This window comes from Pandoraea iniqua, from assembly GCF_902459685.1.
Taxonomy (GTDB): Bacteria; Pseudomonadota; Gammaproteobacteria; order Burkholderiales; family Burkholderiaceae; genus Pandoraea; species Pandoraea iniqua.
This window is the reverse complement of the sequence record NZ_CABPSF010000004.1, coordinates 230687-288013: the sequence shown is the minus strand read 5'-3', so window position 1 is coordinate 288013 and position 57327 is coordinate 230687. Positions and strand designations below refer to the sequence as shown.

The 57327-nt window shown below is 63.1% G+C and carries 49 protein-coding genes (2 of these 49 only partly in view); 19 read left to right on the top strand and 30 right to left on the bottom strand.

Features of this window, described 5'->3' with window-relative positions; all coding sequences use genetic code 11:
* The 3 genes from acnD to prpB form a co-directional block, all read right to left on the bottom strand.
* Positions 1-174: the 5' portion of a Fe/S-dependent 2-methylisocitrate dehydratase AcnD gene (acnD, locus tag PIN31009_RS16975; protein ID WP_174997256.1), read on the bottom strand. 2439 nt of this gene lie to the left of the window's left edge; 174 of the gene's 2613 nt are visible here — the first part of the coding sequence; its start codon is at positions 172-174; the stop codon falls past the left edge of the window.
* Positions 175-254: 80 nt separating this feature from the next.
* On the bottom strand, positions 255-1406 hold the full coding sequence (gene prpC / locus PIN31009_RS16970) for a bifunctional 2-methylcitrate synthase/citrate synthase (RefSeq protein WP_150684668.1): 1152 nt from the start codon (positions 1404-1406) through the stop codon (positions 255-257).
* 25 nt (positions 1407-1431) lie between these two features.
* A complete protein-coding gene (prpB, locus tag PIN31009_RS16965) occupies positions 1432-2322 on the bottom strand; it encodes a methylisocitrate lyase (RefSeq protein WP_058378019.1) in 891 nt (296 codons plus the stop codon).
* 393 nt (positions 2323-2715) lie between these two features.
* On the opposite strand from prpB, the gene prpR reads away from it, so the two are divergent.
* Positions 2716-4794, top strand: a complete 2079-nt coding sequence (gene prpR, locus PIN31009_RS16960) for a propionate catabolism operon regulatory protein PrpR (RefSeq protein WP_246185723.1) — start codon at positions 2716-2718, stop codon at positions 4792-4794.
* Here prpR and PIN31009_RS27950 read toward each other — a convergent pair.
* The 4 genes from PIN31009_RS27950 to PIN31009_RS16940 all read right to left on the bottom strand — a co-directional run bounded on the left by PIN31009_RS27950 (position 4791) and on the right by PIN31009_RS16940 (position 8587).
* Positions 4791-4955 (bottom strand): hypothetical protein, encoded by a 165-nt coding sequence (locus PIN31009_RS27950; RefSeq protein ID WP_157125726.1) that lies wholly within the window; start codon positions 4953-4955, stop codon positions 4791-4793. The genes prpR and PIN31009_RS27950 overlap by 4 nt on opposite strands.
* A gap of 165 nt (positions 4956-5120) precedes the next feature.
* Positions 5121-5924, bottom strand: coding sequence for a MetQ/NlpA family ABC transporter substrate-binding protein (locus tag PIN31009_RS16955; RefSeq protein ID WP_058378018.1), 804 nt, complete (start codon positions 5922-5924; stop codon positions 5121-5123).
* Between the two features lie 493 nt (positions 5925-6417).
* Positions 6418-7176 (bottom strand): hypothetical protein, encoded by a 759-nt coding sequence (locus PIN31009_RS28095; protein WP_217426809.1) that lies wholly within the window; start codon positions 7174-7176, stop codon positions 6418-6420.
* Positions 7177-7639: 463 nt separating this feature from the next.
* Positions 7640-8587 (bottom strand): GlxA family transcriptional regulator, encoded by a 948-nt coding sequence (locus tag PIN31009_RS16940; RefSeq protein ID WP_150684671.1) that lies wholly within the window; start codon positions 8585-8587, stop codon positions 7640-7642.
* A 245-nt stretch (positions 8588-8832) separates the two neighbouring features.
* On the opposite strand from PIN31009_RS16940, the gene PIN31009_RS16935 reads away from it, so the two are divergent.
* Positions 8833-9681, top strand: coding sequence for an SDR family NAD(P)-dependent oxidoreductase (locus tag PIN31009_RS16935; protein ID WP_150791049.1), 849 nt, complete (start codon positions 8833-8835; stop codon positions 9679-9681).
* A gap of 20 nt (positions 9682-9701) precedes the next feature.
* Here PIN31009_RS16935 and PIN31009_RS16930 read toward each other — a convergent pair whose 3' ends face one another.
* The gene (locus PIN31009_RS16930; protein WP_150791048.1) at positions 9702-10658 is read right to left on the bottom strand and encodes a LysR family transcriptional regulator; all 957 of its coding nucleotides are present in this window, start codon (positions 10656-10658) and stop codon (positions 9702-9704) included.
* Between the two features lie 313 nt (positions 10659-10971).
* On the opposite strand from PIN31009_RS16930, the gene PIN31009_RS16925 reads away from it, so the two are divergent.
* From PIN31009_RS16925 to PIN31009_RS16910, 4 genes are read left to right on the top strand one after another with little or no spacing between them, the layout of a single operon-like run.
* Positions 10972-12282, top strand: a complete 1311-nt coding sequence (locus PIN31009_RS16925) for an MFS transporter (RefSeq protein ID WP_150791047.1) — start codon at positions 10972-10974, stop codon at positions 12280-12282.
* Positions 12279-13058 carry an SDR family NAD(P)-dependent oxidoreductase gene (locus PIN31009_RS16920; RefSeq protein WP_150791046.1) on the top strand — a complete coding sequence of 260 codons (780 nt, stop codon included), beginning with the start codon at positions 12279-12281 and terminating at the stop codon, positions 13056-13058. Before PIN31009_RS16925 ends, PIN31009_RS16920 begins: the two co-directional genes overlap by 4 nt.
* A gap of 46 nt (positions 13059-13104) precedes the next feature.
* Positions 13105-14844 (top strand): dihydroxy-acid dehydratase, encoded by a 1740-nt coding sequence (gene ilvD / locus PIN31009_RS16915; RefSeq protein ID WP_150791045.1) that lies wholly within the window; start codon positions 13105-13107, stop codon positions 14842-14844.
* Between the two features lie 3 nt (positions 14845-14847).
* Positions 14848-15771 (top strand): NAD(P)-dependent oxidoreductase, encoded by a 924-nt coding sequence (locus PIN31009_RS16910; RefSeq protein ID WP_150791044.1) that lies wholly within the window; start codon positions 14848-14850, stop codon positions 15769-15771.
* 101 nt (positions 15772-15872) lie between these two features.
* On the opposite strand, the gene PIN31009_RS16905 is transcribed toward PIN31009_RS16910, so the two are convergent.
* The 3 genes from PIN31009_RS16905 to PIN31009_RS16895 all read right to left on the bottom strand — a co-directional run bounded on the left by PIN31009_RS16905 (position 15873) and on the right by PIN31009_RS16895 (position 19665).
* Positions 15873-17477 (bottom strand): ABC transporter substrate-binding protein, encoded by a 1605-nt coding sequence (locus PIN31009_RS16905; RefSeq protein WP_150791043.1) that lies wholly within the window; start codon positions 17475-17477, stop codon positions 15873-15875.
* A 162-nt stretch (positions 17478-17639) separates the two neighbouring features.
* Positions 17640-18500, bottom strand: coding sequence for a 4'-phosphopantetheinyl transferase family protein (locus PIN31009_RS16900; RefSeq protein ID WP_150791042.1), 861 nt, complete (start codon positions 18498-18500; stop codon positions 17640-17642).
* A 412-nt stretch (positions 18501-18912) separates the two neighbouring features.
* Entirely contained in the window at positions 18913-19665 is a 753-nt protein-coding gene (locus tag PIN31009_RS16895; RefSeq protein WP_371328733.1) for an IclR family transcriptional regulator, read from the bottom strand.
* 486 nt (positions 19666-20151) lie between these two features.
* Here PIN31009_RS16895 and PIN31009_RS16890 point away from each other — a divergent pair, with 486 nt between their 5' ends.
* Positions 20152-22518, top strand: a complete 2367-nt coding sequence (locus tag PIN31009_RS16890; RefSeq protein ID WP_150791041.1) for a cytochrome P450/oxidoreductase — start codon at positions 20152-20154, stop codon at positions 22516-22518.
* Between the two features lie 36 nt (positions 22519-22554).
* Here the strand turns inward: PIN31009_RS16890 and PIN31009_RS16885 are convergent, their stop codons facing one another.
* Positions 22555-23007: a hypothetical protein gene (locus tag PIN31009_RS16885; protein ID WP_150791040.1), complete on the bottom strand. Its 453-nt coding sequence runs from the start codon at positions 23005-23007 to the stop codon at positions 22555-22557.
* 103 nt (positions 23008-23110) lie between these two features.
* Positions 23111-23641 carry a GbsR/MarR family transcriptional regulator gene (locus PIN31009_RS16880; protein WP_058378005.1) on the bottom strand — a complete coding sequence of 177 codons (531 nt, stop codon included), beginning with the start codon at positions 23639-23641 and terminating at the stop codon, positions 23111-23113.
* Positions 23642-23759: 118 nt separating this feature from the next.
* Here PIN31009_RS16880 and PIN31009_RS16875 point away from each other — a divergent pair, with 118 nt between their 5' ends.
* Positions 23760-24191: a thiol-disulfide oxidoreductase DCC family protein gene (locus PIN31009_RS16875; protein WP_150791039.1), complete on the top strand. Its 432-nt coding sequence runs from the start codon at positions 23760-23762 to the stop codon at positions 24189-24191.
* A gap of 64 nt (positions 24192-24255) precedes the next feature.
* On the opposite strand, the gene PIN31009_RS16870 is transcribed toward PIN31009_RS16875, so the two are convergent.
* From PIN31009_RS16870 to PIN31009_RS16860, 3 genes are all read right to left on the bottom strand, one after another.
* Positions 24256-25470, bottom strand: coding sequence for a multidrug effflux MFS transporter (locus PIN31009_RS16870; protein WP_150684684.1), 1215 nt, complete (start codon positions 25468-25470; stop codon positions 24256-24258).
* Positions 25471-25619: 149 nt separating this feature from the next.
* Entirely contained in the window at positions 25620-26975 is a 1356-nt protein-coding gene (locus PIN31009_RS16865; RefSeq protein WP_150791038.1) for an MFS transporter, read from the bottom strand.
* 325 nt (positions 26976-27300) lie between these two features.
* Positions 27301-27840 (bottom strand): cysteine dioxygenase family protein, encoded by a 540-nt coding sequence (locus tag PIN31009_RS16860; RefSeq protein WP_246185732.1) that lies wholly within the window; start codon positions 27838-27840, stop codon positions 27301-27303.
* A 600-nt stretch (positions 27841-28440) separates the two neighbouring features.
* Here PIN31009_RS16860 and PIN31009_RS16855 point away from each other — a divergent pair.
* Positions 28441-29148 (top strand): hypothetical protein, encoded by a 708-nt coding sequence (locus tag PIN31009_RS16855; protein ID WP_150791036.1) that lies wholly within the window; start codon positions 28441-28443, stop codon positions 29146-29148.
* 33 nt (positions 29149-29181) lie between these two features.
* Here PIN31009_RS16855 and PIN31009_RS16850 read toward each other — a convergent pair whose 3' ends face one another.
* A complete protein-coding gene (locus tag PIN31009_RS16850) occupies positions 29182-29520 on the bottom strand; it encodes a hypothetical protein (protein ID WP_150791035.1) in 339 nt (112 codons plus the stop codon).
* A 266-nt stretch (positions 29521-29786) separates the two neighbouring features.
* Positions 29787-31373, bottom strand: a complete 1587-nt coding sequence (locus tag PIN31009_RS16845) for an EAL domain-containing protein (RefSeq protein ID WP_174997234.1) — start codon at positions 31371-31373, stop codon at positions 29787-29789.
* Positions 31374-31589: 216 nt separating this feature from the next.
* Between PIN31009_RS16845 and PIN31009_RS16840 the strand changes: the two genes are divergently transcribed.
* Positions 31590-32150 carry a hypothetical protein gene (locus PIN31009_RS16840; RefSeq protein ID WP_150791033.1) on the top strand — a complete coding sequence of 187 codons (561 nt, stop codon included), beginning with the start codon at positions 31590-31592 and terminating at the stop codon, positions 32148-32150.
* Here PIN31009_RS16840 and PIN31009_RS16835 read toward each other — a convergent pair.
* Positions 32084-33010, bottom strand: coding sequence for a LysR substrate-binding domain-containing protein (locus PIN31009_RS16835; RefSeq protein WP_150791032.1), 927 nt, complete (start codon positions 33008-33010; stop codon positions 32084-32086). The two genes, PIN31009_RS16840 and PIN31009_RS16835, sit on opposite strands and share 67 nt — an antisense overlap.
* 235 nt (positions 33011-33245) lie before the next feature.
* On the opposite strand from PIN31009_RS16835, the gene scpC reads away from it, so the two are divergent.
* Positions 33246-34742, top strand: coding sequence for a succinyl-CoA:acetate CoA-transferase ScpC (gene scpC / locus PIN31009_RS16830; RefSeq protein ID WP_150684692.1), 1497 nt, complete (start codon positions 33246-33248; stop codon positions 34740-34742).
* A 284-nt stretch (positions 34743-35026) separates the two neighbouring features.
* Here the strand turns inward: scpC and PIN31009_RS16825 are convergent, their stop codons facing one another.
* The 3 genes from PIN31009_RS16825 to PIN31009_RS16815 form a co-directional block, all read right to left on the bottom strand.
* Positions 35027-36622 carry a methyl-accepting chemotaxis protein gene (locus tag PIN31009_RS16825; protein ID WP_150791031.1) on the bottom strand — a complete coding sequence of 532 codons (1596 nt, stop codon included), beginning with the start codon at positions 36620-36622 and terminating at the stop codon, positions 35027-35029.
* Between the two features lie 255 nt (positions 36623-36877).
* Positions 36878-37234, bottom strand: a complete 357-nt coding sequence (locus tag PIN31009_RS16820) for a GFA family protein (protein ID WP_174997232.1) — start codon at positions 37232-37234, stop codon at positions 36878-36880.
* A gap of 152 nt (positions 37235-37386) precedes the next feature.
* Positions 37387-39267: a methyl-accepting chemotaxis protein gene (locus PIN31009_RS16815; protein WP_150791030.1), complete on the bottom strand. Its 1881-nt coding sequence runs from the start codon at positions 39265-39267 to the stop codon at positions 37387-37389.
* Between the two features lie 294 nt (positions 39268-39561).
* Between PIN31009_RS16815 and PIN31009_RS16810 the strand changes: the two genes are divergently transcribed.
* Positions 39562-39894, top strand: a complete 333-nt coding sequence (locus PIN31009_RS16810; RefSeq protein WP_150684695.1) for a hypothetical protein — start codon at positions 39562-39564, stop codon at positions 39892-39894.
* 80 nt (positions 39895-39974) lie between these two features.
* Here the strand turns inward: PIN31009_RS16810 and PIN31009_RS16805 are convergent, their stop codons facing one another.
* Positions 39975-45554 carry an IPT/TIG domain-containing protein gene (locus PIN31009_RS16805; RefSeq protein WP_174997230.1) on the bottom strand — a complete coding sequence of 1860 codons (5580 nt, stop codon included), beginning with the start codon at positions 45552-45554 and terminating at the stop codon, positions 39975-39977.
* 716 nt (positions 45555-46270) lie between these two features.
* Between PIN31009_RS16805 and PIN31009_RS16800 the strand changes: the two genes are divergently transcribed.
* The 3 genes from PIN31009_RS16800 to PIN31009_RS16790 are packed head-to-tail and all read left to right on the top strand — an operon-like array spanning position 46271 to position 47902.
* Entirely contained in the window at positions 46271-46822 is a 552-nt protein-coding gene (locus PIN31009_RS16800; protein WP_150791028.1) for a phage tail protein, read from the top strand.
* 9 nt (positions 46823-46831) lie between these two features.
* Positions 46832-47368 (top strand): phage tail protein, encoded by a 537-nt coding sequence (locus PIN31009_RS16795; RefSeq protein WP_150684698.1) that lies wholly within the window; start codon positions 46832-46834, stop codon positions 47366-47368.
* 12 nt (positions 47369-47380) lie between these two features.
* Positions 47381-47902 carry a phage tail protein gene (locus PIN31009_RS16790; RefSeq protein ID WP_150684699.1) on the top strand — a complete coding sequence of 174 codons (522 nt, stop codon included), beginning with the start codon at positions 47381-47383 and terminating at the stop codon, positions 47900-47902.
* Positions 47903-47988: 86 nt separating this feature from the next.
* Here the strand turns inward: PIN31009_RS16790 and PIN31009_RS16785 are convergent, their stop codons facing one another.
* Positions 47989-48873, bottom strand: coding sequence for a LysR family transcriptional regulator (locus tag PIN31009_RS16785; RefSeq protein WP_150791027.1), 885 nt, complete (start codon positions 48871-48873; stop codon positions 47989-47991).
* Between the two features lie 165 nt (positions 48874-49038).
* Here PIN31009_RS16785 and PIN31009_RS16780 point away from each other — a divergent pair, with 165 nt between their 5' ends.
* Positions 49039-50166, top strand: coding sequence for an agmatine deiminase family protein (locus PIN31009_RS16780; protein ID WP_150791026.1), 1128 nt, complete (start codon positions 49039-49041; stop codon positions 50164-50166).
* Here PIN31009_RS16780 and PIN31009_RS16775 read toward each other — a convergent pair whose 3' ends face one another.
* Positions 50167-51159 (bottom strand): sulfonate ABC transporter substrate-binding protein, encoded by a 993-nt coding sequence (locus PIN31009_RS16775; RefSeq protein ID WP_150791025.1) that lies wholly within the window; start codon positions 51157-51159, stop codon positions 50167-50169.
* A 221-nt stretch (positions 51160-51380) separates the two neighbouring features.
* Here PIN31009_RS16775 and PIN31009_RS16770 point away from each other — a divergent pair, with 221 nt between their 5' ends.
* On the top strand, positions 51381-52514 hold the full coding sequence (locus tag PIN31009_RS16770; RefSeq protein ID WP_150791024.1) for an acyltransferase family protein: 1134 nt from the start codon (positions 51381-51383) through the stop codon (positions 52512-52514).
* A gap of 49 nt (positions 52515-52563) precedes the next feature.
* On the opposite strand, the gene PIN31009_RS16765 is transcribed toward PIN31009_RS16770, so the two are convergent.
* The 4 genes from PIN31009_RS16765 to pdxR all read right to left on the bottom strand — a co-directional run bounded on the left by PIN31009_RS16765 (position 52564) and on the right by pdxR (position 56210).
* The gene (locus PIN31009_RS16765; RefSeq protein WP_150791023.1) at positions 52564-53598 is read right to left on the bottom strand and encodes a 4-hydroxyphenylpyruvate dioxygenase family protein; all 1035 of its coding nucleotides are present in this window, start codon (positions 53596-53598) and stop codon (positions 52564-52566) included.
* A 1-nt stretch (position 53599) separates the two neighbouring features.
* Positions 53600-54016, bottom strand: coding sequence for a RidA family protein (locus PIN31009_RS16760; RefSeq protein WP_150791022.1), 417 nt, complete (start codon positions 54014-54016; stop codon positions 53600-53602).
* Positions 54017-54125: 109 nt separating this feature from the next.
* On the bottom strand, positions 54126-54806 hold the full coding sequence (locus PIN31009_RS16755) for a Crp/Fnr family transcriptional regulator (RefSeq protein WP_150684706.1): 681 nt from the start codon (positions 54804-54806) through the stop codon (positions 54126-54128).
* A gap of 3 nt (positions 54807-54809) precedes the next feature.
* Positions 54810-56210 (bottom strand): MocR-like pyridoxine biosynthesis transcription factor PdxR, encoded by a 1401-nt coding sequence (gene pdxR / locus PIN31009_RS16750; RefSeq protein ID WP_150791021.1) that lies wholly within the window; start codon positions 56208-56210, stop codon positions 54810-54812.
* A gap of 109 nt (positions 56211-56319) precedes the next feature.
* Here pdxR and PIN31009_RS16745 point away from each other — a divergent pair, with 109 nt between their 5' ends.
* Positions 56320-56799: a cupin domain-containing protein gene (locus tag PIN31009_RS16745; protein WP_150791020.1), complete on the top strand. Its 480-nt coding sequence runs from the start codon at positions 56320-56322 to the stop codon at positions 56797-56799.
* A complete protein-coding gene (locus tag PIN31009_RS16740; protein WP_150791019.1) occupies positions 56792-57247 on the top strand; it encodes a carboxymuconolactone decarboxylase family protein in 456 nt (151 codons plus the stop codon). The genes PIN31009_RS16745 and PIN31009_RS16740 overlap by 8 nt, the downstream gene beginning before the upstream one ends.
* Here the strand turns inward: PIN31009_RS16740 and PIN31009_RS16735 are convergent.
* A protein-coding gene (locus PIN31009_RS16735; protein WP_246185721.1) for an AraC family transcriptional regulator crosses the window boundary here: on the bottom strand, positions 57207-57327 show its 3' portion. Its footprint extends 860 nt past the window's final position; the window shows 121 of its 981 coding nt (coding positions 861-981); the start codon falls outside the window, past its right edge; its stop codon occupies positions 57207-57209. The two genes, PIN31009_RS16740 and PIN31009_RS16735, sit on opposite strands and share 41 nt — an antisense overlap.

Here is a 57327-nt window from a genome sequence, read left to right as displayed (position 1 = left end):
GAGCGACTCGGTCAACGCCGCCGGATCGCAGCGGCGCACCAGATTCTCGGCAAGCACGCGCGAGGTGTAGGGCAGCGTGTCGTAAGCCCCCGGGGCAATCGCCTCGACGGCGGCCCGGGCGTCGAAGTAGTCGAGCGACGTCCCGGGCAGGGATTTACGGTAGTCGGTATTCATCATTTGTGAGGAAGTTATAAGTCCGGCAGGTCCGACAAGTCTGACAAGTCCGACAAGTCCGACGTTATGCCGGACAGCGCTCAGCGCTTTTCGATCGGCACGAACTTCTGATCTTCCGGCCCGGTGTAGTTGGCGCTCGGGCGAATGATCTTGTTGTCGATGCGCTGCTCGATAATGTGCGCGCTCCAGCCCGACGTGCGGGCGATCACGAACAACGGCGTGAACATCGCGGTCGGCACACCCATCATGTGGTAGCTCACGGCGCTGAACCAGTCCAGATTCGGGAACATCTTCTTGACGTCCCACATCACCGTCTCGAGACGCTCGGCAATGTCGTACATCTTCGTGTTCTGCTGATCCTTCGACAGCTCGTGCGCCACTTCCTTGATCACCTTGTTGCGCGGATCGCTCACGGTGTAGACCGGGTGACCGAAGCCGATGATCACTTCCTTGTTTTCCACGCGCGCACGGATGTCGGCTTCTGCCTCATCCGGCGAGTCGTAGCGCTTCTGAATCTCGAACGCCACTTCGTTGGCGCCGCCATGCTTCGGGCCGCGCAGTGCGCCGATGGCACCGGTGATGGCCGAATGGATGTCCGACCCCGTGCCGGCAATCACGCGCGCGGTGAACGTCGACGCATTGAATTCGTGCTCGGCGTAGAGAATCAGCGAGGTGTGCATCGCACGCACCCACAGATCGGACGGCTTCTCGCCGTGCAGCAGGTGCAGGAAGTGGCCGCCGATGCTATCGTCGTCGGTTTCCACGTCGATGCGAACGCCGTTCTGGCTGTAGTGGAACCAGTACAGCAGCATCGAGCCGAAGCTGGCCATCAGGCGGTCGGCGATATCGCGCGCACCCGGGATGTTGTGATCGTCTTTCTCCGGCAGCACCGTGCCAAGCACCGACACGCCGGTGCGCATCACGTCCATCGGGTGAGCCGCAGCGGGCACCGCTTCCAGCGCCGTCTTGACCGCAGCGGGCAGCCCGCGCAGCGACTTCAACTTGGCCTTGTAGCCCTTGAGTTCGGCCACCGTCGGCAGCTTGCCGTAGACCAGCAGGTAAGCGATTTCTTCGAATTCCGAGGTCTGAGCCAGATCCAGAATGTCGTAGCCACGGTAGTGCAGATCGTTGCCCGAACGGCCCACCGTACACAGCGCGGTGTTGCCGGCGGTCACGCCCGACAGGGCCACGGACTTCTTGGGCTTGAAACCGGTTGCAGTCGTCTCGCTCATGCTTTCCTCCAGATCAGGGATTCGGTTATTTCTGTTGTGCGAACAGGGCGTCGAGCTTCTGTTCGTAAGCGTGGTAGCCGATGCTCTCGTAGAGCTCGGCGCGCGTTTGCATCGTGTCGAGTACGGCCTTTTGCGTGCCGTCGCGACGAATCGTGTGATAGACGTTCTGCGCCGCTTTATTCATCGCGCGGAACGCCGACAACGGGTACAGCACCAGACCGACTTGCGCGCTCTTGAGTTCTTCGACGGTGAAGAGCGGCGTCGAGCCGAATTCGGTGATGTTGGCCAGCACCGGCACCTTCACGGCATCGGAGAACTGGCGATACATCGGCAGTTCGGTCATGGCTTCGGGGAAGATCATGTCTGCACCGGCTTCGACACACGCACACGCGCGATCGATCGCCGCTTGCAGGCCTTCAACCGCCAGCGCATCGGTGCGCGCCATGATCACGAAGTTCTCATCCGTGCGGGCATCGACGGCAGCCTTGATACGGTCGACCATTTCCTGCTGGGTCACGATCGCTTTGCCGGGACGGTGGCCGCAACGCTTGGCGCCGACCTGATCTTCAATGTGCATGGCGCCTGCGCCGAACTTGATCAGCGATTGCACGGTGCGCGCGATGTTGAATGCCGACGGGCCGAAACCGGTGTCGACGTCGACCAGCAGCGGCAAATCGCACACGTCGGTGATGCGGCGCACGTCGGTCAGCACGTCATCGAGTGTGGAAATCCCCAGATCGGGCAAGCCTAGTGAACCGGCAGCGACACCGCCACCTGACAGATAGATCGCCTTGAAGCCCGCGGCTTTCGCCAGCAAGGCGTGATTGGCGTTGATCGCGCCGACAACCTGCAACGGTTGCTCGGTCTTGACGGCCTCGCGGAAGGCGGCGCCGGCCGAACGAATGGTATGCGTCACTTGAGTCCCTCGGTCGTGTTGCGCCCGATCGCAGGCGCGGTGAGTGTGCGTTGATACGTGCGGTTTCCGCTTGAAGCGGTGGATATTTCTTAAGTAGCGGCTTGTAGATAGCAATGGGCGTGCCAGCGGGCAGCCCCCAGCGCGACGGCGATTCTCGCGACGCCGCTAACACATTCATTTAGCAGCGGAAATTTGGCGCGCTTGTGACGTTTACATCAAGTGCCGCGAGGCTCGGTCTGTCTTGGGAATACTTCACGCGTCGCAATCGGTTTCATTTTGAAACACAAAATGGAACATTTTCGACATCGTGCTACGATAGCGCGATTCGTTTCAGGGCGATAGCGGGATGTTGGGTATCCCGTCCCGCGTCGCCAAGTCACTCAGGATCTGCGCATGCCAGTCTCCCCCTCCGACCCGTCCCGTTTGCCGCTTGCGTTGTCGCGATCGGGCATCGCGTTGCCTGCCACCGCCGTGCGCAAGCCGGTGATCTGGGCGGTCGGCATCAGCAAGCTCGGCGAGTTGTATCGCGACATCGTTCCCGACTACGCGGCGCAGGCCGACGTGGAGATCATCGACAAGGGTTACGAAGCCGTGATCGAAGCGCTCGAGCGGCTGCCCGCAGGCAGTGTCGACGGCATTGTTGCGGCAGGCTCGAACGGCGCCTTTCTGCGCGAGCGTGTCGCGTTACCCGTGGTGCTCGTCAAAGTGACCGGCTTCGACGTGATGCATGCGCTGGCACGCGCACGCCGCGCACTGCCTTCGACGTCACCCGCCTCGCGCATCGCGCTGGTGTCCTATGCACGCCCTGCGCCGGAATTCGAGCGCTTCAAGCATGCCTTCGGCCTCGACATTTCGCAGCACGCCTATCTCGACGCGCACGATGCGGACGACCTTGTTCACCGTCTGCGCGATGAGGGCGCGGAAGTCATCGTCGGCCCCGGCCTCGTAACCGAACTCGCCGAGCGCGCGGGCCTCACGGGTGTGTTTCTGTATTCGCAGGACTCCGTTCGTGCCGCCTTCGACACTGCGCTTGAAGTGGCCCGCTTCGGACGCATCGAAGCGCAACGCCGCGAGCGGCTCGACACGGTGCTGCGCCATCTTCGGGAAGGCGTCGCCGCGGTCGATCTGAACGGACGCATCGAAGCGATGAACGCGTCGATGGCGGGCATGCTGGGCGTGACGGTTGCCGATGTCGTCGGCCGGCCGCTGGACTCGATTGCCCCCGGGCTCGACATTTCGCGCACGCTGGAAAGCGCGAGCGCGGAATTGGAGGCGATCGTTACGATGGCCGGCAAGACATGGGTGGTCAACCGCATTCCCCTGCTCGATCAGGGCACGCTCACGGGCGCACTGCTCACTTGTCAGGATTCACAAGCCTTCGCGCGGGTGGACCGCTCACTGCGCTCACGGCATCGGCCACGCCATCTGGTGGCACGCTACCGGCTCGACGATCTGATTGGCGACTCGGCGGCCATGACACAAGTGCGCGCCCTCGCACGCCGCTATGCACAAACCGATTCGACCGTGCTCGTGCATGGCGAGAGCGGCACCGGCAAGGAGTTGCTGGCGCAAGGCATTCATAACGCGAGCCGGCGGCGCGACTACCCGTTCGTCGCGATCAATTGCGCAGCGTTTCCCGAGACGCTGCTGGAGAGCGAGTTGTTCGGCTACGAGGACGGCGCGTTCTCCGGCGCACGGCGCGGCGGCAAAGCGGGGTTGTTCGAGACTGCCCATAACGGCACGATTTTCCTCGATGAAATCGGCGAAATGCCGATGCCGTTGCAGACCCGTTTGTTGCGCGTGTTGCAGGAACGGGAAGTGCTGCGACTGGGCGCCAACGAACCGATTCCGTGCGACGTCCGGGTGATTGCTGCGACGCACCGCGATTTGCGCCAGCAAGTGGGCGCCGGCGTGTTTCGCGAGGACTTGTATTACCGACTTAACATCCTGCGCATGGTGCTGCCGCCGCTGCGCGAGCGCATGGAAGATTTGCCGCGCCTCACGCCGCTGTTTCTCGAACGGGCGCTTGCACGGGCAGGGGCGCGCATGAGCGTCGATGCGCTGCAAGCGTCGCTGTTGCCGTTGCTCGCCATGTATCGCTGGCCGGGCAATGTGCGCGAGTTGGAGAATCTGCTGGAGCGTATTGCGGTGGTGTGTGCCGACGTCGTGAATGCGCGCGAAATCAGCCGTGCGAGATTGATCGAGATTGCGCCGGAGTTGGGCGGTGCGGCGGAGTCCGAGACTTCGCGGGATTTGCAGGATGTTTCAAAAACGAACGGTGGCCGGGAAATACGTGCAAACGCAGATCAGGCGAACGCGCCTGCTGAGGCGCCGCTGACCGGCCGTGAACGCCGCGCTGCCGCCGAACTTGAGCGCATTCACACGACGCTTGCCGCCTGCGGCGGTGACCGCATGGCGGCATGCGAAGCGCTGGGCATCAGCCGTTCGACGCTGTGGCGCAAACTGCGTTAATGCTGGTGGCGGATACGCTCCCACATATCGTGCCAGTCGAGGCGTTTGTGCTCGGGGCCTGACTCGTCATGGTGCGTCACCCAGAAGTGATCTACGAGCATGCCGATCGCGAACCCCACCAGTAGCGCTACCAGCATCATCGAGACATTGATCATGGACATGGCAACCTCCTGTCGATCGGAATGTCGATTCCATTCTAGTCAAGGGTTGCCCCGCCTGCGACGTCATTTATTCGATGCCAAGGCATGAAAAAAGCGGGCTCAGTTCACGACTGAGCCCGCTTTTCGTCAGCTTGCCTGCGTCGGCGCCCGAAGCGCCGTCAAGCCTTACCAGGTCGCGATCAGCGCACCCTTGAACTGCGTCTTGATAAATTCCTTCACTTCGTCCGAGTGGTAAGCATCGACCAGTTGCTTGACCCACGGCTTGTTCAGGTCTTGCGCACGCACGGCGATCAGGTTGGCGTACGGGCCCTTCAGGTCTTCGATGGCGATGGCGTCACGTTGCGGCACCAGACCCGCTTGCGCAGCGAAGTTCGTGTTGATCGACGCGGCGTCCAGATCCGGCAATGCGCGCGGCAGTTGGGCGGCTTCCAGTTCGACGATCTTCAGCTTCTTCGGGTTTTCGGCGATGTCCAGCGGCGTGGCGTTCTTGCCTTCGAGGCCAGCGCGCAGCTTGATCAGACCTTCCTTCTGGAGCAGCAGCAGCGCGCGGCTGCCGTTCGACGGGTCGTTCTGGATACCGACCTTGGCACCGTTGGGCAGGTCCTTCAGCGACTTGTACTTCTTCGAGTAGAAGCCCAGCGGCGACACGTACGTGAGGCCTGCGGTCACGAGCTTGTAGCCACGGTCTTTGACTTGGCTGTCCAGAAACGGCTTGTGCTGGAAGCCGTTCGCGTCGAGATCGCCGGCGTCGAGCGCGGCGTTCGGTTGGGCGTAGTCGCTGAATTCGATAATCTTGATTTCGAGGCCGCGTTGATGGGCCACTTTCTTCACGACTTCGAAGATCTGCGCATCCGAGCCGGCCATGGTGCCGACCTTGAGGGGCTTGTCGGCCGTTTGGGCCGAAGCGCCGAGCGAAGCGAGCGCAAACGTTGCGCCGATGAATGCGTTGATCAGTTGACGGGACAGCATGTTCGATTTCTCCTTCGATGCTTGTTTGACTTATTGGAACCTGTTGGGTCGCAAGGGTCGTCTGCGCGGTGTAACGGCTGCGAGGTGCCGTCACAGGTGCCAGCGCGCGGTAGCGCCTGTTCCCCCTAAGGTCAGCCGGCAGCAACCCAGACCCCGGATGCTGCCATAGATAGGGGTTAACGCGAAATACATTATCGGCATTTCGATATCCCTTGCCGGTATCGATAGCGCAGGCAAATCACGGGGAAGGGGGCACGAAGCATGGCGCAACGCGCGGGCACAAAAAAACGCCCCTTCGGAAAACCGAAGGGGCGCTTCGCCGGGAGAACAGCCTGATCACGGGCCGGGGGGGTGGCACGGCTGACGGTAACACCGGCAGCCGGTCGCGTCAGGAACCGACGAACAACCTGCCAAACTCGCTAGTCAACTCGATCTCTGGACAGATCCCGCACGCGCTGTGCCGAACGCGTGCGGGCCCGCCACCGCCACTGACTCAGGGGCACGGCTCTTCGCCGCCCTGGCCATTCATCGAACATCCACCGCCGGCGCCGACATTGCCCGGGCCACCGAACGCGGAGAGTCCACCGCCGCCCGCCGCCCCGCCCAAGCCACGCCCGCCGGGGCCGGCAACACCACCGCCGCCGCTGCTGCCGCTCGCGCCGATGCCGCCGCCGGAGCTGCCCCCGGAGCTACCACCACCGGAGCTGCCGCCGGAACTGCCACCTGAGCTACCGCCCGAACTGCCGCCTGAGCTACCGCCTGAACTGCCGCCCGAACTGCCGCCTGAACTACCACCTGAGCTGCCGCCAGAGCTGCTACCGCCGGAGCTGCCGCCACTGGAGCTGCCGCCCGAACTGCTACCTCCCGAGCTGCTGCCACCGGAGCTACTGCCGCCGGAACTGCTGCCACCGGAACTGCTTCCGCCTGAGCTGCTTCCGCCTGAGCTGCTTCCGCCTGAGCTACTGCCGCCAGAGCTGCTGCCACCGGAGCTGCTGCCATGACTGCCGCAACCGCAGCCGCCGCCAATCCCGACACCGCCGGGGCCTGTGCCGGTCCCTGTTCCGGTGCCGCCAAATCCGCCGAGGCCGCCGAAGCCGCCATTGCCGATACCGCCACCGCCGCCGAAGCCGATGCCACCGCCTCCGCCGCGCCCACCGCCGCCGCCACCGGCCGCATAGGTTGCATTGATCGCAATTCCGCAGAGCATCACCGCTGCTGCTGCACTGACTAATGTCGCCTTGAACCCGTTCATGGTCCCCTCCCCGCGCACGCGCACGACTCACTTCGGAACACACCCGACCCCGCCAAAAGGTCCGGCATTACGGCGTGAGCGCAGCTACGAAAAACGCGGGCAATACTGGGCCGGCCCGTGCACAAATGCACAGGAACCCCTTGCCAACAGCCTGCGGAAATCCGGGTTGGCGCTTCGCCATACACGCTCGATGTACGCGAATTTCGTGCCAGAGCACTCAACCCATTGATTTATAAGGAACTAATAATTAGATTTGCGAGACATCGAAGGTCGATGTGCAGAAAGTGTTTCGTTCATGAAACGCTTACAACCAGCGCCCCCGTCAAACCGGCCGGTTTTGCCTGCCTGTTTTCGCATGAAGCCCGCATGAATGCTGGATTAGCGCGGCATGACGGCCGAATGGTCACGTCCGTGGCGCGCGATACACCGTGCGTGCCTCGCCGGGCCGGCGCGTGTGACCGGATCAGGCGCGAACGCGCTCCCTCGCTTCACGCAACAGCGCCTGTGGCGGCTTGCCCAGTGTGCGAACAAACGCACGGCGCATGCGCTCTTCGTCGCCGAAGCCCGTGATGTCCGCCACCCGCGCAATCGACGCTTCGCCGTCTTCGAGCAGCGCCTGCGCCGCTTCGAGCCGCAACTTTTCAATGGCCTTGGCCGGCGTGAGTCCGGTCTGCAACGTAAATTCACGGCTGAAATGGCGCGCGCTCCAATGCACCTGCGCGGCCAGTTGCTCCACTGACAACGGTTCGCGCAAATGCTCACGGGCATAGGCGAGTGCCGTGCGTACCCGATCCGAATTCGGTTCCAGCGTAGATAACGTCGAGAACTGCGACTGCCCGCCCGTGCGCCGGTAGTGCACGACCAGTTGGCGCGACGCCTCCCGCGCCACGTCACCGCCAAAATCCGCCTCGACGAGTGCCAGCGCCAGATCGACGCCCGCGGTCATGCCAGCCGAAGTCCACACGTGGCCGTCATTGATGAAGATGCGGTCCTCTTCGACGATCACCTCGGGATAGTTCTGCGCAAGCGCATGGGCCTGCCCCCAGTGCGTCGTCGCGCGCCGCCCGTTGAGCAGGCCCGTGTCGGCCAGCACAAAGGCCCCAGAACAGATACTCGCCATTCGCCGCATACGCGGCGCCACCCGACGCAACGCCGCGATCAACGCCGGCTCGGTCGGCATCACGATCGTCGCCCCCGCCACCAGCAGCGTGTCGAAGCGCCGCCGGCCGAGCGCCTCGGTCGCCACGGAAATCCCTGCCGAATCGCGCACCAAGCCCCCCGACACCGAGACAACGCTCACGTCGTAGAGCGGCGCCGGCCGCCCGAAATTGGCGATCTCGAACACAGACATCGCGGCGAGCGAAATCATCTGAAACCCCGGATACACCACCAACCCGATACGTAACGCCATGGCTGACAACGTGCCGGGTGCGTGCCGGCGCGAGAGATTGCAATGCTTTCGATTCTAGTCGGCGCGGCGATTCAGCGGCGGACAAAAATGTCCTGAAAAGTGGCTTTCCTGTCATTTGAGACATTGGCAATCGAGACCACACTGAAGTCATTGGCCAGCGTCACGTATCAACCCCACCAAGGCAGTCGATACCCCCACGCGGCCAACGCACTCAGTCAATGACTCATTCGCATAGGAAATTCGTCATGTCTCACGCTACCGTCAACACCACAGCTATCCCCTCAACCGCACCGGGCACCGCCCTCGTCACCGGCGCGTCTTCCGGCATCGGCGCGATTTACGCCGACCGCTTGGCGCGTCGCGGGCACGATCTGATTCTCGTGGCCCGCAGCACCGACCGCCTGCGCGAGGTTGCGCAACGCATTCAGGCCGAGACCGGCCGCCACGTCGACATCCTCAGCGCCGATCTCGGCACCCGCGAGGGACAAGCGCGAGTGGAAGCCCGCTTGCGCGAAGACGCCCGCATCGACACGCTCGTCAACAACGCCGGCTTTGGTGCCGTTGCGCCGCTGCTGCAAGCCGACGTCGAACAGATGAACACGATGATCGACGTCAACGTGACCGCCCTCACCCGCCTGACGTATGCCGCTGTGCCGGGCTTTGTCGCGCGCGGGCACGGCACGATCATCAACATCGCGTCGATTGTCGCCATCGCCCCCGAGTTGCTCAATGGCGTCTACGGCGCAAGCAAGGCCTTCGTGCTCACGCTGTCGCAATCGCTGCATCACGAGTTGGCGGATAAGGGCGTGCGCGTGCAGGCGGTTCTGCCCGGCGCCACGGTGACGGAATTCTGGGATGTCGCAGGCAAGCCGCATGGCGAGTTGCCGCAGGAATGGCTGATGTCGTCGCAAGATTTGGTCGACGCCGCGCTGGCCGGACTCGATCAGGGCGAAATCGTCACGATTCCGCCGTTGCAGGACGGCGCCGAGTGGACCGCCCACGAAGCGTCGCGCCGTTTGCTGTCGCAGCACCTCGGCCATGGCACACCGGGCGCGCGGTATGGCGTGAAACGCGCCGCACTGGCGACGGCTTAAGCACCCGGCAAAGGCACCGTTCAACCCGCCTCGATCAACTCGGCCGACGATTCGCGCAGACAAGCGGCAAAGAGTTGCGCGGCGGGTGTGGTGGTGTCTTCGCGCCAGTACAGGATCGCCTCGCCCAGCGGGGCCAGCGGTGGCAGCGGCAGCACGCGCATGCTGCCCCGCTGCACATAACGGCGAGCCAGTGACAGCGGCAGGATCGAGACGAAGTCGCCGCCACGCAGCAGCGACAGATTCAGCGCCAGCGAACTCGATTCGATCGCCGGATGGTGCAACGTCACGCCGTGCTCGGCGAGCATTTCGACCATCGTGGCGAAGGCGGGCGAGCCGCGCATCGGGGTGATCCAGCGCACGTCGTGCAGGTCGTCCCAACCGACCACCGTATCGGGGCCGCCCAGCGCGTGGCGGGCGCCGACCACAAACACGAACGGCTCGTGATGCAGCGACTCGTGGCGCATGACCGGCAAATGCCCGGTCACGCGATTGCGTCCCAGCGCGAGATCGAGATTGCCCTCGTCCATCATCTTGAGCAGCCGGTCGAGTGTGGCTTCGACAAATGAAAACGAAGCGGTCGGCGCACGTCGCGTGAACAACTCCACGGCGTGGGCGATGAGCGGTTGCGGAATCGTCACCACGGCACCGAAGCGCACGTGGCCTGCCGTCCCGGCGGTCAACGCACTCACATCGCGCCGCGCAAGTTCGATCTGCCGCAGAATCTCCGTGCCGCGCTCCACGAGTACGCGCCCGATGCCCGTCAGTTCAACCGCGTTGCCGACCCGCTGCACGACCGGTGCGCCCAGCGCCTCCTCCACTTCCGCAATCTGTTTAGAGATGGCCGGTTGCGTCACGTGGAATGCTGCGGCCACCCGCGTCACCTGACGCAACTCGCCCAACGTCACCAGAATGCGCAGATGGCCGAGCTTCAGGCCACTGCGAAAGAAGCGCTCGATGGTGTTGTCGGTCGTTGCCACGGCAGATGCCTCGCGAGTTCGGTGAGCGCCGCCCCTTGGCGGCAAGAAAGAGCCCAAGCGCCGACATCATAACCAAACGGTAATGCCACAGGGTGAAAGTGTGATTTGCGGCGAGCGCGTGCCTGACATTACCCTTTCAGCGAGCAGCGCTGTCGCGTAAGGCGTTTGACGGCATTTAGCGGATGTCCCCCACTTCCCGGGCGCCGCCAAAGCGTCAAGCAAACCGCCTCACCTCGCATAACCTGATGCGCGAGCGCCACGCTGCCAGATAACTCGACGTGCCCTACGGCACGCGTCCACGGAGACAACACCCATGAGCACGTCCCTGAGCGGCGGCGCAAGCCTTGCCGTCGACCCGCTGCAACGCGATGCGTTGTATCGCAAGCTGACCTGGCACATCATCCCGTTCCTCTTTCTCGCCTTCATCGTCGCCTACATCGACCGCGTGAACGTGAGCTTTGCCAAGCTGGAAATGCTCGCCGACCTGTCGCTGTCCGAGACGGTCTACGGCGCGGGCGCCGGCGTATTCTTCCTCGGGTATTTCATTTTTGAAGTGCCCAGCAATCTGATCCTGCATCGTGTGGGCGCGCGTATGTGGATCGCCCGCATCATGGTCACGTGGTCGATCATCTCGTGCCTGACCATGTTCACGCAGGGGCCGGTGTCGTTCTACGTGCTGCGCTTCCTGCTCGGTGTGGCGGAAGCCGGCTTCTTCCCCGGTATCGTGCTGTATCTGTCGAAGTGGTTTCCGTCGAGCAAGCGCTCGCAGATCATCGCGCTGTTCATGGTGGCGATTCCCGTGTCGGGTGCCATCGGCGGCCCGTTGTCCGGGTGGATCATGCAGCACTTCGGCGGCCTGCACGATCTGGCCGGCTGGCAGTGGCTGTTTCTGATCGAAGGTCTCGCTTCGCTCGTGGTCGGCATTGCCGCGTTCTTTGTGCTGCAAGACCGCATCGAAACCGTGAAGTGGCTCTCTGCCGACGAGAAGCACATGCTCGCCGCCGACCTCGCCGCCGATGACCGCACGCGCGCGCATCACAGCGTGCGGCAAGTCTTCGGCAGCGGCAAAGTGTGGATGCTCGGCCTGCTGTACTTCTGCATCGCCATGGGCAACTACGGGCTGGTGTTCTGGCTGCCGACGATGATTCGCGCGGCGGGGGTCGCCAACCTCGGCAATATCGGGCTGCTCTCGGCAGTGCCCTCGCTGATCAGCGCGGTCGCGATGATTCTGGTCGCACGTCATGCGGACCGCCGTAACGAGCGCCGCCTGCACGTCGCCATTTGCTGCCTGCTGGGCGCGGCGGGCATGCTCGCATCGGTGCTGCTGGCACAACATCTGTGGTGGTCGATGGCAGCACTCGTCGTGGCCGCCATCGGCATCAACTCCATTGCGCCGGTGTTCTGGGGCATTCCCACGGCGATGATGGGTGGCGCCGGCGCTGCCGCTGCCATTGCCCTGATCAACTCGACCGGCAATCTCGCGGGCTTCGTCAGCCCGTACGTCATCGGTTTTCTCAAAGACAGTACCGGCCAACTGCTGCCGGGCATGATCGTGCTGGCGTGCGCGTTGGTGGCAGGCGCCATCCTCGTGATGACGCTCAAGCCGCAACGGAGTCACGCATGAGTTTTCCCGTTTGCCTCGTCACCGGTGCCGCCACCGGCATCGGTGCCGCTACCGCCCTGCGCTTCGCCCGCGACGGCTGGGCCGTGGCGATCAACAACTTCGACGACAGCACGCGTGATGCCGCCGAGTCCGTGGCCGCGCAATGCCGCGACGCCGGTGCGCAGACACTCGTCGTCGATGCCGATGTGGCGGATGATGGCGCCTGCCGCCGCATGGTGGCGCGTGTGGCCGAGCAGTGGGGGCGTCTCGACGCGCTCGTCAACAGCGCCGGCACCACGCGTGTGATTGCGCACAGCGATCTCGAAGCGATCGATGCCGACGAGTTCGAGCGGATTTATCGCGTGAATCTCATCGGCATGTTCCAGATGACGCGCGCTGCTACGCCGTTGCTGCGCGAGAGTGCGGCGGCGGGCCGGTCGAGCACCGTCATCAACATCTCGTCGCTGGCGTCGCTCAATGGCACGGGGTCGTCGATTGCCTATGCGGCGTCGAAGGGAGCGGTCAACTCGCTGACGCTGTCGCTGGCGCGCAATCTCGCCCCGCAGGTCCGCGTGAATGCCATTGCCCCCGGCATGGTCGACGACGGTCTGCTGCGCCGCGTGCTGGGCGACGAGGCCTACGGGCGCGTGGTCGACGGCATGCGTGAGAACGCGCCGCTCAAGCGGGTATCGCAACCGGCGGAAATCGCCGAATTGGCGTGGTTCCTCGCCGCCCATGCGCCGGCCATGACCGGACAGGTGCTCGCGATTGAGAACGGCTTGCTGCTCAATACCTGAGCCTGCGCACGCCTGAGCCCCCGCTCCCACAGAACAAGGATTCCCCATGACTGATCTGCACAAGCACCGTTCGCGCACGGTCACCGAAGGCATTACGCGCACCCCGCACCGCGCTTTCCTGCGCGCCACCGGCCTTGACGACGAGGCCATCGACAAGCCGTTTGTCGCCATCGTCGATACGTTCGGCGAGAACACGCCCTGCTCCATGTCGCTCGGCCAAATCTCCGATAACGTGCGGCTTGGCGTCGCGGCGGGCGGCGGCGTACCGATTCGCGGGTCCGCGATCTCGGTCTCCGACGGCACGTCGATGAACCACTCCGGCATGCGTTTCTCGCTGGTCTCGCGCGAGACCATTGCCGATAGCGTGGAGTTGTTCGTACGCGCGCACTGCTACGACGCGCTCGTGGGCGTGGCCGGTTGCGACAAGACGCTGCCCGGCATTCTGATGGGCATGGTGCGAGTGAACGTGCCCGGCGTCTTTCTCTTTGGCGGCGCCATGCTGCCGGGCGTCGCGCCGGATGGCACGCAGGCCACCATTCTCACCGCCATCGAAGCGGTGGGCGCGGCGCAGCGTGGCGATATGTCGCTCGATACTCTGCGCGGCATCGAGAAACGCTGCACGCCGACTGCCGGATCGTGTCCGGGGCAATTCACGGCAAACACCATGGCGATGGTTGCGGAAGTGCTGGGACTTGCGCCGCTGGGCTCGGCGATGGTGCCAGCCGTGTACAGCGAGCGCATCGCCATCGCCCGCCGCGCGGGTGAAAACGTCATGCGCGCGCTGCGCAACGGCGGACCGCTGCCCCGCGATCTGGTCACGCGCAAGAGCCTCGAAAACGCCTGTGCTGCCGTGGCGGCCACCGGCGGCTCGACCAACGCGATGCTGCACATCCCGGCCATCGCCCATGAGGCGGGCATTTCATTCACGCTCGACGACGTCTCCGAAGTGCTGGCGCGCACGCCCCTCATCGGCGACATGCAGCCGGGCGGGCGCTATCTGGCCGTTGACCTGCATCACGTGGGCGGCGTGCCGGCCGTGCTGAACGCACTGCTGGCCGGTGGCCACATTCACGGCGACACGCTCACGCAAAGCGGCGAGACGCTCGAAGCCGCACTGCGCGCCTTCCCCGGCCCCGACGGGCGCGTGGTCAAGCCGCATACGGAACCGCTCTCACCCAATGCGGGACTGGTGGTGCTGCGCGGCAATCTCGCACCGGACGGCGCCGCACTCAAGACCGCCGGGCTCAAACAGTTGGTGTTCTCGGGCACGGCGCGCGTTTTCGAAACGGAAGAAGACTGCATGGCCGTGGTCGCGGCGGGCACCTATCGCGAAGGCGACGTGCTGGTGATTCGTAACGAAGGCCCGAAGGGCGGCCCCGGCATGCGCGAGATGCTTAGCGTGACGGCGGCCATCTACGGGCAAGGCATGGGCGAAAAGGTAGCGTTGCTCACCGACGGCCGCTTCTCGGGGGCCACGCGAGGCATGTGCATTGGCTATGTCGGCCCAGAGGCGGCCGCTGGCGGGCCGATTCGTCTGCTGCGCGATGGCGACCGCATCCACATCGACGCGATCAAGGGTAAGCTCGACGTCGAACTCTCCGACGACGAACTCGCCGCACGGGCTGCGAGTACCAAGCCATTCGTGCGCGGCCGCCTCGGCGGCGTGCTCGAAAAGTACGAAGCGCTGGTGCGTCCGGCCAAGCTCGGTGCTGTCACGCACTCGGGTGCGGTCGAATGGCCCTACGAAGCGTCGATTGGGGAGACGCCAACCAACGCCAAGGAATAACGCATGGAATCGAAGCATCCCCTACGAGTCGGGTTCTGCGGCATCGGCCGCATGGGCGAGCCGATGGTGCAACGGCTGCTGGCCGCTGGGCACGACGTCGCGATCTGGAACCGGTCGGCCGCCAAGCTGACCGCGCTAACCACTGCGGGCGCGCGCGCCAGCGACACCCCGCAGGCGCTCGGCGAGCAGGTCGACATCGCTCTGCTGTGTCTAGGCGATGGCAAGGCGGTGGAAGACGTGGTGTTTGGCGAGCACGGGCTCGTGCACGCTGCCAAGCCCCCGCGCTATCTCGTCGATCACTCCACGCTGTCGCCCGCGCTCACGCGTTCGTTGGCGGCACGGTGGACAGAAGCGACGGGCAACGTCTGGATCGATGCGCCTGTCTCAGGCGGCACCGGGGGTGCAGAAGCCGGCACGCTGGCGGTGATGGCCGGTGGTGCGGCAGATCACGTGGACGCCGTGACGCCGACGTTGCGGGCGTTCTCGGCACGGGTGACGCGCATGGGCGATGTGGGTGCGGGGCAAACCACCAAGCTCGCCAATCAGGCCATCGTTGCCACCACGCTGGCCGGGCTCGCCGAAGCGTTCGTGCTCGCCAAGCGCAACGGTATCGATACGGGCGCAGTGCCGTCGGCCCTGTTCGGCGGCTGGGCCGACTCGGTGCTGATGCAAACGCTCTGGCCGCGCATGGTCACGCCGCCCGATCACGCGACCGGCACGGTCCGGGTCATACTCAAAGACCTCGATGCGATTGCCGAACTGGCCGAAACAAGTGCGACCGTGCAACGGGTCATTCCCGAAGTGCGCCGTCTGTTGCAAGACGCTGCCGATCGCGGCATGGCCGATGCCGATCTCTCACAGATTTTCCGAATCGGAGAGGAAGAGAGTGAAGCGGAGAATCACCCAGAGGGTCAGCGCGGGAACTGATGAAAAAAGAACCGCCGCGCTGATTCGGATGACTTCGAATCAGCGCGGCGGTTCGGTCTTACTGCGCAGTGCTACCGGCGTAGCGCTGCGGCTTTAGCTGCTTACTTCGCCTCAACGTTGGCAAAGTATTGACGGCCGAACGGGCTGACCTGATAGCCCGTCACCCCGGCGCGCGTGATCACTGCGGCGTTCGGATGGGCCAGCGGAATCCACAGCGCATCGTCCTTGATCACCTTCTGTGCCGCCTGATACTTGACCGTACGGGCGGCGATATCGTGCGTGCGCTTGCCGTCCGCAATCAGCTTGTCCAGATTGCTGTCGCAGAAGCGTGCGAAGTTCGTGCCCGACGTCACTGCGGCGCAGCTGAATTGCGGCGTCAGGAAGTTGTCCGGGTCGCCGTTGTCGCCCGACCAGCCCATGAACAGCAGGTCGTGCTCGCCAGCCTTGCCGCGACGAATCAACTCGCCCCACTCCACCGTACGAATCTGCGCGCGCACGCCGATCTTCGCCAGATCGGCCTGCAACATCTCTGCGCCGACCTTCGGATTCGGGTTGAGCAGACTGCCGCTCGGACGCGTCCAGATCGTCGTATCGAAGCCGTTCGGGAAACCGGCATCGGCCAGCAGCTTCTTCGCCTTCTCGATGCTGTGCGGATAGTCGGCGACGTTCTTCGCGTAGCTCCACGTGTTCGGCGGATACACATTCACCGCCGGCGTCGCCGTGCCTTCAAAGACCTGTTTCACATAGCTCGACTTGTCGAACGCCATGTTCAGTGCCTGACGCACGCGCTTGTCGTCGAGCGGCTTGTGCTGCGTATTGATCGCGACGAACGCCGTCATGAACGCCGGCGTTTCCACCACTTTCAGCGCCTTGTCGCTGCGGGCCGCCTGCACATCGAGCGGCTTCGGCGACAGCGCAATCTGGCACTCACCGACCTTCACCTTCTGCGCGCGCACGGCGGCGTCCGGCACGATCGTGTAGATCAACTGATCGGATGCCGGCTTGCCCGCGAAGTACGCCTTGTTCGCATCGAAGCGCACGATGGCGTCTTTCTGATAGCTGCGGAAAACGAACGGCCCCGTGCCGATCGGGCGGGCATTCAGATCGTCCGTCTTGTTCGTCGCGACCAGCTTGTCGGCGTATTCAGCCGAATAGATCGACGCGAAGCCCATCGACAGCATCGACAGGAACGTGGCGTCGGGCTCCGACAGCGTGAAGCGCACCGTGTCGGCATCGACCTTCTGCACCGACTTGATCAACTTGGGCAGCGACAACGATTGTGCGTGCGGGAAACCCGACGGCGTGAGCTTGTGCCACGGCGCGTCCGGGTTGAGCATGCGGTCGAACGTGAACACCACGTCGTCGGCGTTGAGCGGACGCGTCGGCTTGAAGTCCGCGTTGCTATGGAAGGCGACGTTCGGGCGCAGCGTGAACGTGTAGGTGAGGCCATCGGGGCTCACCTCCCACTTCGTCGCAAGACTCGGCACCACCTTGGCTTGTGCGGCATCGAATTCGACGAGGCGGTTGAACACCGTATCGGCCGACGCGTTGGTCGTGGTGAGCGAGTTGTATCGCACCACGTCGAAGCCTTCAGGGCTGGCTTCAGTACAGACCGTGAGCGCTTTTGCGTGAGCTGCCAGCGGAATCAGCGGCAGGGAAAGAACCGTTAGGACAGCAGCGAGCGTATGACGATAGCGACGACGCATGAGCTTCTTCTCCAGGAAGTCGATGACGGGATGGCACAACAACGGGGCAGAATAGCGCAAATTCCCCGGGGCTGCCGATGCCGCCCCCGTCACCACGACCACCGTCGCGCGCCGCGCCGCGCACCGAAACCACGGTCAAGCGATCGAATCGCCGGCCAACGCTCAGTTCTGCCAACCAAAACCGCGCATGCGATGCACGATCGTGTCGCGTGCGGCCACCACCGTCAGGCGCGAGCCGACCGAGATGTCGTAGAGATAGCGCGTGCGGCCTGCGTAGGGCACGCTCACGTAAGGGTGCGCAAGCAGCGGCACGTTGGCCCCCGAGGCGAGTGAGTCGCCCTCGCCTGCCAGTCGCGCCAGACACAGGCGATGGGCCGCGTCGCGCGCTACGGCGAAGGGGTCTTGTGCTATCGACACGTCACTGTCTTCCGCGATCTCCGCAACCGCCCCGACGGGTGCGTGCGCGGCGAGGGCGAGCGGCCCATGACCGAGGGCGACAAACAGCCAGAGGCCGGCGTGAGCCATATCGATCCACACCTTGCCGTGCGGGCTGTCGCATTCGAAGGAAGAGACACCGGGCGTCGCAGCGGGAACCGGGGCATCGGCGGGCGCGCAACGAAACCAGCGGCCGAAGATCCAGCGCAGGGCGATGCGTTCCGACATGAAGCGGTGGCGCATTTGGGTGCGGGGCAAACGGCGGGCGAGCGCGTGTTCGGCGGGCGACAGCCACGTTGCGCCGTCGTCTGGCCCGCCGACGGCGGCACCGGTGGCACCGAACGGTCGGCCGGCGAGCAAAAAGCGCCAGAGCCAGAGTTCGTCGCCTTCACATTGCGGCGATTGCCTATTGGCGGGGCCCATTTCCCCGTCGATTGCGTCGCTACTGGCAAGCGCCCGGTGGCGAGCGCCGCCGGACACCTTGCGCGCGCCTTGTCCGAACTGGCCAAGCGGCACGTAGGTAAGTGCGGGAGAGGGAATCGACAGCACGCGTGGCGTGAGATCGACGGTACGTTTCAACATGAGCATTTGCGACCTCCGCGGGCGAGGTCTCCGATGACGGCCAGAGAGGCGTCACGTCATCGTCGGCCATTCATTAGGTTGATTCTGAAAACGGTAATGAGAATCATTATCAAATAATAGCACGTGCGTCCACGCGATGCAGGTCACAAAACCCTCAAAAACGATAGGAAACGCCCCAGATAAATGTCATGCCCCGGCGTCAACGCATTTCAATGGGGAGGCAAGGCGGGGGAGGTTTGACCGGAAGCACCACGGTGAGCCGATGGTTTCGGTGGAAGCCCCGGAAGTGGTGAAGCGGATAGACCGGAGCCCCTTCCCGAGGCGAGTTGAACTTGTCTGAGCAGCGGGAAGGGGCTTCGGTCTGTCCGGGAGGGAGGTGTTGGGGCAGCTAAGCGACCAGCGGCCAGCGCCCAGACGATCAAGCGCTGGCAGGCAGCGGCGGCCGGTAGCCGAGCGCGTGACTGGCGGCGAGTGCTTCGCGGCGAACCGCTTCCCCGATGGGGCTATCGAGGCGTGGGTCGAACCCGCCGGTGGCGCCCAGTGCCGTGATCACGCCCACGAGGCGGCCATCGTAATTGAATACGGGCGCGGCCAGCGCGCTGATACCGGTCAGGTTCGTATCGCGAACACTGGCCCCTTGTGCCGTACGCACCGATTGGCGCAGCGTACCGATCGGATCGACCGGATCGAGTTGAGCGCGATGTTCCGGCGTTGCGTTGGCGAGTTCGGCCTCGGCCATCGCGAGCACTTGGGGATCGTCCAGCAGGCCGAGGAACACGCGACCGGCGGCCGACCAGAGGACCGACATCACCGAGCCGATGCGCACGTTGATCGTCACCGGCAGCCCGGGTTCTTCGAAGCGCACGATCGTCGGGCCCTTGTTCCCCATCACCGCGATGAAGCACGTGACTTCGAACGACTCGCGCAGCCGGACCAATGCCGGTTCCGCCGCACGCACCGGATCGGCCTGCCGCATCGCGGCCACACCGATCAGCATCGCTTCGAGGCCGAGATGGTAGTGCTGAGAATCCGTGTCCTGCGCGACGAGGCCCTCTTCCACCAGACTCATCAGATACCGGTGCACCTTGGCGGGACTTTGCTGCACATACTGCGCCAGCACTGTGAGACTCGCGCGCCCGCCCAGTCTGGCGAGGCCCTTGAGCACCACCATGCCGGTCTCGGCAGATTGCACGCGTTGGCGCCGGCCGCGTTCGCGCGGGGCGTCGCTGTCGGCGTCCGCAGCACCGGAAGCGGCGGAAAGCGTGGCCGCGCTACGCGGTCGGCCGGCGGTGGGTCGTTTGTTTGTTGTCATCGGCGAAATTTTATGACGCAATGCCGCGTCGTCCGACGTCATGAGACGTAGAGGTTAACCCCAGTCTACTTATTTACGCAATGCGTATTATATTTACGCTTAACAGATTTACAGAATGCGAACGTCCGTCTGCCGACGAAAAGGTGACGTAAGAGAACGTATCGCATCGAGCTGAGGAGACGTCCCCGCCTTGCGCGAGTACCGTAGGTACCGTAATGACGATGATGGCTAAGCCGTGTGTCATGTGGGCCGAACCGGCGACGCTCCTCTACACTTGTTTGATTGCGTGTGACGTCGCAGGCCGTAAGTTGGCGGCGCCGCACCAGACCCAGAGAGCGTGACCGGATGAGCCAAAGCACTTCCCCCGATACAGAAGCTAAAGAAGCCGCGCGTGCTGCCGGTTGCCCGTTCCATCAGGCACCAGCGGCCACCGTCGCACCGAACGGCTGCCCCATCAGTGCCCGCGCCGCGGAGTTCGATCCGTTCGAAGACGGCTATCAGCAAGACCCGCCCGAGTACGTGCGCTGGGCGCGCGATCAGGAGCCGGTGTTCTACAGCCCCAAGCTCGGTTACTGGGTGGTCACGCGCTATGACGACATCAAGGCCATCTTCCGCGACAACCTGACCTTCAGCCCGTCGATTGCGCTGGAGAAGATCACGCCGACCGGGCCCGAAGCCAACGCCGTGCTCGCGTCGTACGGTTTCGCGCTCAACCGCACCCTCGTGAACGAAGACGAGCCCGCGCACATGCCGCGCCGTCGCGTGCTGATGGAGCCGTTCACGCCGGAGCATCTCAAACATCACGAGCCGCTCGTGCGCCAACTGGCCCGCGAGTATGTCGATCGCTTCATCGACGACGGCCGTGCCGACCTCGTCGACCAGATGCTGTGGGAAGTGCCGCTGACCGTCGCCCTGCACTTCCTCGGCGTGCCTGAAGAAGACATGGACAAGCTGCGCGAGTATTCCATCGCGCACACCGTCAACACGTGGGGGCGCCCGAAGCCCGAAGAGCAGGTCGCCGTCGCGCATGCCGTGGGTAACTTCTGGCAACTCGCCGGCAAGATTCTCGACAAGATGCGCCAGCAGCCGGACGGCCCGGGCTGGATGCAATACGGCATTCGCAAGCAGAAGGATTACCCCGAAGTCGTCACCGACTCCTACCTGCATTCCATGATGATGGCGGGTATCGTCGCCGCCCACGAAACCACGGCCAACGCCACCGCCAACGCGATGAAGCTGCTGTTGCAGCATCCGGACGTCTGGCGCGAAATCTGCGAAGACCCGTCGCTGATTCCTAATGCGGTAGAAGAATGCCTGCGCCACAACGGCTCCGTGGCCGCGTGGCGCCGTCTGGCGACCAAGGACGTCACGATCGGCGGCATCGACATCGCGGCGGGTTCCAAGCTGCTCATCGTCACGTCGTCGGCCAATCACGACGAAGGCCACTTCGCCGACGCCGATCTGTTCGACATTCGCCGCGAGAACGCGAGCGATCAGCTCACCTTCGGCTACGGTTCGCACCAGTGCATGGGCAAGAACCTCGCGCGCATGGAAATGCAGATCTTCCTCGAGGAGTTCACGCGCCGTCTGCCGCACATGAAGCTGGCCGAACAGCAGTTCTCGTATGTGCCGAACACGTCGTTCCGTGGCCCCGAGCACGTGTGGGTCGAGTGGAATCCGGCGATGAACCCGGAGCGCACCGACCCGTCTGTACTGACGAACCACTCGCCGGTGCGCATTGGCGAGCCGTCGGGTCATAGCGTGACGCGTCTGGTCGTGGTCGAGTCCGTGACGCCGGTCGCCGAAGGCATCGTGAAGCTGCGTCTGGTCGCCCCCGACGGCCGTGCCATGCCGCGCTGGGCCCCGGGGTCGCACATCGATATCGAGTGCGGCGATACGGGCCTGTCGCGTCAATACTCACTGTGTAGCGACCCGGCTGACGCGGGTGCATTCGAGATCGCCGTGCTTCACGAGCCGGAAGGCCGTGGCGGTTCGAACTGGGTACACACTCGGCTGCAAACCGGCGACCGCCTGCGCATTCGCGGCCCGCGCAATCACTTCCGTCTGGACGAAACCACGCCGCGCGCCATCTTTGTCGCCGGGGGCATCGGCGTGACGCCGATCGCCGCGATGGCACGTCGTGCGAAGGCGCTGGGCATCGATTACGAGATTCACTACAGCGGCCGCAGCCGCCGCACCATGGCGCTCGTCGACGAGCTTCAGGCACAGCACGGCGAACGTCTGCATCTGTGGGTGAAGGACGAAGGCCAGCGCGCCGATTACGCTACGTTGCTCGCGACGCCGCGCGCCGACACGCAGGTTTATGCCTGCGGCCCGGTTCGCATGCTCGACGGTCTGGCCGAATGCTGCGCGCATTGGCCGGAAGACACCCTGCGCGTCGAACACTTCCAGTCGCAACTGGGCACGCTCGATCCGGAGAAGGAACAGGCGTTCGAAGTCACGCTGAAAGATTCGGGCATTACGGTGATGGTGCCGGCCGACCAGACGCTGCTGACTGCGCTGCGTGCCGCCAACATCGACGTGCAGAGCGACTGCGAAGAAGGCCTGTGCGGCTCGTGCGAAGTGCAGGTGCTCGAGGGCGATGTCGACCACCGCGACGTGGTGCTCACCCGCGCAGAGCGCGACGCGAACACGAAGATGATGTCGTGCTGCTCGCGCGCCTGCGGGAAGAAGCTGGTGCTGGCGCTGTAACAAAGACCACGCAGGTCTCGGGCACGCCCAGCGGCACTATTGCTGGGCGCGCTGCGGCACTGGGGCCGATACCGGCACCGGTACCGAAACTGGGGCCGCCGTGGCAGCCGGCGTCGCGGCAAGCACCGGACTTTCCTTTTGCGCCTTGGCGCTCGGCTTCGGCAAATACCGGCGCACCATCCAGGCAATGATCCAGACGCCCAGCAACAAGCCGATCACCGTGAAAAAGCTTGCGCCGCGTGTCAGATTCACCGCGCACTCGATGGCATCCAGTCGACAGACCCGCCCCGGCGAAACCAGCAGCACCAGAAAGAGCGGCAACGCCACCAGCAGCACCATACAGATTCGCACCCAAAAATCGGCGCGCTCACGGGTGCCGCACAGATCCGTGAGCACTCTGCCAAGCACTGGACCAAGGTACCGGGTCACCAACAACCCGCTTGTCATGGGAATCACCAGAGATAAGGCGAAGAAAAGCATCGATTGCATTTCACACCTCCTACAGTAGTTTCTGTATTGACAGAAATAATGAAGTAAAAAAATGCGGACGACCCTCTGATGTTTCGCCCGCCGGTCTAGCTACCTCTCTGCTTTACGACTTCTTGCGCCGCACCGTGCGGCTGATCTTTGCACCCACGCCCAGCGTCTTCATCAATGTCTCGGGCTTGAGCCGCAGCATCTCGTCCGACCACGTCGTGAGTGTTTCGAGAAAGTCCAGCGTATCGCGCATGCGCTGCTCGGTTTCCCGGCTTTCTGCCGACATCTCGGGACTCATCAGCGTGTCGCGCAACATCGTCAGCGTGGGATCGATTTCGCGTTGGCGCCGCCCTTCCACGATCAGCTTGAACAGCTCCCAGATGTCGGTCGATGTCTCGAAATGTTCGCGGCGATCGCCCAGCACGTGCACCGTGCGTACGAGCCGCCACGACTGAAGCTCCTTGATGCTCGTGCTCACGTTGGAGCGCGCCACCTGAAGCGTGTCGGTGATTTCGTCCGCAGGCACGGGGCGTCCGGCCAGATAAAGCAACGCATGAATCTGCGCTACGGTCCGGTTGACGCCCCAGCGCGAACCCATCTCGCCCCAGTGCAGAATGAATCGTTCAGTGATTGGTGTGAGTTCCATGCACTCAAATCTAGACATTACGGAAATTTCTGTCAAGACAGAAATTTCATCTTGACGACGGCGCTGTTGCCGCCTAATTTCGTTAATGACAGAAATGAATGAAACAGGAGCGTTTGCAATGAGTACCACAGCACTGACGGTGTACTTCGACGGCAACTGTCCGATCTGTATGCGGGAAATCAGGCAACTGCGCGCCAGAGACCGGGCAGAGAGATTGGCGTTCGTGGATATTTCTGCACCGGCATTCGACCCCTCGCCGCTCGGCGTGAGTCTTTCAGCGCTCAATGCGCAGATGCATGCGTGGAACGCCGACGGCGAGTGCCTGATCGGTATCGATGCCATCTTCGCCGCCTACACGCTGACCGGACGCGGCTGGCTGGTGGCACCGCTGCGGGCACCTGCCCTGCGGCCGGCGGCGCGCGCGTTGTACCGCCTGTTTGCGCGCAACCGCGTTCGTGTCTCCCGCTGGCTCGGGGTGCGCACCGACCCCGATTGCGTCGATGGCGCCTGCGCGGCCAAGGTCTATAGCGACCCGCGCCGTAAGCCTTGAGCCCCTTGAGCCTTGAGTCGTAAGCCGCCTGCGTCGGCGGCGTCATACCACGATCAGCGCACCGTCACGCCGCCTCGCGCTTGCCCGGCAACATCAGCAACATCGACACCAATGCCAGCAGCGCAAAGCCGCACATGACTGTCGCCAGCGGTCGCGGCGAGCCGTCGTTGAGCACGCCAAGCAGCGCGCCGGCGGCAAAACCGAAACCGTATTGCACACTGCCGACCAGCGCGGCCGCTGCGCCCGCGCGCGTCGGATGATTCGCCATCGCCCCGGCCACCGAATTCGCAGTAATGATGCCGCGCAGCGACATGAACAGGAACAACAGCGCCACCATCAACGGCAGGATCGCGATGCCCAGCCACGCCGTCGCACACAACACCGACGTCACCACCGCGCAACCGATGATGCCGGCGCGCATCAGACGATAAGACCCGATCTGCCCGACGCGGCGCGAGTTGAACATCGTCATCGAAGCCATGCCCACGATGTTGATGCCGAACAGCACACCAAAGAATTGCGGCGACACGTGGAAGTACTCCATGTACACCAGCGGCGTGCCGGTGATGTACGTGAACGACGCGCCGAACACCGCACCACCCGCCACCATGTAGCCGACAAAATGCTTGTCGCGCAGCAGATGCCAATACGACATGACAATGGCACGCGGGCCGCCCACCGTGCGCGCATGCACCGCGCCGGTTTCCGGCAAACGCCACAACGCCAGCATGGCCACCACGCCAAACGCTGCCAGAATTCCGAAGATCACCCGCCACGTCGTAAAGCGCAGCAACTGGCCGCCCAGCAGCGGCGCCACAATCGGGGCCACGCTCATCACCAGCAACATGATCGAAAACGCGCGGGCGCTATTTCGCGCGCCGTACACATCGCGCACGATCGCCTGCGCAATCACCGGCATCGCGCAGCCGCCGAGCGCCTGCACGAAACGCCACATCATCATGTGGTCGATGGTGTCGGAAAACGCGCAGCCTATGCTGCCGAAGATATAGAGCGCGATGCCTGCCGCCATTGGCCAGCGCCGCCCGAAGCGATCCGCCAGCGGCCCCCACAGCAGTTGTCCGAAGGCAAACCCCAGAAAGAAATACGAGAGCGTGAGCTGCGCGGCGGCTGCACTCGCACCAAGCTCGTGGCGCATCGTCACCAGCCCCGGCAGATACATATCCGTCGACGCCGGGGCAATCATCATGAACAAGCCAAGAATGCCCAGCAAAACACGCTCGGTCGGCAAGGCGGGAGAGAGTTCGGACGTCTGTGTCATTTTTCGTTCTAGTTATCACGTACTGATAGCGTGCTCGAGATGCCGTGCAAAAAGCACAACGCCCGCCATGATACCGCTGGCGGGCGTTGAACCACGTTACCTTACGCTCGATTTCAGGCGCATGGACACGGCAGAAAAACCATCACGACTTAGCTCGCCGTCGCGGCGCGCAGCTTGCCGCCATCGCCGCGTTGCATGCGGGCAATCGCCAGCACGCCGATGAGCGAGATGCACGCCGGCACGGCTGCCGCCAGGAACAGCGACGACGACGACCATTGCAGGTGCATCAGCGCGCCGCCCAGCACCGGGCCCAGCACCGAGCCGATGCGGCCAACGCCGAGGCTCCAGCCGATACCGGTCGAGCGCAGCGACGTCGGGTAGTACGTCGCGGCCAAGGCGTTGAGCGCCGGCTGACCGCCGATGATCGAGAAGCCCGCGAAGAAGATCGCCGCGAACACCGCCACCATCGACACCATCACCGCCGGATTGCCGATCGCCGCCGTCGCCGCAATCGCGATCAGGAACGTGACGGCCAGCACACTCGTGAAGCCCACGCGGTCGATCACGCGGCCCAGCAGCAAGGTGCCGATCACGCCGCCCGTCCACAACGCCGTACCGGCCATGACCGCCACCTGCGTCGAATAACCGGCGTCGCGAATCACCGTCGGCAGCCAGTTCGACAGGAAGTACATGTCGAGCAGGTTGGCGAAGTTGATGACCCACAGCAGCAGCGTCATGCGCGCGCGGCCATCCTTGAACAATTCGATGAACGGCACGCCCTTGGCCTTCTGCTCGTCGAGCACGAAGGGGGCATCAGCCGGCAGGTTCGCCGACGGTGCCACGCGCTGCAATTGCTTGCGAATGCGCGCCGCGTCGCTCTTCTTGAACATCAGAAACTGAATCGACTCCGGCAGCGAGGCCCACATCAGGAAGCCGAGCACCAGCGGAATCGCGCCACCGATGAAGAACACCGCGCGCCAGCCCAGACTCGGGATGATCGCCGCCGTGATCAGGCCGCCAACCACGCCACCGAGCGTAAAGCCGCACGACACCATCATCATCAGCGAGACGCGAATGCGGCGCGGGCTGTATTCGCCGGCCAATGCCATCGCGTTCGGCATGATGCAACCCAGCCCCAGACCCGCCGCAAAACGCCACACGACCAGTTCGGTAATCGAATTGGCAAAGCCCGTGACGATCATGCACACGGCGAAGAACAGCGTGGCGCCGATCAACACCGGACGGCGGCCGAGCTTATCAGCCAGCGCCGAGAACGTGAGCGAGCCCACCAGCATGCCGAACAACCCGGCGCCAAACACCGGCGAGAGGGTTTCCTTCGCAATGCCCCACTCGCGAATCACCACCGGGGCCACGTAGCCCATCGCCTGCACGTCGAAGCCATCGACCACCAGACACATGGCGCACAACGCAATCACCCACCACTGATAGCCACCCAGACGGCTCTCGTCGATCAGCGCGCCGACATTCACTTCTGCTGCTTTCATCCTGTCTCCAAACGTTCTTGTCACTGCGTCCCGGTCGATACGCCGGCTGGTGTTGTCTCTGCCGTGCGCCGGGCACCTCGCTGCGCCGGTAGGCGGGCGAAGCATTTCATGCGTCGGGTCGAAGGACGGGCACGGCAAATCCTCACACGCATGAAATTACGCTTTGCGGAAGTTTATATCGCCGAACGTAATCCTATGCTTGGTGTTAACACTTAGATTTACTTAGATTCACTTAGATTCTCATGACAAATGGCGAACGGATTCCCCGGCGGCCAAGCCGTCGGGGAATCCGTGAAAGCGACTGAATTAGCGGGAGAAGACGCGCTCAGCGCGCGACGAGATTGGGGCTGTCGGGATTGGCGTAGCCGGAGACGAAGCTGCGGCGGGTGCCGTCCGGCAAATACACGGCGCGTTCCACCCGGCCGATGTCGGCGCCATAGACGTGGATGCTGATCGATACGCGGTCATCGAAGGCGTTGCGCACCTGATGGATGTCGCCGAGCGAGGGGGAGACGGCTTCGACGGTGCCGGGTGAGAGCCGGACCGGGTCACCGGCCGACACCAGTTGCCCGTCGGCAGCATGCGAGAACGGCAGCGAATCTTCGGCACCGCGCAGCATGCCGATCAGCCCCCAGACCGTGTGGTCGTGTACGGGCGTCGATTGCCCCGGCCCCCAGACAAAGCTCACCACACTGAAGCGGGCCTGCGGGTCGACATAGAGCCGGTATTGCGTGTAGCGCGCCGGATCGGGCTGCGTGTACTCCTCGGGCAGCCACGTATCGTCGGCGATCAACGCCGCTAACGCGGCACGCCCCTCGGCCACGATCGTGGCCTCATCGGGCTGGCGATCGACCAACGCCGTCATGGTGGCGACGAACGTCTGCAAAGGCGCAAGTGCATCGGCACGTTTCACCGACGCTGACGCAGGTTCGCCGGAGATCGGTGCGACGGCAGCGTGATTGCCCCACTTTCTGGCACTGGAAGACATCAGGTACCTCTCCTCGAAGACGGTCGATGGCAGCGCGTTACCCGCGCTTTGTGGTTTTTCTCCATCCCCCGCGCAGGAAATGGCTCAGGCGACGCGCGTGAGAGGTATATCAGGCGTGGTATTGCGGGTTTGGCGTCCCAAAAAGCGACGAATTGTCGCAGTTGTGGTTTTTCTACATATTTTTTCGTCGCAGGTTTACCCGTTCAGGGATTTCCCTGATATAGTTGCACCTGTCTCCTCCACCTCCTCCTGGTGGATTTCACGGCCAGCAACGCGCTGGCCGTTTTTTTTGCCTGTTGCTTTCGAACAGGTGCAACCCGCGCCGTGTTCTTGACCGGCGAGTTGCGGGAAGTTGGTAAGACGTTGTTGTGACGTTTCGTGACGTTGTCGAGACGTTAACGGATCGTAATGCAAACGCCGTTCAATTACGTGGCGCTGGCCCACGGTGCGGCGATTTCCTGCGTTACACTCCTCGCCATGAAAATCGCTCCACTCGCCGCTTTGCTCTGTGTCCTGCCGCTCGCCGGTTGCTACGTCGTGCAATATCCGGGCGGGGCGCTGACATTCTCGCAAGATCCCACCGCGCCGCAAGCGCTGCGTGCGGCACCCGGTTCAGCCGGTGCTGTCACCGATGTGTCCACGGCACCCGTGCCGACGCCGAGTGTTTCGACGGCACCGGTGCAAGCGCAACCTGCCGCGAGCGTAAGCATGCCGCCGCCACCGCCGGGGAAATCCGCGCATCAGGCGTACCCGAATGGCTCGCCGGTACCGCCGGACTATCGCCCGGGCAATGGGGTGACGCCGCCTGCCTATCCGAATGGTTCGCCGGTACCGCCGGATTACCGGCCGTCGCCGCAGCGCGCGCCCGTGTATCCGAACGGTTCGCCCGTGCCGCCTGATTATGTGCCGCCGCAGTCGTCGCAGATGCCGTCGAACGCGCCGGTGTATTCGGCCTACCCCGCGGCCTACCCCACGGCATACCCGGCCTATGCGGCGTATCCGACTTACGCGGCCTATCCCGCCTATGCGGCCTATCCGGCATTCCCGGACTATGCGCCGTTCTACCCGGGCTTCGCCCCGTCGCCATGGGCCAGCAACGTATCGCTCTCATTCTCGTGGGGGCGTGGCTGGGGAGGCGGCTGGGGTGGCCACTGGGGCGGTGGCTGCTGCCGGCGCTGGCGCTAAACGCGCCAGCTGGCAATCAATGCTTTGATGCGGTCAATGTGTGACCGGATGCTCACGAGCGACGCGATCTTCGATGCGTCGCTCGATGCGTTTACGGATTTGTTCGGCAGCCAGCGACGCATCGCTGGCTTCAATGCTCGAATACTCGCACCGGCCGATGTAGTTCCCGTCTGAGTAAGCGTCGACAGCACCGTCAAAGCGGTCGTCGGCGCGCGGCGTGACCGCGCCCTCAAGGTCGAACGGCACGCCGGGAGCGGTGTCGCTCACGTAATGCCAAGAAAAACGAAAAGATTTATCCATATGTCCCCCATCTGCAAATCGACAGCTGTGGCGTCGCGAGACCATTGCTGCTTTTTTGGAGAATCCTAACATGCGAACAAATCATGGTGCATCACGGGAAAAAAAAGCGGCCCGCCAGATCGGCGAGCCGGATAGTCCGTGGAGGTCGGGGGCACATCAGGACCACGGTGATTTCAATCTAGCGCCGAACGCGTGTCGTTATTCTCGGTAATTCGCCCGATATAACGAAAATAATCATTACCCATTTTGGCGGGGCATTTCTCTCACCACCGGAGCACCGCCACAAATCGTTCACAGAAACACACGCGAAGAAAACCCAATCGATGCCGCAGGCCGATTTAAGCGACTGTCTCGGCGTCGTCTGCCATCGCTTTCATCAGTGCCTCGGGCGACGGCAATTCATCGTCTGGAACGGCTTTACCGAAAAGCCACCCCTGCCCTACCGCTTCAGGACAATGCGCCAGCATATAAAGGGCCTGCGCACGCGTTTCCACGCCCTCCACGATCACCCCCACGTTCAACAGCGCCGCCATCTTGCAGATCTGATCGACAATCGCGCTGCCCACCGTATCGGCGCCAATCGCCTGCGTGAACATGCGGTCGATCTTCAGCGCATCGACATGGAGCGTCGACAGGTAAGCCAGATTCGAAAAGCCAGTGCCGAAATCGTCGATATGAATCTGATAACCGTCGGCGCGTAACCGGTCCAGCGCATCCCCCAGCCGTTTCATGCTGTCGGTGGAACGCTCCGTAATCTCGAGTGCAATTTGTGTTCGCGGCACGCGCAATGACGCCGCAATGTGATTCAAAAACGTGTGAAACGTCGTGTCCACGACATCTTCGGCGGCGAGATTAATACTGATGTGAAATTCCGGATCGGCCAGCGCGCGCCCATGCATATCGATGAGCGCCCGCCGCGCGACTTGCCGCGTTACCAATCCGATCACGCCACGCCGCTCGGCAATCGGAATAAACATTTCAGGAGAGATCGGTTTGCCGGCGCTGTCGTTGAGTCGGGCCAGCGCCTCTACGCCGATCATCTTGCGATCGCGCAGGCGCACCAGCGGCTGATACACCACCGTAATACCCCCGGTCTCTGCGGCGTGTTGCGTCACCCAGTCCACCGACATCCGGTAGCGTTTGCGCGAGCGCCATGAGAGGCCGACGGCGCCGCCCAGCGCCGCGCCGATGCCGAACGCCATCGCCAGACCGATCGGGTTATGCAGAATGCTCGACGACGTGTAGACCGCCGACGCGCAGACATCCACCGCATTCGAACACGTCGAATAATGACGGACCGGGCCGATGTCGAACCACCGCGATGTCACCCCGAGTTCGACCTGACGTTGATCGTCGAACAGGCCGGCGCGCCAGAACTGAAACCGCTTGTCGTCGGTGGAGGCGATCGAGGCAAACCCGCGGTCGGGAGTGCCGAGTCGCGGTGGCAGCACTGGCGAGCTGAACACCACGATGTCGCCCCAGCCGACCGCATCGACCTGTACCCCGGGCGTGATCACGCCGGTGATCGTGTGCCAGAGCTTCACGCCGTTGCGTGTTTCGTGGTCGGGCGGGGGAAGCGTGGGGTTCTTGTCGAGCCGGCCGACCATGGCCGTACAGAGCAGCTTCGCGTCGTGGACGCGTCCGATATCGTGAAAATAAGGGCTGCGCATCGCAACGCGGCGCAGGCCGAGGATATCGTCGTCGGTACAGGGAACGTCGGTGTTCTGGGGGGCTTGAAACAGGGCATTACGGCGCGAGATCGAGGCATCGTTCATGTAGCCCATGATGTCGCGCACGAACAGCCGCAGACGAAAATCGTCGACCCGCGTCTGAACCACTTGTGCGGCGGCCAGCATGACGATCACGCCTGCGATGGCACCGAGGAGGACGGGCAGCCAACGGGTCAACCTTCGGAGAGTGCGCATGGCAGTGGGAGTCCCCATAGGGCCCCGGATCCCGACGGGGCATGGTCGCAGTGTAGCCTACCTGTTCCACCGCAAGTTGCCGGCGCTCAAATACATCGGATTGCCACATGACTTGAGGGCGGGAGGGCGAAAAAAGGGATAGGACGGGGTAGGACGAAATGGGGTCGTCGCTCGTGTAACGTGAGTTTTTGCTCACCAACGTCCCCCCACTTCGCGATGACACTCAAATTTCGCAACCCGGCAAGCGGGGACGTCGTGGAGATCACCTACCTGTCGTGCGTGGCGGCGTTCTTCCTCGGCCCGCTTTACCTCTTGGCGCACGGTTTTGGCTGGCACGCGCTCATCTGGGTGGTGCTTGCGCTGGGTCCGGCGTTCGTCTGGGACGAGTCGGCGCTGGTAGTCTCGCTGCCGCTCACTTGCCTGCTCTACTCGCTGCTGATTCATCCCATGCTGGTGAACCAACTGCGCGTAAAAGGCTGGTTGCCGACACGTGCGGATGCCGTCACCAGCCCGAGCCATCGTGGCTATGGCGACTATGCCGACGGCGGCCACTCCAGCAGCACGGGCCGCTCGCTCAACGGGATGGTGCTGGCGCCCACGCGGGTGATTGCCGCATCGCCCGCGATTAGCCCTGCGGCCGGTTCGCCCGGCGCGCTTGCCGCCAACGAAATAACCAACGTCATTGCCGACAAAGCCAAGCCCGCGGGCGATCAGACAAGCGGCGCTCCGGCACCATCACTGGTCGGCAACCCCGACGGCGACATCGCAATAAAGTGACCGAGTGCCGCCGAGCCATGGGCGGCGCGAAACGCGAGGCTGATCGGCGCACGCGGCACCTCGCCCATCTCGGCGTCAATGGGCCAGAAGCCCATCCCCGGTGTACGAATCTGGCTCACTGACGCGGGCACCAGCGACACCCCGAAGCCCGCCGCGACCATCGGCACGATCGACGTGATCTGTGGCGCCTCCTGCCCCAGTTTCGGCCGGAACCCGGCCGCCTCGCACGCGGCAATCGTACGGTCATACAGCGCCGGACTGATCTCGCGCGGCAACAGGATGAATTCGTCCTGTGCCAGCGCCGCGAGCGGGACACGCTCGCGGGCGCACATCGGATGCCCCAGCGGCAGCACCAGCATCATCGCTTCATCCACCACCGGCACGCTCACGATGCCCGGCGGCGCATCGACCGGCGTGCGCACGAACGCCGCGTCGACCTCCTCGTTCACCAATGCCGCCAGCAGACTTGCCGTATTGCTTTGCTGCGGATGCAGTTGCACGTCCGGATAGCGCGCCCGGAAATCACGAATCCATGCCGGAATGCTCGGCTCGAAGTAAGTCGCCCCGGCAAAGCCAATCCGGATATGGCCCGCATCGCCTCGCGATATCTGCTGCATCTGCCGCTTCACCCGCGCGACGCGCTCGAGAATGTGCCGCGCCTCCGGCAAAAACGCCTCCCCCAATTCCGTCAGCACGACATCGCGCGGCAGCCGGACGAATAGCGGGCCGCCCAGTTCTTCCTCCAACTGCTTGATCTGAAGGCTGAGCGGCGGCTGCTGAATGCCCACACGCGCCGCAGCGCGGGTGAAATGCCGCTCTTCGGCGACCGCAATGAAATATTGCAAATGCCGCAATTCCATATCCACTCCCGCGTCAGCCCAGCCCCATAAGGGCTAACCATTTCAATACATTAAAAGTATTCAAACAACGCTTTCAATATATTGGAAATGTGGCCGATGGGTCAATACACTTCGAGTCAAGCGTGACAGGTGTACCCACCGCCGTTGCGTCAAATCGATCCATCGGCCGAGTTCAGCCTCAAGCGGCGGAATGCGGACCGGAAGATCGGATAAGAAAGAGACGAGGAGCCTCACGATGTATGAAGACCGCATCCGCCTGGCGTCGCTACGCGACCGGGTGATGAGCGCCGACGATGCCGCCCGGCTGATCGGTGACGGCATGGTGGTCGGCATGAGCGGGTTCACCCGCGCCGGCGACGCCAAGGACATGCCCATTGCGCTCGCCAAGCGTGCCAAAGCCCACCCGATGAAGCTCACGCTCATCACCGGTGCGTCGCTCGGCCACGATTCCGACAAGACCCTGACCGAAGCCGGTGTGCTGGCCAAGCGCCTGCCGTTTCAAGTCGACACCACACTGCGCAGCGCGATCAATCGCGGCGAAGTCATGTTTGTCGACCAGCATCTGTCCGAAACCGTCGAATTCCTGCGTGCCGGTCAGTTCGGCAAGCTGGACGTGGCCGTGATCGAAGCCGTGGCCATCACCGAAGACGGCGGCCTCGTGCCCAGTTCGTCGGTCGGCAACTCTGCGAGCTTCGCGATCCTCGCCGACAAGGTCATCGTGGAGATCAACCTCGCGCAGCCGCTCGCGTTCGAAGGCCTGCACGATATCTGGATCCCCGGACAGCGCCCGCATCGCTCGCCGCTGCCGATCGTCGACGTGCGTGACCGTGTCGGCACATCCGCCGTGAAGATCGCCCCCGAGAAGATCGCCGCCATCGTCATTACCGACACGCCGGACAGCGCCTCCAACGCCCTGCCCGCCGATGCCGATACGCAACGCATTGCCGGTCATCTCATCGAATTCTTCCAGCACGAAGTCTCGCGCGGGCGCCTGCCCCGCACGCTGCCCGCGCTGCAATCCGGCATCGGCACCATCGCCAACGCCGTGCTCACGGGCTTCATCGATTCGCCGTTCGAGCAGCTCACGATGTACTCGGAAGTGCTGCAAGACTCCACGTTCGAACTGATGGACGCCGGCAAGATGGTGTTCGCCTCGGGCTCGTCGATCACCGTCTCGCAAGCCGTGCAGGATCGGGTGTTCGGCAATCTCGAACGCTATCGCGACAAGCTCGTACTGCGCCCGCAGGAGGTGAGCAACCATCCGGAAGTCATTCGCCGCTTGGGATTGATTGCGCTGAACACCGCGCTAGAAGCCGATATCTACGGCAACGTGAACTCCACCCACGTGGGCGGCACGCACATGATGAACGGCATCGGGGGGTCAGGCGACTTTGCGCGCAACGCACGCATGGCCATCTTCGCCACCAAGTCGATTGCGAAGGACGGCAAGATTTCCAGCATCGTGCCAATGGTGCCGCACGTCGATCATAACGAGCACGACGTCGACATCATCGTGACGGAGCAAGGGCTCGCCGATCTGCGCACGCTCGCACCGCGCGAGCGCGTGAATCTGGTGATCGATCGCTGCGCCCATCCGTCGTATCGCGATGTACTGCGCGACTACTACCGCGACGCGCTGCGTTACGGCGGCCACACGCCGCATGCGCTGGAACGCGCCTTCGAGATGCACATCAACCTGCGCGATCGCGGGTCGATGCTCGCAGGCCAGTAAGCGCCGCCGGTCACGCGCACGCGCGCACGCACCAACGCACGCACTAACGCACGCAAGACAATCGACAAGGCAACGGCCGCCACGCCGGGGGGCAGGCGGCCAGTTGCCGGTGACGGCCGCACGAACCTCGTGCCGCCGAGCGAGATACGCCCGCGCCAACGTCGCGGCAGAAAGAACATGGGACGCATGCGGTCCCGTGGGCCGGACGCTGGTGAGAGCGTTCTGGCATTCGCGGTTCGCCGGCTGACGTCGGCGAGCCGCTTTTTATTGGCCGCTCGAAAACGTCAGGCGGACAAGCGATGCGGCGCGTTGGACTGATTGGCCGCGCCATCGAGCTTGAAGATCGACACCAGCTCGCGCAGGCCGCTCGACTGCGCTGCCATCGACTGCGCCGCCGCCGAGGCTTCTTCCACCAGCGCCGCGTTCTGCTGCGTGACCGTATCCATCTGCATCACTGCCTGATTGACCTGCTCGATGCCGGTGCGCTGCTCCGTCGACGCCGCCGCAATTTCCGCCATCAGATCGGTTACACGCTTGACCGCCTGCACCACTTCGTCCATCGTCGTGCCGGCTTCCGAGACGAGCTTCGCGCCTTCGTTCACCTGACGGGTCGACGCGTCGATCAACTCCTTGATCTCCTTGGCCGCATTGGCGCTGCGCTGGGCCAGCGTGCGCACTTCGCCCGCCACCACGGCAAAGCCACGGCCTTGCTCACCGGCACGCGCCGCTTCCACGGCGGCGTTCAGCGCAAGGATATTGGTCTGGAAGGCGATGCCTTCGATCACGCTGGTGATGTCGCCCACGCGCGATGATCCTTCCGAAATCTCGCGCATCGTCTCGACCACCTGACGCACCACGTCGCCACCGCGCAGGGCGATCTGCGACGCGTTCGAGGCGAGCACATTGCCCTGCTCGGCGTTATCGGCGTTCTGCTTGACCGTCGTCGTGAGCTCTTCCATGCTGGCCGCCGTCTCTTCGAGCGACGCCGCTTGCTGCTCGGTGCGCGACGACAGATCGGTATTGCCCGCCGCGATCTGGGCCGAGCCGGTCGCAATGCTCTCGCTGGTGTTGCGCACCTGCCCGACCACCTGTGCCAGCTTGCCGTTCATGTCGCGCAGCGAGCCGAGCAACAGCGCGAGCTCGTCTTGTCCATGCACATCGATGCGCGAACTGAGGTCGCCGCGTGCCACCGTCTGCGCAATGTCGACGCAGCGGCCGATCGGCACCGTGATCGAGCGGGTGATGACCAGCGCGATGACGATGTTCACGCCGAGCGCCAGCACGATCAACACAATGGTCGCGATAAACGCCGCGTGATAGTCGGCGGCTGCGGCATCGCCCGCCGCCACCGAACCCGCACGATTCACCGCAACGTGTTCAGTGAGTTTCTGGCTGAGCACGGCGAAAGACTGCACCGCCTCGGTCATGGCGAGCGTGCGCGCCTGCCCCTGCGCGGCCTCGTCGCCCTTGGCCAGTTCAGCGATGCGATTGTCGATCGCGAGGTAGTTGGCCCATGCTTCGCGCACGGCCTCGTAGGCACGGCGGTCCTCATCGGAGGCCACCAGACTGCCGTAAGCCGAAAGCGTCTTGTTGACCAGCTCGATGGCCGCTACGCGCTTGTTCGTCTCGTCGATCCGGCTCTGTTCCACCGTGGTCAACAGCACGGCCAGCGTGGCGCGTCGTGCCGCATTGGCGCCGACCTGCACGGTGCCGAGCGACTGCACGCTGGGCAGCCAGTTGTCGGCGAGATCGCGTGTGCCACCGTAAATGCGGGATGCCTGATACACCGCCATACCGCCCACGATGCACAGCAGCAACAGCGTGACGGCGAACCCGATGCTCAGGCGCGTGCCGATTTTGAGACTACCCAAGAACTTCATGCCAACTCCAGAATGCGATAAAACACGAACAATCGCATGGCATAACGGAAGTCCATTCAATAATCTTGAGTCAATAATCCCTTGATTCCCACGGAATGACTTTCACAATATTTCTGGAAATTAAAAACGGCGCGATTGATGCGCCGTTTCGTTTTCCGGTTTTGCATGACAAACCATCATCAGCAAAATCCAAATAATGGTATCCGCTTAAATATACGATTCCGTCTATTAAGAGAAATTCGGAATGAGATGCAATTACAAACTGGCACCATCGACGGGCGTTGGGTGCACGGTATCGAGATCGATGCCGTCGATGCAGCGTACGTTGACTGCCGCCATCTTCGTGCCGTCGGGCATCTCGCCGAAGGCAAACGCTTCGACGCCGCACTTCTGGCAGAACTGATGGTGAATCAGATGTTTATTGAAGAGGTATTCGCGATTCGAATCCACACCGGACGTCTGCGTGAATTCACCGCGTGGCGCAAATGCGAGAATCAATCCACGTTTTTTGCAAATCGAACAATTGCACGCAATTGTTTTGGACAAATCAATATTTACAGAAAATCGCAATTCGCCGCAATGACAGCCACCTTGGTATTGCTGAGTCGTCATGATGTGTCTCCTGAATAAAGATGAGATACCCGCCAGACAGTGTCCTATTCTGCGACAAAATCTGGCGGGCGGGCAGCGCGATGACGAATGGCGGTAAATCACCGCCGGTTCGTTGGCTGCCGACTCAGGAGACGTAGGTAAGTGGCTTCGGCTTACGCCGCGAGCGCCGGTTCGTCGCGATGCGAACCCGGCCCCGTGCGCGTGTGCATGACCGTCACGCCGTGACGGCTATGCTCGCGCAGTTGGAACAGCGCAACCGTATCGGCGAGATTGCGGGCCTGCTCGCTCAACATGGCCGATGCGGCGGCGGATTCTTCCACCAGCGCGGCATTTTGCTGCGTCGATTGATCCATTTCCGCCACGCTGCGATCGATCTGGCTAATGCCCGTGCTTTGCTCGGTCATCGCGCTGTGGATTTCCACGATCAGACGACGCACACGGCCGATGCCATCGACGATCTCGCCCATGTTATTGCCCGCCGCCTGCACGCGTTGCGTGCCGCTCTTGACGTTCTGCACCGACGCTTCGATGAGCGTCTTGATCTCTTGCGCGGCTGCCGCACTGCGTTGCGCAAGCGTGCGCACTTCACCCGCCACCACCGCAAAGCCACGGCCCTGCTCGCCGGCGCGCGCCGCTTCCACGGCAGCGTTCAGCGCCAGAATGTTCGTCTGGAACGCGATGCCGTCGATCACGCTGATGATCTCGGTGATGCGCTCCGACGACTGCGCAATTTCGCTCATCGTCGTGACGGCCCCCATGACGACGTCGCCGCCGCGTGCAGCGGCTTCGCTCGCGTCGTTGGCCAGACGCGTCGCGTGCTCGGCGGCTTCGGCCGTCTGCTTCACGCTGGCCGTCAGCTCGGTCAGGGCAGCCGACGTTTCCTGCAACGTGCCTGCCGATGCTTCGGTGCGTTGCGACAGATCGCGATTACCCATTTCGATCTCGCTCGTCGCCGAGGTCATGCCATGCACCCCGGAGCGCACGTCGATCATCACCGTGCTGATCTTGTCGACAAACGCGTTGAACGATCGCGAGATATGGGCCACTTCGTCGTTGCCGACGACATCGAGGCGGCGCGTCAGATCGCCGCCGCCCGAGCCGATGGTGTCCATCGCGTCGCGCACTTGCGACAGGCGTTTGAACGCCTGCGACGTGAAGAAGCTCGCGATACCGATGGCGCACAGCGTAAGCACGATCAGCGTGACGATGGTCGCGCTAAGCACTTGCGACAGCCCCGCGGTAGCTTCGGCCTTGTCGAGAGCGACCACGAAGAGCCAGTCGGTGCCCGGCACCGGCTGCACCTTGAGCAGCTTGGCGTCGCCGCCCAACTGCACTTCCATCGGGTCTTTGGCGCGTTCGAGGCTGGCGAGTGCGTCGGGCGTGAGGGCTTGTGCGAGATCGCTCGACTGCTTGAGCATCAGCTTCTCGTCGGGGTGGGCAATCACGAGACCGTCGCGCGAGACCACGAAGGCGAGACTCGACGGCGTGGGATGCACGGCCTTGACGACTTCCTGCACGGCGTCGAGCGGCACGGCGCCACTCACCGCGCCGAGCGTCTGGCCGTCACGCAGAATCGGCGCGGCGAACGACACGTAGAGCTTGCCCGAAGCGATATCGGCGTACGGCTTGACGACCGTCAGCTTGCCCGCGCCGGTGGCGCCCTTGTACCAGGGGCGTGCCGTCGGATCGTAGTCGGGCGGCGTGGGGCCGCTCGAGAAGTAAGACTTGTCGCTCCAGCCGATGCTCGAGATCGGGAAGCCGTTGGTTGTGCCAAGCAACTTGGTGAGCGCAACGCCCTGCTCGCCCTTTTCGACGGCGGCTGCCGTGCCGACGACCGACTGGCCCTTGGCTGCCGCCCAGCGCTCGACGGCGAGGGTGTTGCCGCGCGCCACGGCGTCGAGCGTGTTGGAAATGGTCGACATCATGCTGGTGCGCACGATGAGGTAGGTAGTAATGCCGGAGAGAATCAGCGCACCGACGACGGTGGCACACGCGATCAGGATGATCCGTGTTCTAAGCGAAGATACTGTCATGCTGAATGGACTGGCAGGCCTGCGGCTAGGAGTTCAAAGACCAGAACCGGCGCCCCAGGCCACCGGTTCCACTAGGTGGGAGGTTCCACCTCATGACTTACGGCCAGACCCGGCGAAACTTTAGGTGTTAACCCGAAACCTGCCAAAAAGGGGAGCGCCATTTCGCGGAAATCCCGGGGAAATCTCACGGGCGGCGTCAATGTGGCGTCCATGTGGCCGCGAGCGAGGCCCCACCGGCGGTGCTATGCTGGCATCGCTTCCCTTCGCACAACTTATCGTTCATCGGGGGTACTCATGACTGAAAATGACGTACTGGCCATGGAGCAACGGGCCGCCGAACTCGTTCACGCGCAGGTGTTGGGAATGCTGCTCGCCCACATGAATCATCTCGACGGACACCCGGACGCCTCGTTCGACGTCATCAAGCGCGCGATGATCGGTGAAATTGCCCGACAGGTCGCGGCGCAAGGTGGCACGGCAGCCTGTCAGGCAGAGACGCGCATGCTGTTCAATGCCGCCGTCATGCGCGCCGCCGATAGCGTGTTCGACGTCGCCGACGTTCACAACGCCGCCTTCTTCCGCCGGTTGCAACAACGGAAGGTCGCGGAAGAACCTGCGTTGGATTAAACGAAAAAAGGCCAGCCTCACGGGCTGGCCTTTCTCGTTCTACAGGTGCTACGGGCTTATCGACCCAGCCCCCTCATCGCTCAGAATGGCGCAGTGAAGGTCAGTCGCACGCCTTGCTGCAAGCCGCCCATCCCCGTCGTCACGCTGTAATCCAGCCCGAAGACGAGCACGCCGGAGCGCAGCTTCGAACCGAACCCGACCTGCACACGATCGCTGCCGTACGGGCTGCCCGGCACGAAGTACACCGGCCCGCTGCCCGCGATGTCGGCATACGCCAGCCCGGCCATGCTCTGGCCGTTGAAGTCGTGCTGCAACTCCACCCGGATGTACGGCGAGAAGGTACCGATCGGCGTCGCCTTGGCAAACCCGGCACGCACACCGAGCGTGCCCGACAACGTGTTCACGTTCTGCTTGAAGTACGTGAGCGCGTTCAGCCCGGCGCCGGTTTCGCTGTATTGGTCCAGCGTGGAGCGCGACGCCGTCAGACGTCCGTACGGCGAGAACAGCCAGTCGTCGTTGCGGAACTCGTAACCCGCCGACAGCGAGCCGAAGAACTGCTGACCGCTGCGCTTGCCGCTCGCGAAGTCGTTCGCATCGATGACCCAACGGCGCGAGCTGAAGTTCAGCGTCCCGAAGCCCGCCACCGCATCGACGAACAACGTCGGGATCGGACGGAAGCTCGCATACAACGCGCCGCTGTAGCTATCGCCCGTGCTGCGCGTGCCCGAACTGCCGATATCGGTCGCGTCATGCCCATAGCCAACCCCCGCCCCGAGCGACAACTGGTCGGACAACCGATAGTCGGCACCGAGCGTGACACCGCCCGTCGTGAACTTGAAGCCCGAGCGCTGCGCGGCGGAATTGGCGGCCATATTGGCGAAACCGAAGTCCACCGAACCGGCCGTCCAGTACGCGAAACGCTTGTCGTCGTTAGCCCCCTCACCCGGCAAATCAGGCACGCTGCTGTCGCCCGTACCGACCCCGCTTGACCCCCCGCTCTTGTCGCGCACGTCGAGGCTCTTCGCTTTGTTGAGCGCCAGCGGGCTCACATCGCCCCGCAGACACGCGTCGCGCTCGGAGATTCCCACGACATCCTGACAGCGCGACACATTGCGATCGCGATCCGGCGACGGCAGTACCACATTCAGGCCGTTGCTCGACGGCGCACGCCCCTTGCCGTGCAACGCTTCGAGACGCTGGTTGAAGTTGCCGATCTGTGTCGTGGCGAAGCGGCGTGCCGCTTCCACCTGCGCCCCGATAAGACCGGTCACGTCCGGGTCCGTCGACGGATCCTTACGTGGCGCAACCGTCACTTGCAACGTGCCGGGCGCCGACGTGGCGTTCTCGTTGGACAACGTGTACGTGATCACCGCCATGCCCGCGAAGGCTGCCGCCGGCACGAAGCGCACGCTGTACTGCGTGGGTGCGACCACGGCAGCGCGAAGCCGCTGAACGCCGCCCGCACTCGCCGGTGCTGCACCGGCAACCGCCACGATGGTGGCCGTGCCTGCATTCGCGGGCGAGACCGCAATGACGTTCGCGGCCGTGAACGGGCCACCGGTCGCACCCGTCGTGATGTCGATATTGGTCGCCTCGTTGGCACTGACGCTCGCCTGCAAGCCGGGCGCCGTCACCGGCACCGCCTGCACCGTCACCGTGACGGGAATCGGTGCCGAAGTACCCGCGGCGTTAGTGAGCGCGTAGGCGAACGTGACCACGCCATTCGTATTGCCCGCCGGGGTGTAGACGATGTCTTCACCGGTGACGACCGCCGTGCCGCTGGCGGGCGGCGTGACGATGGCCACGCGGGTGAACGGGCCGCCCACGGCGTTCGCCGTCGCGTGAATCGTGATCGGGGCGTTGGACAACGCTTTCACATCGATCGCCGGTGCCGATGCGGCCTGCGCCGTGATGTTGAAGGTATAGCTCTGCGAGGCGGTCAGCGGCGTGCCCGGTCCGGTGCTGGCATCGGTGACCGAAATCGTGAACGTGCTGGTCCCCGTGGCGCTCGGCGTACCGGTAAGCGCCCCCGTCGTGGGATTCAACGTCAACCCCGCCGGCAATGCACCGCTCGTCACGGTAAATCGGTACGGCAAGGTGCCGCCCGACGCCGACATCGTCTGGTTGTAGGCCTGCCCGGCCACTGGCGTCGGCAATGTCGCGGGTGTCAGGACGACCGCAACCGGTGACGTGTAAGTGAACTGATTGGCAGGTGTGGTGCTGCTCGTGCCATTCGGTGTCGTCACCGTGATGTTGGTCACACCCGACGTGCCCGGCGGCGATACCGCGGTGATCTGCGTTGCGCTGACGACGGTGACAGAGGACCCGGCAACCGCACCGAACTTGAGCGCCGTGGCGCCAGTGAACCCCGTGCCCGTGACGGTCACGGCCGTGCCCCCCGTCGTTGGGCCGGTATTGGGGGTGACGCTGGTCACCGTAGGCGCGCCGAGATAAGTGAACTGGTCCGCCGCCGTAACGGGGCTCGTCCCCCCAGCGGCGCTCACGCGCACGTCGACGACGCCCGAGCCCGCCGGCGCCGTTGCCGTAATTTGTGTCGTGCCGTTGACCGTAATGTTCGAGCCGGACGTGCCGCCGAACGACACGCTCGTCACATTGTTAAAGCCCGTCCCCGTAATCGTGACGGAAGTCCCGCCGCTCGCCGGGCCGCTCGTCGGCGAAATCGACGTGACGGCGGGCGCCGCGTAGTAGGTATAGCCGCCGACCAGCGTCTTGCTGCCCAACGGCGTCGTGACGATGATGTTGGCAGCGCCTGCCGTGCCCGCCGGTACCGTGGCCGTCAGCGACGTCGAGCTGTTGACCGTCACGCTGTTCGACAATTGACCGCCGACCATCACGACCGTCACGCCGGGGATGAAATTCGTGCCGCTGATGGTCACGGTCGTGCTGCCGGCCACTGGCCCGTAGGCCGGCGCCACCGATGACACCGTTGGCAAACCGGCGTAGGTGTAATTGTCCGCCGTCACGATGGCGCTCGTGCCCGCTGGGTTCGTCACGCGCACGTCCACGACCCCGGTACCCGCCGGTGCCGTCGCGCTGATTTGCGAATCGCTATTGACCGTGAAGGCTGCGGCCGTCGCCCCGAACTTCACCGCTGTCGCCCCCGTGAAACCGCTGCCCGAGATGGTCACGGGGGTGCTTCCACTCGTCGACCCATACGCCGGGGAAAGCGAAGTCACGACAGGCACCGCGACATAGGTGAAGGCGCCACCTGTCGTGGAGGTTCCGCCGGGCGTATCGACCGTGAGCGTTGCCGCACCTGGCGAGCCCGCCGGTGTCGTGATCGTGATCGTGGTCGAACTGATCGCGGTGATCGTTGCCGTGTTACCACCGAGCTTGACTGTTGTGACCCCGTTGTAGAAATTCGAGCCCGTGATCGTGACCGAATCGCCACCCGCCGTTGAGCCGGTAGTGGGCCCCAAACTCAAAACCGTCGGTGGCGCCGCGTAGGTGAATTGGCTCGATGGACCGACGGCACTCGTGCCATTCGGCGTGGTCACCACGACATTGACAGTTCCCGCCGAGCCGGCAGGCGATGTCACGGTGATCTGCGTGTCGCTGTCGATATTGAAAGTCGTCGCCGGTGAGCCGTTGAACGTCACACTGGTCGTGCCGGTAAATCCGGTGCCCGTAATCTTGGTCTGCGTGCCGCCCGCCGGAGACCCCACGGTCACCGAGAGGCCGGAGATCGCCGGCGCCGGCCGATACGTGAACTGGTCGTTACTGCTGGTCGCGCTGGTGCCGCCGGTGGTCGAGACCCTCACGTCGACGGTGCCCGTGCCAGCGGGTGAGCGAGCCGTAAGCTGGGATGCGCTCACGAACTGGACATTCGTCGCCGCCGTGCCACCGAAACTCACCGTTGCCGCGGAGGTGAAGCCACTGCCGTTGATGGCCACGGTCGTACCTCCGCCGGCCGCGCCGGACGTCGGCGCGATGCTCGTCACCGTGGGCAGGGCCATGTAAGTGAACTGATCGGCGCTGCTGGTCGCGCTGGTGCCCCCCTGCGTGGTAACAACGATGTCGACGACGCCTGCGCTCGCGTTCGCAGGCGATGTCACCGTGAGCTGCGTGTCGCTGACAGCCGTGAAGGGCACACTGACCGCGCCGAACGCCACTGCGGTCGTTGTCTTCAAGCCAGTCCCATTGATCGTCACCGTCGTGCCGCCGGCGAGCGGGCCTTCCTTCGTCCCGAGCGATGTCACGGTAGGGACGCCCACGTAGGTGAACTGATCGGCGGCACTGGTCGCGCTGGTGCCATTGTTGTTGGTGACCGTAACGTCGACGGTGCCCGCTGCCGCCGCGGGAGACGTGACGGTGATTTGCGTATCGCTGTCGAGGGTAAAGCTCGGCGCCGACGTACTGCCGAACTTGACCGAAGGCACGCCGCCGGTGCTGAACCCCGAACCTTGGATCCTGACGCTCGCTCCGCCGCTTGGCGCACCGGCATTCGGTGTCACCGAGGTCACGACGGGCGCCGCGCGGTAGGTGAACTGGTCGCTCGCGTTAGCTGCGCTCGTGCCGGCGCTGTTGGTCACTTTCACGTCGACAGTACCCGTCCCGGCGGGCACGTTCGACACCGTGATCGTGGTGTCGCTCATGATGGTATAGGGCAGCGCAGCGGTCGACCCGAAGGTCACCGAGGTGGCATTGGTAAAGCCGGTTCCGGTGATCGTTGCCGATACACCGCCGCTGGGGGGACCCGACGACGGAGATACCCCCGTCACCGTCGGTGTGTACGTGAACCTGTCGCCCGGCGCGTTGACCACGCTGGTGCCAGCGCTGGTGCTGACGGTGACATCGACTGGCGCCGTCCCGGCAGGGGATGTCGCGACGATCGTCGTATCGTTCAGCACCACAACACCTGTCCCGGGGCTTGCGCCGAAGTTGACCCCGGTGGCCCCGAGAAAGCCGGTCCCGGTGATCGTCACGGCCGTACCGCCGCTGTTCGGCCCCCCGCTCGGGGCGAGCGAGGTGACTGTTGGCAGAGGCGGGTTGAAGGTGTAGGCGTTCGTCAGCGTAGACGACCCGCCCCCTCCGCCGCCAGTGCCCGTCGTGTCGACGACAACGTCGACAAGGCCCGCTGAGTGAACAGGCGTGGTCGCCGTAATCGACGACGTACTGTTCACGACAACGCCGGTCGCGGCCGTTCCGCCAAATTTAACGGTCGCGCCGAGCGCAAAGTTTGAACCGGAGAGCGTGACGCTCTGGTTGCCGGTTGTTGGGCCGGAGGATGGCGTCACGCTGGTGAGCGACGGGGTGCCCGCGGCGATTTTGATGGCCACGACGGACGGTGCGCCACCCTGTTGATACAACGTAAATGACCACGAGGTCTGCGTGGTGTTTGCCTTTGGCGTGAAGACCAGTGTGTCGAAACTGGGATCGCTCAGATCGACGGTCAAGATCGAGCCATCGGCGGCGGTGAGATTACCGATGTTGCCATTTGACGTGGTGTACAGCCCATTGGCCGACGGATCGCACGCACCAAATACTGGCATCTGATAACGGTAGGTTCCGCCGGAGAGCTGCGCTGGCGTGGGCGTCCATGTGACGCATGCCTGCGACCAGGCCGACGACGACGCCGTGAACAACACCAGCAGCGTCAGCAGCGCACGCAGCCAGTGAAACCAAGCGACGGGCGCCACAGATGACCGACGGCGTACGGACTCGAGAGGAAATTGAAGACTAGGCAACATGGCGAACCGGGAGAGAAGCAAATGACTTGGCGGGGAGCCGACACGCATGAGCGGCAGGGCACTGGCTTGTCACGCGCGGGCATGAGAAGCGGGCACGCACGCGAAGACCGCGAGTGCTGACTCGCGGCGTTCGCTGGCTCAGATCAATCGGGAAGGACTTGTCGCGTGGGTATTTGAGACAGGCTGGGCAACACACATGTATTGCGGCCGACCGATGGGCAGTACACCCGTCGTATGAATACCGATTCGCCCCGTTGGTATTGCGTTTTCATTTGACTTCCCCCGAAGTCCTCGCCAGCGATGCGGCAAAGACCCATTTGTAATTTTGCTTTCGTGCTCCGGAAATGCCCGCAGCATCGTTTATTCGTGAATGCCCGGAATGAACTGACGGACACCTGACTAATTTCTGCGCAAGGGTAGGCACCATTGCCTTGCGCGTCAAGCACGATTATCGGCAAACCTAACCTACCTCAACGAGCCAAGGGTATTCACCAATACTTCGATGTCTGTTTTATTAATAAGCGAGAAATTTCAAACGATCGTTTTATCCATCGAAATTTAATAAGGGAAACGAAATATATTTGAAATGAAATATGACGATGGCAAAATGCGCGCCTATAAGAATTCAAAGATCGTGGCGTCGCCACTTAACCAGGAAGAAACGGATGGACTCATATCTCGGGGAAATACGTTTGTGTGCTTTTCCGGTCGTACCAAGGGGGTGGCTACCGTGTGACGGGCGCCTGCTCAACGTGAACATCAATCAGGTGCTGTTCTCGTTGCTTGGCACGCAATACGGTGGTGACGGCCGAGTCACCTTCGGGCTGCCCGACCTGCGCGGGCGCGTCGCGATGCATCGGCTGCCAGGGACGTACAACCAAGGTGCGCCCGGGGGTACCGAAACGGTGGCGCTCAATGCTCAGCAGGTGCCCACGCATTCGCATGAGTTCCGTGCGGCGACCAACGATGCGACGCAACCGCTCGCCGGCACCGGCAAAGACCGTCTGCTCGCCAAGAGTGTGATCTCGCAGCCGGACACAGCGACGGTAGATGGCACCGCGCTTTATGGCCCGGTAACGGCGCAAACGCTCACAGCCGAGTCGCCCGAAGCGAGTGGCGCGACGAGCGACGCCACCGGCCACAACAACATGCAATCCTCGCTGGTCCTGAACTACATCATTTGTGTTCAGGGCGGCCTCTACCCGCCACGCCCCTAGGAGCCGGACATGGAAGCCTACATTGGTGAAATTCGCATGTTCGCCGGCAACTACGCCCCGCTGGGGTGGAAGTTTTGCAACGGGGAACTCCTCAACATCGCTTCCGATTACGAGGTGCTGTTCTCGTTGATCGGTACGACGTACGGCGGCGACGGCAGAAGCAACTTCCGGCTGCCCGACCTGCGACTGCGGGTGCCCATCGGCGCGGGACAAGCGCCCGGAGCCACGCAGCGGCTCATCGGCCAACAGGTTGGCAGCGACACGGTCACGCTCCAGCCGTCGGACGTGCCGGGCCACTTGCATACGATCAACGCCTCGACGGCCGACGCCACGACGCCCACCCCCGGCCCGGGCGTAACACTCGCTAAAACCAGTTCGGTGTTTTATGACTCGGGGGTACGTTCCGCCCCCACCAAGGCAGCACTGGCGGCGCCCGCCATTGCACCGGCCGGCAATGCTCAGCCCACTGCGCACCCCAACGTCATGCCCACGGCGTCGATGAACTACATCATCTGCGTCTCCGGCCTCTACCCATCGCAAGGCTGACCAGAGAGCTCCATGGACGATTACTACATTGGTGAAATTCGGCTCTACGCCTTCAACTATGCGCCGATCGACTGGGTTGTCTGCGACGGTACGATCCTTCAGATTCGCCTATTCCCTGAGCTCTATGCCGTGATTGGCACGACGTACGGCGGGGACGGCAGGACCACGTTCGCGGTGCCGGATCTGCGTGGATTGGTATCACGGGGAACCACGGAGGCGGCCCAGATGGGCAAGGTGGAGGGGAGTCCGACGGTGACGCTCCAAGACCAGCACATGCCGCTGCACACGCATACGGCCTATGTGAACTCCACGCGTCCGGCAGGCGACTCGGCCAGCGACAAGCTGCCCGCCCGCTTCGTTGTCGGCGGCAACAACGCGTATCGCGAGAACACGTCGGATCTGTCGCTCGTAGCGCTCTCGCCGTTGACGGTCGGCCCCGCCTGCACAGGCGGTGCGCACAACAACATGCAACCGTATCTGCCGTTGAATTTCTGTATCGCGATTAAAAACGGCGAGTTCCCGCCGCGCCCTTAAAGCGCGCGTCGAAATCGTCGTTGTTTTAAAACCGGCACTTCCGCCATTCGTTGGCGGGGTGCCGGTTTTCTATTTCCCGCCAGACGTTATGCGGCTTGCGCGATCAGCCAGTCGAACACTTCCGTCACGAATGCCGAACGTGGCTCGCCGGCGACGCGCGACACCCACCACGTACGCCCTGCTATGCGGGGATAGCCGGGAAGCACGCGCAGGCGGTCTTGTTTCAGGCTTTCGTCCGCCAGCAATCGCGAGACGCACGCGATGCCCTGCCCTCGCAGCGCGGCATCGAGCAGGAGACGTTCGTCGTCATAGATGGCGCGCTTGCGAAACGGCGCCAGCGCATCGCGAAACAGCGCCGCCGTTTCGTCACGGGTGAAACTCTCTTCGAGACAGATCAGCGACGCGTGCGCGGGATGCTGATCGTGGGAGACGCTCGCGAGTTGTTCAGCCAACTCGGGCGTGGCAACGATCACCCACTCGTCTTTCAAAAACGGTATTTCCAGAAGTCCGGTTTGCTGAAGCGGCCGGTCGCTGATGGCAATGTCGATGTCGGTCTCGTCGATGAACCGCGCGGCGTCGTCGGTCGAGAGCATCGGACACAGTGCCGGGTTGCTAGCCTGAAGTTGCTCGATGCGCGGACTCAGCCAGCCATGCAACAGTGACGCTGGCCCCGCGATGGCGACGAGACCCGGGTCGAGATAGGTCGCGATACGGCCGAGCCCGTTTCGCAAGGTGTCGACCGAGCGCTGCACGCTGCGCTGGAGCACTTCGCCCGCGACCGTCAATTCCACGCCCCGCCCGACGCGGCGAAAGAGCGGCTGGCCGATTTCTGCTTCCAATTGCTGCACTTGATGGCTGATGGCCGATTGCGAAATATGCAATTCGTCCGCCGCCCGTGAGAAATTGCCGTGGCGGGCCGCCGCCTCGAAGCCCATCAGCAATTTGAGCGAAGGAATACGCTGCCGAGTCATCGATGCGCACCAAGATATGAGAAAAGTTGATTAATCATAGCAATAAACCTCGCTTTTTATTATCGAATAGATGACGCAAACTGCGTCAACTGCCTGATTTGCCGACGCACCGGCGATCGCTCGATGGCGTAATCTCGTGCGGGAATGCTTCGACAGGATGGAGTTATGCAAGCAAGACGTCGTTTTCTGAAGCGCGGATTGGTGGCCTCGGGCGCAGCACTGGTGAGTGGTGCCGTCACCGGTGGTTTGGCCCGTGGCGCCTTCGCAGCGGGCACGCCGGACGGCAATGCGCTGTCGTGGTCGATGCCGGACGAAGGCGAACGTCACACAGCCACGTGGATGGCCTTCGGGCCGAGCGAGGACATCTGGGGCCGCCGCATGCAGCAGGCGGCTCAGGACGGTTTGGCGCGAATCGCTCAGGCGATTGGCGACTTCGAGCCGGTCAATATGCTCGTGCGCGAGGAAGACTACGACGTGGCCCAACGCAAATGCGGCGACGCGGTGAACCTGATCGTGCAGCCGATCGACGATTTGTGGATACGCGACACCGGGCCCGTGTTTGTCCGGGGGCGCAGTGGCGAAAAGGCGGGCATCAACTTCAACTTCAACGGTTGGGGGAAAAAGCAGGCTCATGCCGACGACGCAAAGGTCGCCGCGTTTGTCGCGCAGGAAGCCGGTGTGCGCCTGTTGAACACGCGTCTGGTACTCGAAGGCGGTGGCATCGAGGTCGACGGCGAAGGCACCGCCATCATTACCGAGAGTTGCGTGCTCAATCGCAACCGCAACCCCGGCGTCGACAAGGCGGCATGCGAATTGGAACTGAAGCGGCTGTTGGGCCTGCGCAAGATCATCTGGTTACCGGGGATCGCGGGCAAAGACATTACCGACGGTCACACCGATTTCTACGCGCGATTCGCCCGCCCGGGCGTCGTGATCGCCCATCTGGAGAGCGATACGAGTTCCTACGATCATGCGGTGACGGTACGCCACCTCGACATTCTGCGTCAGGCGTCGGACGCCGCGGGCCGCAAGCTGCAAGTGGTCGTGCTGCCCGGTCCGAACAGCGTGCGCAGCACGTACGAGTCAGACGAGTTTGCCGCCGGATACGTCAACTTCTACGTGTGCAACGGCGCCGTGATCGCGCCTCAGTTCGGCGACAGTCAGACGGACAAAAGCACACGCGACAAACTGCGTGATCTGTTCCCCAAGCGAGAGATCGTGCAGATCAATATCGACGGCATCGCGGGCGGCGGCGGCGGTATTCACTGCACGACACAGCAGCAGCCCGCCTGATCACCCCAGTGACGGCGGCGCCGCTTGGGCAACGTCGATGCGTTTGGGCAGCAGATTGAGCTCAAGGAACGCATCGGCAATCTGCTGCTGTTCGGCCAGCGTAGCGCGCGTGATCCGCTCGATGCCGAAGCGCTGACGCGACAGCACCAACTCGACCGCGTCACGCGGCACACCCCACAACTGCGCGTACTCGGACGCGGCCGCAGCACGATTGGCCTCGACCCATTTATCGACGGCGTTGAGTTCTTCGATGACCACGCGCAGCACATCCTCGTTGTGTTGAACGTAGGTGCGCGACGTGAAGAAGTACAGGCGATTGCCGACAAGGCCGGTGCCGTCGGCCACGAGACGCGCGTCAAGCGACTTCTGCGCGACGGCAAGGAAGGGGTCCCATATCAGCCACGCGTCGATGGCACCGCGCTCGAACGCCGCGCGTGCATCGGCAGGCTGCAGGAAAACCGGCGTGACGTCCTGCGGCTTGAGGTTCGCCTGTTGCAACAGCCGCACGTACAGATAGTGCGTGTTCGAGCCCTTGGTGAACCCGACGCGCTTGCCTTTCAGCTGCGCAAACGACGTGATCGGTGAGGTCTTCGGCACGAGCAGCCCTTCGCTATTCGGCCGCTGAACGCCCTGCCCGAAATAGACGAACGGCGCACCGGCCGCGAGGGCAAACACCGGCGGGGCTTCGCCGACATCGCCAAAATCGATCGACCCGACATTGAGCGCTTCGAGTTGTGGCGGCCCCGATGGGAATTCGGTCCACGTCACGTGAACGCCCAGTGGCGCCAGCCGCTTTTCCAGCGTGCCGCGCCCCTTGAGAAGCGTGAGCAGCCCCTTCTGATTGCCGATGCGAAGCACTCGCCCGCCGGTCGCGCCTGCGGCCCCCGGCGCCCCCGATTGCGCCGAGGCGATCGGGGCGGCTGCGGCATAGGCAAGCGCCGCAGCGCCGGTCGTCAGCAAACGGCGGCGAGCCGCGGAGAAGTGGGCAGACATGGCGAATCCATCGAAGTTGAGTGTGCCGTCCAGACTAATCGGCCACCGCCGCGAGGGGAACGAATCGCTTGTGGAATGCTTATGACGCCAGTGTGGCTGTCGAGGGCAATTGGGGTGGCCCCCGGTTTTCTTTGGGAAATGTCCCGGTATTGGTAGAATCGGCGCGCCCACTCAGGCATGCGCCCTGACCCCAGTGAACTGCCCAACAAATCAGCACACGAATGGCTAACTACAACGGACGGAACCAGTGGCTCGATCTATTACGAGCTCTCGCGATTCTGCTGGTCCTCGTATCGCATGGTTTCACCTTCATCCCAGAGCCTGCAGTCGTTCTGACTCAACACATGGCCGGGTTCTTCGGCGTCGAGGTTTTTTTCTGCCTTAGTGGTTTCCTGATTGGCGGAATTCTGATCGACACCGTCAAACGATTCGATGGGTCGATGACGACAATCGCCAACTTCATGGCAAGACGGTGGTTCAGAACGCTGCCGAACTACTATTTCTACCTTGTTGTGAATCTTTTGATTTTCTGGCTCGGCTGGACGTTCGCCAAAGAAGCGGAAGTGGGACGTTATCTCGTCTTTACGCAAAATCTGCTTCGCGTTCATCCTTCGTTCTTCCCAGAAGCGTGGAGTTTGGCTGTCGAAGAGGTTTTTTACTTTGCGCTCCCTATTGCCGTGGTGCTCGCCTGGACGCTGCTTCGCAAGCCGATGCTCTCGTTGTTAGTCGCGCTCTTCGCGCTATTGGCGTTCTCTATGGCCCTGCGCTATCACGGCGCACTGCATGCAACGCATTGGGACGACGAAGTTAGAAAAATTGCCTTGTATCGTCTCGACTCCTTGATGTGGGGCGTACTGCTCGCTTATCTGCATCGCGTGACGCTACGCGATAAACCGGGTGCGCTCAGAATTCTCAGCCTTGCTCTACTAGGTTTTCTGCCCGTCGCAATTTACGCCATGTGGCTGGATACGGCTTGGCTTGATACGCATTTTTTTGCGAAATTCTGGCTCTTTACCGTTACTTCGCTAGGCGTGTGCGGCATGATCACGCTCGGACTGTCGATACAGCTTCCGCGCCTCGTGGTGGTGTTCACTTCACGCATTGCGAAGCTTTCGTATTCCGCGTATCTGGTGAATCTATCGGTGTTTTATGTGCTGTACCACTATTTCGGACTTGGTGGCACCATGACCGAAAAGATCATGCGAATCGTCGGTTTCTTTGTCATCGTATTTTCGATGTCCACGCTGACGTATTTCGGCGTCGAGCGACCGTTCTTGCGGCTACGTGACAAATGGGTTCCTGCGCCGCAAAAAATGGCATTGCGGCAACGCAACCAGCCCGATGCGGCCGTGTAATCGTTGACGCAATGCCTTAGCGGCGAGAAGACGGTAGCCAAATTTCACGTTAGCTGCCGTTCAGTCGACGCGCTTGCTGGTCCTTCTCCTGCGATTCGAACAGGGCTTTGAAATTGCCTTCGCCGAACCCGTCCTCGCCCCGGCGCTCGATGATTTCGAAGAACACAGGGCCGATTTGCCGTTTCGTGAAACGCTGCAAGAGCACGCGCTTCGGCCCCTTTCCGTCGACGAGAATGCCTCGGCCGGCTAAGCGTTCGACGTCCAGTCCGTGATCGGGCAGACGCCCGTCTATGCCGGCGTAATACGCCTGCGGGGGCGCCGGCATGAACGCAATTCCCGCCTGACTCAAGGCGTCGATCGTGTTCTCGATGTTGGCGGTCAACAGCGCAATGTGCTGGATGCCCTCCCCGCCATAGTCGCGAATAAATTCGTCGTTCTGGTTCAGCACCCCGGGCTTGTCGTGGGCCGCCGCCGCCACCGGAATCGATACGCGGCCACATGGGCTCACCATGGAGCGCGCGCGCATTCCCGACATGTGCCCTTTGACCTCGAGGTACTGCTTCTCCGCAAAGCCAAACGTGTCGCGATAGAAGTTGGCCCAGCGGTCGAGGTTCGCCGGATGCACGATGTTCGACGTATGGTCGACCGCCACGATGCTGGCACCGCCATCGGCGATGTTACAGGCTTCGGCAGCGGCGTTGAATCGTTGCCGGAAGTCGAAATCCACGAAGTACACCAGACTATCCCCGATACCGAGAATGGCCGGTGCGTCGATAACGAAGGCACCCTCCTTGCTTGCTCGGGCAACCTCAGCCCCGCCGGCGAACGCTTGTGACTGCGCACGCGCAGCATCATTCACACGAATGCCGATGGCGCGCACCGACGTGCCATGCGTCTCGCGAAAAGCGTTCGGCATTCCGTTCACGATGAACGCCGCAGCCCCCTGCGTCATCAGATACACGTCACCCCGCGCTTGTCCGCGAACGCGAAAGCCCAGCTTCTGAAAAAGCGCGACAAGCGCTCGGGGATTCTCGGCAACGAATTCGACAAACGCGAAGCCGTCGGTCTTGACTGGATGGGTCATGTCAGGCCTTGCGCGTTGCGGCAACGACTTTGATTTCGACGATCAGCTCGGGGCGGGCCAGCGCGGCCACGCCCAGAATGGTCCACGCCGGGAAGTCGGCGCGGATGTACTGTTCCTTCACCGCGCGGAAGTCCGTCAGATGGTTCGTCAGGTCGGTGTGGTACGAGACCAACTCGACGACGTCGGTGAAGTCGAGACCCACGTGCGTGAGCACGGCAGCGATGCGTTTGAACGCGGCGTCGATCTGTTCCTTCGGCGACTCGGGAATGGTGCCGTCGGCTCGCAGGCCGATTTGACCGGCAATAAACACCAATCCGTTGGCGGTGACCGCCGGGGAGTATTGAAACAAGTCGAAGATGCGATTGCCGCCGAAAGTGGCATCGTCTTCAGGCAGGCGCAGGCGCTCGATATGGCTCATGGTGGTTTCTTCTCGCTAGGGGAATAGAGGAGTGGGCAATTCGCAGGGGACTGCATGCACATCACTCTATCGAGGCGAAAACGCCGAGTCTGTATATCGCGCTACCAAGTCAGCCGAGAAGTCGTGTCCGATCGATAACCCAAATGCGGCGTTGTTTTAATTCGATCACGCCAAGGTCGGTCAGGCGCTTTAACGCACGGGTCACGGTGACACGCGTGGCGCCGGTCATCGCGGCGATCTGCTCGTGGGTCAGGGCAATCGAAATTAGCGTGCGGCCGTCGTGCACTTCGCCATAAAGATCGGCAAGGCGGGCGAGGAGTTCGCCGATACGCATTTCCGGTTTGGGCAGCGCCAGATATTGAATGCGCGATGCGAGCACGCGTTGCTTGAGCGCAATGATGCGCATCAACGACACGGCCAGTTCAGGGCGAGCCGGAATCGCGTCGATGATGGCGCGAATGTCGAATTCAATGAGCTCAGCGTCTTCGACCGTGATCGCGGTGGCAATGCGGCTATCGCCCTCCACTGCGGGGCTTTCACCGAACATCGACCCCGGCCCCATCACTTCGAGAATGAACTCGGCGCCGTCGTGCTGAAAAATGGAGACCTGCACTCGCCCGGCGAGCAGGAAGTAGAAGGTGAAGCCCTGCTCCCCCTGTCGATAGATGACGGCGCCTTTAACGTATTTCTTTCTGTGGCCGAGATGGGCCGCTTGTGTCCAGATATCGGCTGTCGCGTCGTCGAGATGCCAGGTTTGCGTCGTGGGAAGCGCGAGTTTTTTCGTGGGCATGAGTCATCTCAGGCGACGTATGACATCGGCGAGGCGCGCCGAGGACCTTGCCAAGTTGGTCTCGGGCGCGGTGGCCACGCCCAGCAAGAGCCCCGAACGGGCCGTCTCGGGCGTCACGTACCAAGGCGACAGGGCCGCCGGCCCCAGCCCGTAGGTCAGTAACTCTCTCGCCACGTCGACATCCGACACGTCGTCGGGCAGGCGAACCAATACGGCAAGTCCGGCGGATACGGTTTCCAGTGCGTGTGTTTCAAGGCTCTGGAGTAGCGCAGCGCGTTGCGCGAAGTATAGACGCTTCAACCGCCGCAGATGCCGCAGATAGTGGCCCTCCGCCATGAACTTGGCGGCGGCGAGCTGCACCGACGGCCAAGGCGCGGGCGCCAGACAGGCGGTGACTTCGGCAAACGTCGAGGCGAGTGGCAGCGGGACGACGACGAACCCCAACCGTAGCGCAGGGCTGATGGTCTTGCTGAACGAGCCGATATGAATCACCCGTTGGCCTCGGTCCAGCGACGCCAGTGCGGGCGCCGCTCGGGCGCTCAACTGCAACTCGCTGAGGTAATCGTCTTCGATGATCCACGCGTCGTTTTTCGTCGCCCAGTCCAACAGTTGAAGACGTCGCGCCAGCGATAGTGTCGGGCCCAGTGGCGCCTGCTGCCCGGGTGTTACCAGCACCAGCGAAGCATCAGGTGCGTTGGCGATGCCGTAGGCCACGTCGATGCCTTCGCTGTCGACCGGTACGGGACAGAGTTTGAGTTGGGCCAGCGTCAGTCCGTGTCTGGCGAACGGGAAGCCCGGATTTTCTACCCACGCCTGTTTTCCCTCCAGCCCCAGCGCTCGCAGTGCAAGACCCAGCCCGCCGCTGAATCCGCTCGTGACGATGACCTGATCGGGCGAGCATGCGATGCCGCGTGCAAGACTGACGTACGCCGCGATTTCCCGGCGCAGGTTCGGCTCACCGCGGGGGTCCGGATACACGACGGATGGGCTGGACTCGGCGCGAAGGGCAAACGCGCGCACGTGGGTGAAGAGCTTCGCCGGAAGCGTCTGCTGGGCCGAGACGCCCATCTGAAAGATGGCCGGCCCGGCAGTGAGCCCTTCGTAGGTCCGCATGAACGGGCTCGGATCGTAAGCGGTGTTGGGCGTCTTGCCACTTGGCGGCCGCTCCGCCACCCGTGTGCCTGCGGCGCGTGACGCCGTAATGAGTTGCGCATCCGACAGCCGGTCATAGGCGAGCCTGACCGTGCCTCTTGCCACGCCGAGCTGTGCGGCGAGGTCGAGCCACGACGGCAAACGCGCCCCCGGCGCCAGCGTGCCGCGCTCGATGGCAGCGCTGATCGCCAAACGGATCTGCTCGGACAGTGGCGTGGCTGCTGAGCGGTCGAGTTGAATCTGAAGCGTCATTGGCCTCTCCCGGCAGGGCTGGTGGTACAGCAAGAATGTTGGTTCTTGGTGCTTTCTGTTGACCCAACCCGGCACGAGAATAGCAGAACGCAAACAGGAGAACGTCCTTATGAAATCTCGCTTCATCATCTCGCTCGCCGTGACCGTAGCAGCCGTCGCGGCCAACCTTTCGCTGGTGGCCCCAGCGAGCGCCCATGGCGCACCCAATGCCCATAGCAGCGGTGAGACCGTCACGCCGAACTTTGCCCATGCGCTGCCGAACGTCCCCGGCAAATCGCTCGAGGCCGTGGTCGTCGATTACGCGCCGGGGGGTGCCTCGCTGCCGCATGCGCACGCGAAGTCGGCGTTCATCTATGCTTATGTCGTTGCTGGCGAGATCGAGTCTCAGATCGACGACGGGCCGAAGCGTGTTTATCGCGCGGGCGAAGCTTTTTTTGAGACGCCGGGCGCCATCCATCGGGTCAGCCGTAACGCCAGCAAGACGAAACCCGCCAAGCTGCTCGCCGTGTTTGTCGTCGATACGCAAGACAAAGCCTTGACCACCCCGCTGCCTGACGCAGGCGCTACGAAGGAGAACTCACATGAGTAAGCGACTCGATTACAACCAAGTGGCTCCCGGGGGTGCGAAAGCGCTCGGCGGCGTTTATGGCTACGTCACGCAATCCAGCTTGCCACCGGAACTCGTCGAGCTTGTGTACTTGCGGGTTTCGCAGATCAACAACTGCGCGTTCTGCCTCGACATGCACACGCGGGATCTGCTGAAGAAAGGGATGAAAGTGGAAAAGCTCGCGCTGGTGCAGGCATGGCGGGAAGCGGGCAATCTGTTCGACGCCCGCGAGCGTGCGGCACTGTCGTGGGCCGAATCGGTCACGCTCGTTGCACAAACGGGGGTGCCGGATGCTCAGTATGCCGAAGCACGTGAGGTGTTCAATGAGCGTGAGCTGGTCGACCTGACGCTCGCTATCAGCCTGATGAATGCGTACAACCGCATGGCCATTAGCTTTCGCAATACGCCTCAGGCGGCCGTGGATCGCTGAGATAGGACGGACTGGTTCCGGTCTGGCGGCGGAACATGGCAATGAATGCCGACGATGAGCGATAGCCAAGCTCGTCGGCG

Bases quoted from the DNA above. Each gene is read 5' to 3' on its own strand.
- scpC (WP_150684692.1), top strand. From the start codon at position 33,246: ATGTATGAAGACCGCATCCGCCTGGCGTCGCTACGCGACCGGGTGATG.
- PIN31009_RS16855 (WP_150791036.1), top strand. From the start codon at position 28,441: ATGAAAATCGCTCCACTCGCCGCTTTGCTCTGTGTCCTGCCGCTCGCC.
- PIN31009_RS16875 (WP_150791039.1), top strand. From the start codon at position 23,760: ATGAGTACCACAGCACTGACGGTGTACTTCGACGGCAACTGTCCGATC.
- PIN31009_RS16885 (WP_150791040.1), bottom strand. From the start codon at position 23,007: ATGCAATCGATGCTTTTCTTCGCCTTATCTCTGGTGATTCCCATGACA.
- PIN31009_RS16800 (WP_150791028.1), top strand. From the start codon at position 46,271: ATGGACTCATATCTCGGGGAAATACGTTTGTGTGCTTTTCCGGTCGTA.
- PIN31009_RS16850 (WP_150791035.1), bottom strand. From the start codon at position 29,520: ATGTTAGGATTCTCCAAAAAAGCAGCAATGGTCTCGCGACGCCACAGC.
- PIN31009_RS16880 (WP_058378005.1), bottom strand. From the start codon at position 23,641: ATGGAACTCACACCAATCACTGAACGATTCATTCTGCACTGGGGCGAG.
- PIN31009_RS16845 (WP_174997234.1), bottom strand. From the start codon at position 31,373: ATGCGCACTCTCCGAAGGTTGACCCGTTGGCTGCCCGTCCTCCTCGGT.
- PIN31009_RS27950 (WP_157125726.1), bottom strand. From the start codon at position 4,955: ATGTCCATGATCAATGTCTCGATGATGCTGGTAGCGCTACTGGTGGGG.
- PIN31009_RS16870 (WP_150684684.1), bottom strand. From the start codon at position 25,470: ATGACACAGACGTCCGAACTCTCTCCCGCCTTGCCGACCGAGCGTGTT.
- PIN31009_RS16940 (WP_150684671.1), bottom strand. From the start codon at position 8,587: ATGGCGTTACGTATCGGGTTGGTGGTGTATCCGGGGTTTCAGATGATT.
- PIN31009_RS16895 (WP_371328733.1), bottom strand. From the start codon at position 19,665: ATGGTGGTGCTCAAGGGCCTCGCCAGACTGGGCGGGCGCGCGAGTCTC.
- PIN31009_RS16900 (WP_150791042.1), bottom strand. From the start codon at position 18,500: ATGCTCATGTTGAAACGTACCGTCGATCTCACGCCACGCGTGCTGTCG.
- PIN31009_RS16935 (WP_150791049.1), top strand. From the start codon at position 8,833: ATGTCTCACGCTACCGTCAACACCACAGCTATCCCCTCAACCGCACCG.
- PIN31009_RS16910 (WP_150791044.1), top strand. From the start codon at position 14,848: ATGGAATCGAAGCATCCCCTACGAGTCGGGTTCTGCGGCATCGGCCGC.
- PIN31009_RS16765 (WP_150791023.1), bottom strand. From the start codon at position 53,598: ATGACCCATCCAGTCAAGACCGACGGCTTCGCGTTTGTCGAATTCGTT.
- PIN31009_RS16795 (WP_150684698.1), top strand. From the start codon at position 46,832: ATGGAAGCCTACATTGGTGAAATTCGCATGTTCGCCGGCAACTACGCC.
- PIN31009_RS16745 (WP_150791020.1), top strand. From the start codon at position 56,320: ATGAAATCTCGCTTCATCATCTCGCTCGCCGTGACCGTAGCAGCCGTC.
- prpR (WP_246185723.1), top strand. From the start codon at position 2,716: ATGCCAGTCTCCCCCTCCGACCCGTCCCGTTTGCCGCTTGCGTTGTCG.
- PIN31009_RS16775 (WP_150791025.1), bottom strand. From the start codon at position 51,159: ATGTCTGCCCACTTCTCCGCGGCTCGCCGCCGTTTGCTGACGACCGGC.
- prpC (WP_150684668.1), bottom strand. From the start codon at position 1,406: ATGAGCGAGACGACTGCAACCGGTTTCAAGCCCAAGAAGTCCGTGGCC.
- PIN31009_RS16770 (WP_150791024.1), top strand. From the start codon at position 51,381: ATGGCTAACTACAACGGACGGAACCAGTGGCTCGATCTATTACGAGCT.
- PIN31009_RS16740 (WP_150791019.1), top strand. From the start codon at position 56,792: ATGAGTAAGCGACTCGATTACAACCAAGTGGCTCCCGGGGGTGCGAAA.
- PIN31009_RS16835 (WP_150791032.1), bottom strand. From the start codon at position 33,010: ATGGAATTGCGGCATTTGCAATATTTCATTGCGGTCGCCGAAGAGCGG.
- PIN31009_RS16790 (WP_150684699.1), top strand. From the start codon at position 47,381: ATGGACGATTACTACATTGGTGAAATTCGGCTCTACGCCTTCAACTAT.
- PIN31009_RS16785 (WP_150791027.1), bottom strand. From the start codon at position 48,873: ATGACTCGGCAGCGTATTCCTTCGCTCAAATTGCTGATGGGCTTCGAG.
- PIN31009_RS16820 (WP_174997232.1), bottom strand. From the start codon at position 37,234: ATGACGACTCAGCAATACCAAGGTGGCTGTCATTGCGGCGAATTGCGA.
- PIN31009_RS16860 (WP_246185732.1), bottom strand. From the start codon at position 27,840: ATGACGGCGTTGGTCGATCGCCAGCCCGATGAGGCCACGATCGTGGCC.
- PIN31009_RS16955 (WP_058378018.1), bottom strand. From the start codon at position 5,924: ATGCTGTCCCGTCAACTGATCAACGCATTCATCGGCGCAACGTTTGCG.
- PIN31009_RS16890 (WP_150791041.1), top strand. From the start codon at position 20,152: ATGAGCCAAAGCACTTCCCCCGATACAGAAGCTAAAGAAGCCGCGCGT.
- PIN31009_RS16920 (WP_150791046.1), top strand. From the start codon at position 12,279: ATGAGTTTTCCCGTTTGCCTCGTCACCGGTGCCGCCACCGGCATCGGT.
- PIN31009_RS16755 (WP_150684706.1), bottom strand. From the start codon at position 54,806: ATGCCCACGAAAAAACTCGCGCTTCCCACGACGCAAACCTGGCATCTC.
- PIN31009_RS16760 (WP_150791022.1), bottom strand. From the start codon at position 54,016: ATGAGCCATATCGAGCGCCTGCGCCTGCCTGAAGACGATGCCACTTTC.
- PIN31009_RS16810 (WP_150684695.1), top strand. From the start codon at position 39,562: ATGACTGAAAATGACGTACTGGCCATGGAGCAACGGGCCGCCGAACTC.
- PIN31009_RS16840 (WP_150791033.1), top strand. From the start codon at position 31,590: ATGACACTCAAATTTCGCAACCCGGCAAGCGGGGACGTCGTGGAGATC.
- pdxR (WP_150791021.1), bottom strand. From the start codon at position 56,210: ATGACGCTTCAGATTCAACTCGACCGCTCAGCAGCCACGCCACTGTCC.
- PIN31009_RS16905 (WP_150791043.1), bottom strand. From the start codon at position 17,477: ATGCGTCGTCGCTATCGTCATACGCTCGCTGCTGTCCTAACGGTTCTT.
- PIN31009_RS16780 (WP_150791026.1), top strand. From the start codon at position 49,039: ATGCAAGCAAGACGTCGTTTTCTGAAGCGCGGATTGGTGGCCTCGGGC.
- PIN31009_RS28095 (WP_217426809.1), bottom strand. From the start codon at position 7,176: ATGAACGGGTTCAAGGCGACATTAGTCAGTGCAGCAGCAGCGGTGATG.
- PIN31009_RS16925 (WP_150791047.1), top strand. From the start codon at position 10,972: ATGAGCACGTCCCTGAGCGGCGGCGCAAGCCTTGCCGTCGACCCGCTG.
- PIN31009_RS16825 (WP_150791031.1), bottom strand. From the start codon at position 36,622: ATGAAGTTCTTGGGTAGTCTCAAAATCGGCACGCGCCTGAGCATCGGG.
- PIN31009_RS16865 (WP_150791038.1), bottom strand. From the start codon at position 26,975: ATGAAAGCAGCAGAAGTGAATGTCGGCGCGCTGATCGACGAGAGCCGT.
- PIN31009_RS16815 (WP_150791030.1), bottom strand. From the start codon at position 39,267: ATGACAGTATCTTCGCTTAGAACACGGATCATCCTGATCGCGTGTGCC.
- ilvD (WP_150791045.1), top strand. From the start codon at position 13,105: ATGACTGATCTGCACAAGCACCGTTCGCGCACGGTCACCGAAGGCATT.